Below are 54,150 nucleotides of genomic sequence, written 5' to 3' on the forward strand. Positions count from 1 at the left end.
CGGCCAGGACGCGGTGAACACCGCGGAGGCCTTCCGCGACGGCGTCGGCTTCGACGGCGTGGTGCTCTCCAAGCTCGACGGCGACGCCCGTGGCGGTGCCGCGCTGTCCATCGCGCACGTCACCGGCAAGCAGATCATGTTCGCGTCGAACGGCGAGAAGCTCGACGAGTTCGACGCGTTCCACCCGGACCGGATGGCGTCCCGGATCCTCGGCATGGGCGACATGCTGTCGCTCATCGAGAAGGCCGAGCAGACCTTCAGCCAGGCCGAGGCCGAGAAGATGGCCGCCAAGCTGGCCAAGGGCCCCAAGGAGTTCACCCTCGACGACTTCCTCCAGCAGATGGAGCAGGTCAGGAAGATGGGCTCGATCTCCAAGCTGCTCGGCATGCTCCCGGGCATGGGCCAGATCAAGGACCAGATCAACAACCTCGACGAGCGCGACGTCGACCGCACCGCGGCGATCATCAAGTCGATGACGCCCGCCGAGCGGGCCGACCCGCACATCATCAACGGCTCCCGCCGGGCCCGTATCGCCAAGGGCTCGGGCGTGGAGGTCAGCGCGGTCAAGGGCCTCGTCGAGCGGTTCTTCGACGCCCGCAAGATGATGTCGCGGATGGCCCAGGGCGGCGGCATGCCCGGGATGCCGGGCATCCCCGGCATGGGCGGCGGCCCCGGCCGGCAGAAGAAGCAGCAGAAGCAGGCCAAGGGCAAGCGCCAGTCGGGCAACCCGATGAAGCGCAAGGCGGACGCCGCCGCGGCCGCGGCCCGCCGCGAGCAGGGGCCGGGCGGAGAGAACGGCGACGCGTTCGGCGCAGCCGGCCAGGACTTCGAACTCCCTGACGAGTTCAAGAAGTTCATGGGCTGATGCGGGTCTCGATCCGGCCGCCCCGGCCCGAGGACGCGGCCGCCCACCGCGCCGCGGTCCTGCGCTCCGTCGAGCACCTCAGCCCGTGGAACCCCGTCGACCCCGACGGGTTCCACGAGCTGCTGCGCCGCCAGGGCGCGGACCTGCAGACGTTCCTCATCGTCAACGAGGAGGACGGCGGCATCGTCGGCAAGTGCAACGTGGCCAACATCGTGCGCGCCCGCTTCCGCAACGCGGCGCTGGGCTACGACAGTTACCTGCCGTACAACGGCACCGGCCGGATGAGCGAGGGCATGCGGCTGGTGGTGGACCGCTGCTTCACCAGCTGGCCGGAGGGGCTCGGGCTGCACCGGCTGGAGATCAACGTCCAGCCGGACAACAGCCGTTCCGTGGCGATGGCCAAACGGCTCGGCTTCCGCCACGAGGGCTTCTCGCCGCGGATGCTCTACATCAACGACGCCTGGCGCGACCACGAGCGCTTCGCCCTGACCGCCGAGGAGTGGCGGGGCCTGTAGGCCGCGGCATGGTACGGGAGGACGGCCCCCGCCGGCCGCCCGCCCCGGCCCGCGGGTTCAGCCCGGAAGCCCCGCCAGCAGCGCGCGGAAACCGCCGCCGCGGGCCAGCGCCTCCAGCTCGTCGAGCGCGCCGGACGCCCGCGCGGCGGCCGCCGGGTCCCGCCCGGCCAGGCCGCTGGCCGCGAACTCGTCCTCGTCCAGCCGCCGCACGTCCGTGCCGTCGGCGGAGAGCCACAGGTCCAGGTCCAGGTCCTCGGAGACCAGGGCGCCGTCCCCGGTGACCCGCACCGGCCTGGTGATGTCGCAGTACCAGCCCTTCAGGACGCCGCGGGCGTCCCGCACCTCCTTCACGGCGTACCAGCGGTCGCGCCAGTAGTGCTCGGTGAAGACGTCGCCGGGCTCGAAGCGCACGAACCCGAAGTCCCGGGTGCCGGGCAGCGACCACGGCGCCTCCACCACCACCCGCACCCCGTCGTCGTGGAGCACCTGCGCGTCGTAACGGACCTTCTCGCGGCCCGCCTTGACCAGGCGCACGCACGTCGCGGAACCGGGCGGCAGGGGACCGGGAGAGGGCGCCGGCTGGGGCGCGGGCTCGGACATCGGTACGGGCGCCGGTTCGGGCATGGGCTCGGACATGCGGCCAGCCTCGCGCACCCGGTGGACCGCGGCCACCGGGTTTCCCGCGAACCGGCACACGCAGCGCACGCAAAGTACGCAGCGAAGGCAGCGCACGCTGCGAACGCGACGAACGCAGCGACTCAGACTCTGGCGACGACGTAGCGGAACACGTTCTCCATGCGGACCGAGCCGTCCGCGCGGCGGAAGGGGTGCAGTGCCTCGCTGATCTCCTTGTCGACCTGCTGCTGGTCGGTGGCGTCCACCGCCGCGTCGAACAGCCCCGTGGACAGCAGGCCGCGGACCGCGCTGTCCAGGTCCGGGTAGCCGAACGGGCACGACACCCGTCCCGAGCCGTCCGGCCGCAGTCCCGCGTCACGGGCCAGGTCCACCAGGTCGTCGCGCCCGCTGAGCCGCATCCCGTACCCGAACGAGGCCGGCCCGCGCGGTTCGGCGAGCCGCTCCGCGACCCGCAGCACCCGCGACGCCGAGCAGCGCTCCGGCGGGCCCCAGCCGGCCAGCACCACGGCGGTGCCGCGCGGCGCGCCCACGGCCACCGCGGCCAGCGCGGGCCGCAGCTCCGCGACCGGCTCGCCCGGGTCGAAGGCGGTGACCACGTCGTAGGCGTCGTACTCCGCGACCCCCGGCAGGCCCGGCACCAGGTGCGTCCCGGCGGCCGGCCGGACCCGGCGCCCCCACTGGGGCTGCGGCTGGAACCGGCGGCGGGCCAGTGCCAGCCGCTGCCCGTCCGCCTCGCAGCCCGTGACGGCCGCGCCGCGCGCCGCCGCCAGCAGCAGCGCCAGACCGGAGCCGCAGCCCAGTCCCAGCAGCCGGGTGCCCGTGCCGACCTCGAGGCGGTCGTACACGGTCTCGTAGAGAGGAACGAGCATCCGTTCCTGGATCTCCGCCCAGTCCCGCGCCCTGCCCTCCGCACCGGGCCTGGATCCGCGATAGAGCGTAGGTGCCATGGAAGCCCCAATCAGCTGTGATCGGACGTCACGCCGTGCGCCGTGCGCTTGTGCTCCGTGATCCTCTTCCGGGACGATCCCGGCGAAGTACCGCAGGAGTCCCCGAAAGCCAGACAACTGCTGAATCGCCGCGCCGTCCAGGGTCCGGATGGGGCGTTCTTGTTAACTTCCGGGTACCGGCAGGTACCACCGGCCGATTCACGCTCGGGCCGCGGCGGGCCGTACCATCGCCTCCATGGCTAAGGCTCCCGTTCTCACTCCCCAGGCGGACGACTTCCCGCGCTGGTACCAGGACCTGATCAACAAGGCCGAACTGGCCGACAACGGCCCGGTGCGCGGCACCATGGTCATCCGGCCGTACGGCTACGGGCTGTGGGAGCGGATGCAGTCGGACATGGACGCGCGGATCAAGGCGGTCGGCGTGCAGAACGCCTACTTCCCGCTCTTCATCCCGCAGTCCTACCTGACCCGGGAGGCCGAGCACGTCGAGGGCTTCGCCCCCGAGCTGGCGGTCGTCACGCACGCCGGCGGCAAGGACCTCGAGGAGCCGATCGTCGTCCGGCCGACGTCCGAGACGATCATCAACGAGTACTTCTCCAAGTGGGTGCAGAGCTACCGCGACCTGCCCCTGCTGATCAACCAGTGGGCGAACGTGGTGCGTTGGGAGCTGCGCCCGCGCCTGTTCCTGCGCACCACCGAGTTCCTGTGGCAGGAGGGGCACACCGCCCACGCCACCCAGGCCGACGCGCAGGCCTTCGCCGCCCGTATTCAGCGCGACGTCTACGCCGACTTCATGGAGAACGTCCTGGCGATGGACGTGGTCCTCGGCCGCAAGACGGTCAAGGAGCGCTTCGCCGGCGCCATCAACACCCTCACCCTGGAAGGGATGATGGGCGACGGCAAGGCGCTGCAGCTGGGCACCAGCCACGAGCTGGGCCAGAACTTCGCCAAGGCCTTCCAGACCCAGTACCTGTCGAAGGACGGCGCCCAGGAGTTCGTCTGGCAGACGTCCTGGGGCAGCACCACGCGCATGATCGGCGCCCTGGTGATGATGCACGGCGACGACAACGGGCTGCGGGTCCCGCCGCGGCTGGCCCACGTCCAGGTCGTCGTGCTGGCGATCAAGGACGACGAGGCGGTGGTGGCCAAGGTGCGCGAGATCGGCGAGAAGCTGACCGCGGCCGGGCTGCGGGTCGTCGTCGACGACCGCACCGACACCCCCTTCGGCCGCCGCGCGGTGGACTGGGAGCTCAAGGGCGTGCCGCTGCGCGTCGAGGTCGGCCCGCGCGACCTGGAGAACGGCACCGCGATGCTGGCCCGCCGCATCGCCGGCGGCAAGGAGCCGGTCGCCCTCGAGAGCCTCGAGACGCTGCTGCCCAAGGTGCTGGAGGAGGACCAGGCCCGGCTGCTCCAGGAGTCCCGCGATCGCAGGATCGCCAGGACCGTGGACGTCGCCACCCTGGACGAGGCCGCCGAGGCCGCCGCCACCGGCTGGGCCCGCATCCCGTGGGCCGACCTCGGTCCCGAGGGCGAGGCCAAGCTCGCCGAGCAGGGCGTCTCGGTGCGCTGCCTGGTCGCCGAGGACGGCTCCGTGCCGACCGCCGACGACCAGCCGGGCACCCTGGCGATCGTCGCCCGCGCGTACTGACAGGCCCGATCGCCCGGGCCGCACAGGACGATCTCGCGTCATCCGGCCCGATAGCGGGAAAAAACACCGAACATCCCGCCGGGGGCGGGTGCGGGACGCTTCTCCGGGTCTGGCAGGTCTTCACCGGCTTCGCCAGCTTCTCCGGGTCTCTCCGCACCCGCCCTTCGTCATGCCCATCATCCGGAACTGACCGATCAGTGCAAATTAATTGGACTGGCCCGGAATCGGAACACCAGGGCCGCCCGGCTCGTTGATACGGCGTGAGCACGACACCACCTGTTCTCGCCGCCGAGCTGGCAGTCGCGTGGGCCGACATTCAACGGCACCACCCCGAGCTGCCCGATCTGGCCGCCCCCGAGTCCCTGATCGGAGAGTCCTCGTCCGCCTGCGGCACCGAGCTCTCCTTCGAAAGGCTGCTGCACGAGGCCGTGCACGGCATCGCCGCCTCCCGCGGCATCCGTGACACCTCGCGCGCAGGCCGCTACCACAACCGCAGGTTCCTCGCGATCGCCGACGAGATGGGCCTCGACCACGCCGAGGAGCCGCATCCCAGCAGCGGCTTCTCGCTCGTCGTCATGCGGCCCGACACCCGCAAGCGATATCGCGCGACCATCGACCGGCTGCAGCGGGCCCTCAAGGCCCACACCGTCGCCACCACCGCGGACACCGCCCGCTCCTTCCGGGGCCCGGCCGCCCGCCACGGCTCCTCGGGTGGCGGCGTACGCGTCAAGGCGGTCTGCGACTGCGGGCGCAACGTCCGCGTCGTCCCGTCCGTGCTCGCCCAGGCGCCGATCATGTGCGGCGCGTGCGGGCAGCCGTTCCGCATCCCGGAGGTCGTGGGGGCCGCGTGACGGACCCCGGGACCCGGGGGAGGTCCGTACAGATCCCCGGCCGGCGTGCGTGGGACCCGGCCGGGTATGGCAGAATGTTCAGCTGAGAACTCGACAGCCGTGCAGGAACCCTCTCTCCTTCGGCTGACGCGTCCATCGGGCGCCCGATTCCCACAACCCCACGTGGATTTTCGTCGCGCCCAAACACGTCAACACCAGGAGAACCCACTCCCGTGGCAGTCAAGATCAAGCTGAAGCGTCTGGGCAAGATCCGTTCGCCTCACTACCGCATCGTCGTCGCCGACTCCCGTACCCGCCGTGACGGCCGGGCCATCGAGGAGATCGGCCTGTACCACCCGGTGCAGAACCCGTCGCGCATCGAGGTCGACTCGGAGCGCGCGCAGTACTGGCTCTCCGTCGGCGCGCAGCCGACCGAGCCCGTGCTCGCCATCCTCAAGCTCACCGGTGACTGGCAGAAGTACAAGGGCGAGCCCGCCCCGGCGCCGCTGCTCGTGGCCGAGCCCAAGGCCGACAAGCGCGTCCTGTTCGAGGCCGCCGCCAAGGACACCGCCGACGAGCCCAAGGGCGAGGCGATCACCCCGAAGGCGAAGAAGGCCGACAAGGCCGAGAAGAAGGCCGACGACGCCGAGGCTGCCGCCCCGGCCGAGTCCACCGAGGCCTGAGCATGCTTGAGGAAGCCCTTGAGCACCTTGTGAAGGGCATCGTCGACAACCCCGACGATGTGCAGGTCGGCATGCGCAACCTGCGCCGCGGCAGTGTGCTGGAGGTCCGGGTGCACCCCGACGACCTCGGCAAGGTGATCGGCCGCAACGGCCGGACCGCCCGCGCGCTGCGCACTGTCGTGGGTGCTCTGGGCGGCCGTGGCGTGCGCGTCGACCTCGTCGACGTGGACCAGGTCCGCTGAGGATCCGGGCCGGCGCTCGGCACATCTGAACACCGGCACGGGCCGGGGGTGGCGAAGGCCACTCCCGGCCCGCGCTTTTCACCGGCCTTCACCGGCCTTCACCGGCCTTCACCGGCTTGAGGCAGCAGCCTCCACCAGCTTCCACTAGCGTCAACCCGCCGCTCTCCCGCGGCGTCAATGTGAGCAGGAGTCTCCCGTGCAGCTCGTAGTCGGCCGCATCGGCCGCGCCCACGGCATCAAGGGCGAGGTCAGCGTCGAGGTGCGCACCGACGAGCCGGAGTTGCGGCTCGGCCCCGGCGCGGTGCTCGCCACCGACCCGGCCTCCACCGGCCCGCTGACCATCGCCACCGGGCGGGTCCACAGCGGCCGCCTGATGCTCCGCTTCGAGGGCGTCACCGACCGCACCGGCGCCGAGGCGCTGCGCAACACCCTGCTGATCGCGGAGGTCGACCCGGAGGAGCGGCCGGAGGACCCCGAGGAGTACTACGACCACCAGCTGGTCGACCTGGACGTGGTGACCCGCGACGGCCGCGCCGTCGGGCGGATCCTGGAGATCACGCACCTGCCCTACCAGGACCTGCTGGTCGTGGAGCGGCCCGAGGGCGGCGAGGTGCTCATCCCGTTCGTCAGCGCGATCGTGCCGGAGATCGACCTCGAGGAGCAGCGCGCGGTGATCGACCCGCCCCCCGGGCTGCTCGACGACGCCGAGGCCGAGGTGGCGAGCAGCCGCGGGACGGACGCCGAGGAGGCGGACGCCGCGGAGGACGCGAACGCCGCCGCGGAGACGGACGGCGCCGATCGGACCGGCGGCGCCGGCGACACCGGGTCCAGGGACGCCTGACATGCGGATCGACGTCGTCACCATCTTTCCCGAGTACCTCGAACCGCTGAACGTCTCGCTGGTCGGCAAGGCCCGCGCCGCCGGCCGCCTCGACGTGCGCGTGCACGACCTGCGCGGCTGGGCCCACGACCGGCACAACACCGTCGACGACACCCCGTACGGCGGCGGCCCCGGCATGGTGATGATGACCGGGCCCTGGGGCCTGGCCCTCGACGAGACGCTGGCGGACGGCTACGAGGCCGGCGCGTCCGGACCCGCCCTGGTGGTGCCGACGCCCAGCGGCCGGCCCTTCACCCAGGCGCTGGCCGGCGAGCTGGCCGCCCGGGACTGGCTGATCTTCGCGCCCGCCCGCTACGAGGGCATCGACAGCCGGGTCACCGCCGAGTACGCCACCCGGCTGCCGGTCTACGAGGTCTCCATCGGCGACTACGTGCTGGCCGGCGGCGAGGCCGCCGTCCTGGTCGTCACCGAGGCCGTCGCACGGCTGCTGCCGGGCGTGCTGGGCAACGCCCAGTCGCACGCCGACGACTCGTTCGCCCCGGGCGCCATGGCCGACCTGCTGGAGGGCCCGGTGTACACCAAGCCCCCGCAGTGGCGCGGCCGCGGCATCCCCGACGTGCTGCTCAGCGGCCACCACGGCCGGATCGCGCGCTGGCGCCGCGACGAGGCACTGCGCCGCACCGTCGCCCACCGGCCCGACCTCGTCGAGCGCGCGGACCCCGCCGCGTTCGACAAGAAGGACCGGGAGATGCTCAGCATCCTCGGCTGGCAGCCCGGCCCGGACGGCCGATTTGGGCGGAACCCCGACGCCGTGGAAGAATGAGCGGCTGCTGCCTGTCCGGCGCGCGCCCCTGCCACAGGGGGAACGACGTCCGCCGGGCCCGGCGGCATCACCCCTGACCCATCGTTGAACGACGTTCCGTCGATGACCTGTGGCATCGGCGAGGAAGCAGAACCACCGTGACCAACCTGATCGACGGCCTCAACTCCGCGTCCCTGCGGACCGACATCCCGGCCTTCCGCCCCGGCGACACCGTCAACGTGCACGTGCGCGTCATCGAGGGCAACCGCTCCCGTGTGCAGCAGTTCAAGGGCGTCGTCATCCGCCGCCAGGGCGCGGGCGTCAGCGAGACCTTCTCGGTCCGCAAGGTCAGCTTCTCCGTCGGCGTGGAGCGCACCTTCCCGGTGCACACCCCGATCGTCGAGAAGATCGAGGTCGTGACGCGCGGTGACGTCCGCCGCGCCAAGCTGTACTACCTCCGTGAGCTGCGCGGCAAGGCCGCGAAGATCAAGGAGAAGCGCGACAACTGAGTGCTTGACCTGTCCTTGGCGCGGTGCGGATAAGCTTCCGCCGCGATGGACAGTGAAGCAGTGGCAACGGAACGCGACCCCCTGCCCGCCGACGAGGCGGACCCGCAGGAGCGGTCGCGTTTCGCTGTCCGGTGGCCGCGTGCGGCCGGCTGGTGGGACGAGTGGCGGCGGACCGTCCTCCTCGCCGTCGGCTGCACCGCGGCCCTGCTGCTGGTCAGCAACTTCGTCGTCGAGCCGTTCGAGGTCCCCAGCGGCTCCATGGAGAGCACGCTGCGGGTCGGCGACCGCGTGCTGGTCGACAAGCTCGCCTACCGGTTCGGCGGCACACCCCGCCGCGGGGACGTCATCGTCTTCGACGGCAAGGACTCGTTCTCCACTTCCGGCGGGACGGACTACGTGAAGCGCGTCATCGGCGTCGGCGGCGACCGGGTCACCTGCTGCGACAAGCAGGGACGGCTCATGGTCAACGGTCACCCGATCGACGAGCCCTATGTCCACCCCGGTGACCAGCCCTCCCAGGTACCGTTCGACATCGAGGTACCTCAGGGAAGGCTGTGGGTGATGGGCGACCACCGCGACGACTCCCGCGACTCCCGGGACCACCTGGGTGATCCGGGCGGCGGCACCGTCCCCGTCGGCAAGGTCATCGGCCGCGCCGACTGGATCGCCTGGCCCGTCGGCCACTGGACGCGCCTGCGCCGCCCCGACGACTTCGCCGCGGTGCCCGCGCCGGCCGCCGCGTCCCCCGGCCCCTCCGGGACCGCCGCCGCGTCCGCCTCCCCGTCCCCGGCCGGCCGGCATGGGTAACCGGGGCAAGCCGCGGTACGGCCACCACAAGGCCGTGCCCGCCGGCGCGGACGCGGCCGGTCCGGCCGGCGCCACCGATGCCGCTGATGCCATCGACGCCCCGCAGGCGCCGCCGCTGCGCACTGGCACCTCCCGCGTCGAGCGCCGCAAGCTGGCCCGCAAGGTGCGCCGCAAGCGCCGCCGCTCCCTGGCCAGGGAGGTGCCGCTGCTGGTCCTCGTGGCCCTGGTGATCGCGCTGGTGCTCAAGACGTTCCTGCTCCAGGCGTTCGTCATCCCGTCGGGATCGATGGAGCAGACCATCCAGATCGGCGACCGGGTGCTGGTCGACAAGTTCACGCCCTGGTTCGGCGCGCAGCCGCACCGCGGCGACGTCGTGGTCTTCCAGGACCCCGGCGGCTGGCTCACCGGCGAACCGCAGCCCAAGCCCGACCCGGTGGTCGTCAAGCAGGTGAAGCAGTTCTTCACCTTCATCGGGCTGCTGCCCGCCTCCGGCGAGCAGGACCTCATCAAGCGGGTCATCGGTGTGGGCGGCGACACGGTGGCCTGCTGCGACAAGACCGGCCACCTCACCGTCAACGGCAAGCCGCTGGATGAGCCGTACGTGTACGACGGGAATCCGCCGTCCCTGATGAAGTTCTCCATCATCGTCCCGCCGGGGCGCCTGTGGGTGATGGGCGACCACCGCTCGGACTCGGCCGACTCGCGGTACCACACCGACCAGGCTGGTGGCGGCACGATTCCGGTGAGTCTGGTGGTCGGGCGGGCCTTCGTGATCGCCTGGCCGCTGGGGCACTGGCAGCGGCTGCAGGAGCCGGGCACGTACGCGTCGGTGCCGGGACCGGATTCGGCACCGCGCACGGCCGCGTCGGGCCCCGCCGGCACGCCTGGCACAGGTACGCCCACTAGGGTGGGCTCGGCCAACAATGGTCAAAGGACGAACCAGCTGCCGACTCCTGCGGAACTCCCGATCGTTATGGGGGTGGTGGGCCTGTACCGGAAACGGGGCAGGCGAAGGTCAGGCGTGAGGAGTGGATGTGGGGGACCTGGTGGTCGGCGCGCGGTCTGGATCCGGCGAGCCCGAGAAGGAGGATGCCATGGTGCCCCCGGTCGACAACGCGGACTCCGACGGCATGGTCCCCGGACCCGGCGGGGAGGCCGCGCACGGCGCGGTTCACGGTTACGAGGCCCCGGGCAGCGGCCTGCCGCAGGGCAACGGCCATGCCCCGGGCAACGGCTTCGCGCCGGAGAACGGGCTGACGCAGGAGAAGGGCGTCGCCCAGGCGGGCAACGGCCTGGTGCAGGGCAACGGACTGCCGCACCCCGGTGCCGCGTCCCCTGAGCCGGCCCCCGGGCTGGCGATGGCGGGTGCCCACCGTGCGGGATCCGGCGGCCCCTCGGGCCCGTCGCGCACCGAAGGCGACGACGGGGAGCGCCCCGAGCCGTCCGGGGCGGGCGCCAAGCCGCGGTCGTTCTGGAAGGAGCTTCCGCTGCTCGTCGGCATCGCCCTGGTCCTGGCGCTGCTGATCAAGACGTTCCTGGTGCAGGCGTTCTCGATCCCCTCGGACTCGATGCAGAACACCCTCCAGCGCGGCGACCGCGTGCTGGTCGACAAGCTCACCCCGTGGTTCGGGTCCAGCCCGAGCCGGGGCGAGGTCGTCGTGTTCCACGACCCGGGCGGCTGGCTGCCGGAGAACCCGCCGGCGAGCAACAACCCGGTCGTCCGCGGGCTGCAGAAGGGCCTCAGCTTCATCGGCCTGATGCCGTCGGCCGACGAGAAGGACCTGATCAAGCGCGTGATCGGGGTCGGCGGCGACACCGTCCAGTGCAAGGGCGACGGACCCGTCCTGGTCAACGGCAAGCCGCTGAACGAGCCCTATGTCTTCCCGGGCAACACCGCGTGCACGTCGTCGCTGCCGTTCAAGGTCACGGTGCCCAAGGGCCACATCTGGGTGATGGGCGACCACCGCCAGGACTCGCTGGACTCCCGGTACCACATGAACCAGCCCGGTAACGGCTTCGTGCCGAACAGCGACGTGGTCGGCCGCGCCATCGTGATCGCCTGGCCGATCAACCGCTGGGACTGGCTGTCCATCCCGTCCACCTTCTCCCAGCCGGGGATCAACGCGGCCAACACGGGCGTTCCGGCAGCGATCGGGCTGGCCGGCGCGGCGCCGCTGGTCCTGGTGCGCAGGAGGCGGCTGTTGCGGGGCAACAGTCCAGTCAAGGCTCCGGCCAAGGGCTGACCACGGCGCGTACCGCCCGGTAGGGTTCGGGCCCATGAGCGCCACGACGACCCGCGGCACGGCCGCGATACGCAGGGACCGCGGCGGCCGGTCGGGACACCTGGTGTCCGGACTGGCCGTCGCCCTCGGCTGCGCCCTGTTCCTCGGTGGATTCGGCTGGGCGGCGCTGGTGTACCGCCCCTACACCGTCCCGACGGACTCGATGCGGACGACCGTGAACCCCGGGGACAAGGTGCTGGCCCAGAAGGTCTCGGCCTCGGACGTGCACCGCGGCGACGTGGTCGTCTTCCAGGACAAGCTGTGGGGCACCTCGCCGCTGGTCAAGCGGGTCGTCGCGGTCGGCGGCGACGTGGTCGTCTGCTGCGACAAGCAGGGCCGGATGACGGTCGACGGCAAGCCGGTCGACGAGAGCTACGTGCACGGCGGCACGGCCTCGGTGGAGGCCTTCCACACGACGGTGCCGAAGGGCGAGCTGTTCATGCTCGGCGACAACCGGTCGGTCTCCCAGGACTCGCGGCTGCACCTGGAGGACGCCGAGAGCGGTTCCGTGCCGGTCGGCGACGTCAAGGGCAGGGTGGACGCCCGGGCCTGGCCGCCGAGCAGGATGGGCATGCTTCCCAGGACCTCCGCGTTCGACGCGCTGGCCGGCGGCGGCCGGTCGGCACAGGGCCCGCTGCGCTGGATGGTCGCCATGATCATCGCCGGTGCCGCCCTGATCCTGGGCGGCGCGGCGTACGAGCCGGTGGCGAAGCTGGTGACGCGGCGGCGGTGACCGCGTCGAAGTTCGCCTCCCTCGTGAGACCGTGTGACGCACAATGGGTGCACGTACGGCTGAAGGGGAACATGCCATGAGCGCCGAGGACCTCGAAAAATACGAGACCGAGATGGAGCTGAAGCTCTACCGGGAGTATCGGGACGTCGTCGGCCTGTTCAAGTACGTGATCGAGACCGAACGGCGCTTCTACCTCACCAACGACTACGAGATGCAGGTGCACTCGGTGCAGGGTGAGGTGTTCTTCGAGGTGTCCATGGCCGACGCGTGGGTGTGGGACATGTACCGGCCGGCCCGTTTCGTCAAGCAGGTCCGGGTGCTCACGTTCAAGGACGTGAACATCGAGGAGCTGAACAAGGCGGACCTGGACCTGCCGTCCGACGACTCCGGGTTCAACGGGTAGGGCTGCCCGCGAGGGCCGCGGCCGGGCTGCCGGATCGTCCGTGCCGTCCGGGTTGTCCACAGGGCGGCTTTCAAGATCATCGCGAGGGCGGACCCCTCTGTCACAGTGAGATCACGGTGATTTCACGGAGAGTGACGGAGGTGGTCCGCCATGAACGGACAGGGTGCGCTCGGGCGCTACGGCGAGGACGTCGCGGCCCGGATGCTGCGCGAGGCCGGTCTCGACGTCCTGGCCAGGAACTGGCGGTGCGGCCGGCGCGGCGAGATCGACATCCTTGCTGCCGACGGGGACGCCCTGGTGGTGTGCGAGGTCAAGACCCGGCGCGAGGGCCCCTTCCAGGCGCCCATGGCCGCCCTGACGCCCGCCAAGGTGGCCAGGCTGCGCGTACTGGCCGAACGCTGGACCGCGGAACACGGCGGCGCGCCACCGGGCGGCGTCCGCATCGACGTCGTCGGGGTCACCCTGCCCGCACGCGGCGCCGCGCGCGTCGAGCACGCCCGGGGGGTGGCGTGATGGGCTTCGCCCGCACCTGCTCGGTCGCGCTGGTCGGTGTCGAGGGCGTGGTGGTGGAGGTCCAGGCCGATCTGGAACCGGGGCTGGCCGCCTTCACCCTGGTCGGCCTGCCCGACAAGAGCCTCACCGAGAGCCGGGACCGGGTCCGCGCCGCCATCGTCAACAGCGGCGAGACCTGGCCGCAGAAGAAACTCACCGTCGGGCTCAGCCCGGCCTCCGTCCCCAAGGGCGGCTCCGGATTCGACCTGGCCGTCGCCTGCGCCGTGCTCGCCGCGAACGAACGGATCGCACCGTCCTCCATCGCCGACCTGATGATGATCGGCGAGCTGGGTCTGGACGGCCGGGTGCGGCCGGTGCGCGGGGTGCTGCCCGCGGTCCTGGCCGCCGCCGACGCCGGCTACCGGCACGTGGTGGTGCCCGAGCGCACCACCGCCGAGGCATCGCTGGTCCCCGGCGTGTCCGTGCTCGGCATCCGCTCGCTGCGCCAGCTGGTCGCCGTGCTCAACGACGAGCCCGTCCCCGAGGAGGACGAGGACCGGCTCGAACTGGAGGGCCGGCCCGATCCGATGCTCGCCGGTCTCACCCTGCCCGGCGGCACCGGGGACGGGCTCGCCAGCACCCTGGGCGGGGACTCGGCCGCGGCCGACCGCCGCGACCTGGCCGACGTCGCGGGCCAGCCGGCCGCCCGCCTGGCCCTGGAGGCGGCCGCGGCCGGCGGTCACCACCTGTACCTCAAGGGCCCGCCGGGCGCGGGCAAGACGATGCTCGCCGAGCGTCTGCCGGGCATCCTGCCGCCGCTCACCCGTCAGGAGTCCCTGGAAGTCACCGCGGTCCACTCGGTCGCCGGGATCCTGCCACCCGGCCGCCCACTGGTCGACGCCCCGCCCTACTGTGCGCCGCACCACTCCGCGACCATGCCCTCGCTCGTCGGCGGCGGCAGTGGACTGCCGAGGCCGGGCGCGGTCTCCCTGGCCCACCGGGGGGTGCTCTTCCTGGACGAGGCACCGGAGTTCAGCGTCCGCTCGCTGGACGCGCTGCGGCAGCCTCTGGAGTCCGGGCACGTGGTGGTGGCGCGCACGGGAGGGGTGATGCGGCTGCCCGCGCGCTTCATGCTGGTGATGGCCGCCAACCCCTGCCCCTGCGGCCGCTTCTCGCTCCTGGGCGGCTGCGACTGCTCGCCGATGGCTGTGCGCCGCTACCAGGCGCGGCTGTCGGGCCCGCTGCTCGACCGCGTCGACCTGCGGGTCGAGGTCGACGCGGTCAGCCGCAGCGACCTGATCGGCCACGGCAGGGGCGAGTCGAGCGCGGAGGTCGCCGCTCGCGTCCTGCAGGCGCGGGAGCGGGCCGCCGCCCGCTACCAGGACACGCCCTGGCGGATGAACAGCGAGGTGCCCGGTCACGAGATCCGCACCCGCTGGCAGGTCGCGCCCGGTGCCCTGCACGCCGCCGAACGCGACATGGAACGCGGCCTGCTCACCGCCCGCGGCCTGGACCGCGTGCTGCGGGTCGCCTGGACCCTCGCCGACCTCGCCGGCCACGTCCGGCCGGACCCCGACGACGTCCTGCGCGCCCTCCAGCTCCGCAGCGGGTTCAGCCGCGGCGCGACCCTGGCGGGCACCTCATGAGCCCGCCGGGCCCGGCGGGGGAGGCCGTGGTGGAGGAGTTGCGGCGCTACTACGCCCGCGGCGGAGGCGCGGGCCGGGACGGACTGGAGGCGGCCGCCTGCTGGGAGGAGCGGCTCGCGCGGGTCGCCCTCACGCGGATCGCCGACCCCGGGGACGCGGTGATGGGCCGAGCGGTGCGCGAGACCGGCGCCGAGGAGGCGGTGGCTGCGGCACGGGAGGGCCGGAAACTGGCCGCCGCGAGCCCGCGGCGGACCGAGGGCTACCGGCTGCGCGCCCCGCGCGCCGACCCGGTGGCCGACCTCGCGGCGGCCCTCCGTGACGGCGGCCGGTTCGTCTGCCCGGGCGACGGCGACTGGCCGGCGCAACTGGACGACCTCGGCGACCAGCGCCCGTACGGGCTGTGGGTCCGCGGCGGGCCCTCGTTGCGGATGTGGGCGCTGCGCTCGGTCGCCGTGGTGGGGGCGCGCGCCTGCACGGACTACGGCGCGCACATGGCCGCGCTGCTGGGCTCCGGTCTGGCGGCGGCCGGCTGGGTCGTGGTGTCCGGAGCCGCCTACGGAGTGGACGGCGCCGCGCAGCGCGCCGCGCTCGCGGCCGGCGGCGCGACGGTCGGCGTGGTCGCCGGCGGCGTCGACCGGCCCTATCCGCCCGGCAACGCCACGCTCATCGCGAGCATCGCCGAACACGGCCTGCTGGTCGGCGAGTTGGCGCCCGGGGAGCATCCGACCCGCAGCCGGTTCGTGCTCCGCAACCGTCTCATCGCCGCACTGACCCGCGGCACCGTGGTCGTCGAGGCCCGCCACCGCAGCGGCTCGCTGATCACCGCCCGCAGGGCGGCGGCGCTCGGCCGCGTCACCATGGGCGTTCCCACGCCTATGCCGACGAGGTCCATCCGATTCCGGATGGACCTCGTCGCGTAGTCCCCTGACGCCCCGTCGGACCGGTCGCTACGGTTGAAGCTATCCAGGCTCGCCGTAGCGACCAGCCTGTTTCGGGAGGAGGGGGCGCTCATGGCAGACGAGATTGCCGGGGACGAGGAAGGCCAACTGGAGGACTCTGGTCAGGAGACTATTCGCAGGATTTCCTTCAACAACCGTGGGATCGTGGTCACGGGCGGCGCCAGCGTGAATATCGGGTCGATTGGGAGCGGCCACCAGGCCAGACGCGATCCTCGCGAGGACTTCCTCGCCGCAGTTCGTGCGCTGGCGTTGAGCGAAGCTAAGAGCGTCTCGTTGCTGAGCAGGGTCTGTATGACCGCTGGAGCGGCCATCGTGCTCTGCGGTGGGCTCCTGGCCCTGCTCAACCACGGCGGCGCTGTCGGGCCGTCTACGGCCCTGGGAGGCGTGCTGGTGGGGACCTGTGGGGGTGCGTTCGCCCTCCAGTCGAAACGGTCACACAAGCGCCTGACCGACGAGGCGCTCCGGGTGAGCCAGGAGCTTCAGCTTGACCACAGCCGCGAAGAGACGCTTGCCCTAATTCGCGAGATCGAGAACCCCGCACTTCGTGATCGGCTCCGGTCGATGACTGCCATGCGGGAGCTGGGGTTGGCTCCGGCTCCTGAGGACGCCGCCAACCGTGTGTTCCTCACCCGCGACGACGACCCGCCTCAGATCGAGTCCGGCGACTGAGCCTCGCCCGGGTAGCCACGCTGGGCCTCTATGGACGAGCATGAGGTCACCTGACCGCGTCTCAGAAATCTGGTGCAGAGCGGACTTGGCAAGTAGGACAATCGGTGCGTGACGATCGATGTCGACGCGTTCAACGCCAAGGCCATACCTGGCCTCGAAGCACTGACCAAGCTCATGCTTAGCGGAGCCTCCGACCATGCTCCCGCCCCCGAGGCGCTGCGACCATTCCAGGTCGGCTGGGGCTTCCTCGCGGCACTCCACCGGCAGGCCGCCGCAGTGGTTGTCCTCCACCACAACGGCTTGGCGCACGAGGCCGCGCCGAACCGCCGGCTCATGGTCGAGTACGTGGCCAAGCTCCAGTGGCTCGTGCGCGATGGCGACGCCGCCGTCGAGTCGATGAACAAGGCGCACCAATATGCGCACTCCAAGCTGCGTGAGGCGGCGGACGCCGGGGAGTACCAGTACGACGCTGAGGCCGCCGACGCTGTGCGTGATGCTGTCATCCCTAGCGGCACCACCGACCAGTTCAACAACATGAAGAACCTGTTGGAGCGGCTTGGGGGCGGCCTGTTCCAGTCATGGGTCAGCGAGACCCAGCTCTCCCACGCGACACTCACTGCGGCCGGGTGCTTCTACAAGGACACCCTCGACAAGCTGGAGCTGCTCGCGGAGCCCACCTACGGGATCGAGGGCGACCCCATGGAGATGTCGCCGTACATCGCTTTCTTCTTCATGTACTTCGGCATGGCGGCGTTCAACGAGCTGATGAACGGTTCCCCATGGACCGACGAGCTGGACCGGATCGGCGCAGCGAACGGCCTCGCCTCCAGCGAGTGAAGCCCGCTCTGGTGGTCCTTGAGTTCCCTGACACGCAACGAACCATCCCGATCGGAAGTGCCGTGACCGACCTGTCCGCTCCCCTCAGCCCAGACCAGCAGCGTCTGCTCGAAGTGATGTCCGATGCGTTTCTCAGGGACAACGAGTGGCCGACTTGGGACTTCGTACGGCGAACGCTGCGTCGGGAGAAGATCAACGCAGCCTCGGTCCTCACGTCCCTGCCGAAGCTAGGCGCGCAAGGCAACATCGGGTCGACGTACGGCCTGGTTCAGCATGATCGCGTCTTCCTGCCCGATGAGAGCCGACCCAACCTCACGGTGGCGGCAGGACTGCACCTTCCCCGCTTCTCGGCCTCTGTGAGCAGCCCGTTCCTCTTGGTCCTGGGCGTGATGGTGGAGATGGAGCACAACGCGCCCATCTCGTCGTCCACGGTCACCGAGGTGCGCATTAGCCCTAATGCGGTCAGGCATGCCCTTCCGTCGATCAGCGACACGTTTATGAGCTGGCTCCCGGACCTCCTTGCTCATGAGCCGGCCACCTGGGGCGGAGGGTTTCGGGGAGGCTCTGCGGACGGGGGCTGGTCGCGAGGCATCCGACCTGAGATCGCCGACTATGCGGATGTGAGGGACCTCCAGGCGTACGTCTCGCAGATCGAGGCGTGGTTGGCCGAGGCGCAGCAGGTGTACACCCCAGCCCCCATGTACGGGCAGGTTCCCGCGCAGTCGGTGTGGGCAAGTTCAACGTCCGACCCCGCTCCGGCCCCCGCCCCGCAATACGTGAATGAGTCGCTCATCGACGAGCTGGAGGCCAAGAACGATTCCACCTCCTGGGGCCTGGGCAAGCTGGTCGGCCTGCTGCGCGAACTCAACACCAACTTTGCTGACGAGCATCCGTATGCGTGCCACGCACTGTTGAGGGCGGTGCTCGACCACGTGCCGCCGATCTTCAACACGGAGGGGCTACCGAAGATCACCTTCGAGCAGGTGGCGAGCAACTACGCGTGGAAGCAGACGGACAGGAAGTATGTCCTCAAGCTCAGGGACTTTAAGGCTCAGGGCGACGACGTGATGCACCGCCAGATTCGCAAGAGCCAGGACCTCATCACGATGGAGGACGTCCCGCCTCGCGCGTGGTTGAACGCGTTGCTTCGCGAGGTCATCGACGCCCTGTAACGCGACGAGCGCGCCACGATGGCCCTCCGCTGGCTGCGGACGGTCTCGTAGCCGAGCGTGGGGGTAGCTGGCGCCGGATAGATAGTGCCCAGAGGTCGCGGGAGGGGCCACGGAGGCCCGCTGTGGCTACGCGGTGCGCGGGCGCACCTGGCCGTCGTCCGTGACCTCGTACAGGTCGATCCGCAGGAGGCGCCGGACGCTGGCAGGCACGCGCTCGGCGTGCCAGACCGACGAGGTCGGCACGATCACGGCGTACCTGATAGTCGGCTCGTCGAACGTCATGCGGCGCAGCAGTTGACCATAAGCAATGTCGGCGTCGGTGCCTCTCTCCGAGGTGCGGCCCTTCGCCTCGCCGATCAGTCGCTGATCGATCCGTACGGCTTCGACGTCGGCGTCCTTGTCGGTCTTCTTGACGAGCGTCCAGCCCTCGGCCACGAGCCATCTCTGAAATGCCTCGACCACCCGGACTTCGTCGCTGCCCTCTGTCGCCATGCGGCAGATGGTGCCATCAGGCACTGACAGAGCAGTCCTCCGGCAAACGCCGTGTCGCCGGACGGGTGCCACGGAGGCAATATCAGCCCGGAGATGCTGGACTACACCCATGAGGCTGGAGAAGAGTCGCAAGGCGCTCGCGTTGGCGGAGAAGTACTTGGAGATCCTGGAGGAGCTCACCGACGATCAAGAGGAGTTCCAAGATTCCTTCGTCGGAGCCATCGCCGTGGTTCGCAGAGTCGGTCACACGATTGACTTCGAGTCCAAGAAGTTGGGGCGGACGGAAACATTCGATCAGTGGTGGAAGAAGAGCAGCGCGGACCATCGGTTCAAGTGCGTCAAAGATGCGAGGGATCTGGTCCTCCATGAAGGGGGGGAGGAGGCGCGGGTCAAGCACGAGGTCCTTGTCTCCGATGTGCCGATGGTGAAAGCGTCTGCCTACGATGCGACAGTGATCACAAAGTCACATACTGATTTCGTCGGGGACGAAGAGGGGCCGGAACGATACACCTTCAGCGCCCCGCCACCACCGGCCGACGCCGAAGAGGCTGGTCCGACGTATCGCCGAACCTGGGTTTTCGCGAGCGGAGAATGCGCCGGTGAGGAGCTGATCCCTGCGCTGCGAGGGTTCCTGGACTGGATGAGCGATGACGCCATTCCCAGAGCTGAGGCTGTCGGCTGAAGCCCTGCTTCGGGGCAACAGCGGGCTCAGTCGCAGGCATGCGGCCCGGTGCCCTTAGGGTACGGGGCCACTGCATCGACGCCGGGCTCGGGGCAAACTGGATGGGCCCTTGTGCCCGGGGGCCAGAATCCACGGAGGCTACTCGCAGGGCGGGTGCGCCGGGCCGTCCGGGGGTGTTGGCGGCGTCTCAGCCCTGCGGAATCGGTGCCAAGCGTCGCGTGCCCGACTGGCGGACGCTATGACGTCCGGGACCTGGTCCAGCACGCCCTTGATCGCGAAGAGCAGCACTGAGGCCACGCCAGCGATGGCGAGAATGATGATGATGGCGGTGCCGTCCACCGATTCTGACCTTCCCTGTCATGGGTCAGATCGGGTGCGTAGGCAGCCTCGATCCGAGCCCTTACGGTTCGGACCGAGACACCTACGCGGACGCAACGCGAAGATGTTCTCGGGCGTCAACTGACACAAGCCAGCCGACGTGCAGCTAAAAGTTGCGGTTCAGGAGGGTTGCCCCCCTCGCCTTGACCTGCGTCAACGGGCGCGATCAGCCTCAATTGATCAGCGACCGGTCAGATAGGGGAAGCCCAGTCTCCGGAGCGACTTTTCAGCCTGTCCTCCAGAGGTGTCGACTTTTCAGCCGACGGGCACATCGTAGCGCAGCCTGGGCGTCGTCGAGTCCAGGTGCGACCTAGCAACGACTAGCCGAGTGCGCGAGCAACAGGCCCATTTGCGTGTGGTATTGACGGTGCATCACCTGGTGGGTGAAGGTCGTAGAAGTCTGTAGAAACCAGAGGGAGTAGGGAAGGCCATGACGCTACGGTTCATCGCTAAAGACCCGAACACCAACGGTGACAACTGCCCCACGGTGTGGGTGGACGCCAAGACGAACGACCTCGTCGTCCAGGGCTGGAACGTCGACGAGGAGACGGAGCGCGAGTGTCTGGAGACCGGCGGCATCCCGGACACCGAGTCTGTGGTCCGGCTGCCGGCCCGGATGGTCGCCGCGATCAGGGAGGCATGTGATGTCGCAGACGGTCCCGCCCTTCGCTGACCTGCTCGCCCAGTGCCAGACCTCGGCCGTCCACCTGGAGATGCGTGACGTCTACGGCGTGGCTGACGAGGACGCGGACTTCGCCGCCTGGCGGGCGGGCCATCGGCACAGCCTCGACAATCGCGCGCAGTGGTGGAACGTATTCCACGACAGCGTGGCCAAGGCGGTGGCGCGGGGCGTCGTCGTCCGGCGGGCCCGGGTCGTCTCGGAGCCGGTCACCGAGTACATCCGGTACGAGCACTCGTGCACGTTCCAGAACGTCATGGCGGGGGAGCAGGTGAGGTGGCTGCCGCGCTGCCTGGCCTCGGACCTGTTGCTGCCGGGCAACGACCTATGGCTGTTCGACGACCGGTTGATCCGGTTCGGCCTATTCTCGGGCGACGGCGCGTTCGTCGGCCACACACTGAGCGACGACCTGCAACTCATCAAGGCGGTGTCCGACTCGTTCGAGGCTGTCTGGGACCGGGCTACGCCGCACGACCAGTACACGATCTGATCAACTGAACCACGATGACCGAGTCCCCATCGTCAGCCGTCCAGGCTGCCCGCCGACAGCTCGCCGCCCGCCTGCGTGAGATCCGCACGGACGCCGAGCTGTCGGCGACGCAGCTCGCCAGTCGGCTGGGGTGGTACCCGTCGAAGGTCAGCCGGATCGAGCACGCGACCACCCCGCCATCGTCCTCGGACATCCGGGCCTGGTGCGAGGCATGCGGGGTCCGGCGCGAGGCTGACAACCTCGTCGCATCCGCCCAGGCCGCGGACTCGCTGTACGTCGAGTGGCGGCGCGTCCAGCGAAGCGGACTTCTGCAGCTCCAGCAGAAGCGCGGCGAGCTGTACCAGCGCACGCGCAACTTCCGGGTCTACTGCTCGAACGTGATCCCCGGGCTGCTCCAGACGCCGTCGTACGCCACGGCGCTGCTGCGTCAGATCTCCCGCTTCCACAAGACGCCCGACGATGTGGACGACGCGGTGGCTGCCCGGATGGAACGGTCGCGGGTGCTCTTCGTCGGCAATCACCGGTTCGCGATCCTGGTGGAGGAGTCGGTGCTGCGATACCGCGTTGGTGATGCGGAGGCGATGGCCGGCCAGCTCGGCTACTTGCTCACCCTGATGTCGCTGCCATCGGTCAGCCTGGGCGTGATCCCGTTCGCCGCTGAACGGCAGATCTGGCCGCTAGAGACCTTCAACGTGTTCGACGACGCGAGAGTCCACGTCGAGCTGCTGACCGCCGCGGTCAAGGTGATGGCTCCCACCGAGGTCGAACAGTACGTCACCGCCCACCGGGAGCTGAGCGCTCAAGCCGTCTTCGGCGCCGAGGCGCGAGACCTGATCACGGCTGCGGTTCACTCTCTCGCGTAAGTCGCATAGAAAACTGTAGAAGGGAATTGATGGTGTTTCAGCCCGCTGCCTACCGTCGAATCAGACGGACCAGGCGCGGACGCGAGGGGCACCCATGGCCAACGACGAGACCTTGACGGTCGGGAACACGGCCTACGACGAGCGGATCAGCCGCATGGGCGAGATCATCGACATGCTCGGTGAACTCGTCCAGCTACGGCCCATCGAGACCGGTCGCATCTGGGTCGCGCAACGCTCGGACCTTCGGCCGGCCACTGCGGCGGAGTCGCTCAGCGCTCGGGCGGCGACGGCGAACACCTCGCACCGGATCCGGGAGGCGATGTGAGCCGCACCGTGCTGCGCTATGTGGACTGGCGGATCGTGCCCGACGACGACGAGTCCACTCCGCCGATCACGTTCCAGATGGAGTGTGTTGCCTGCGCCATCCTGTACGGCGCGTACGACGCCAAGGCGCTGTCGCCTGCCTCCGAGGACTTCGCCGACGTGCAGGACTGGGCCCTGCGCCACTCTGGCCGCAACCCGGAGCACACGGCCTTCCGTGAGCAGGTCCACCGCTACTGGAAGACCTACACGGTGGGCGGCTCTTCCTGCTGAGGCGGGAGTTCCGGGGCGACCCGGTTCCACCTGTCATGCATCAGCTTCTCGATGCCCTTGAGTGCCGCAGCCTGCGCGCTCTGCGTCTTGGCCGCCTCCTCGATGGCATCCACCACCTTGCCCAGCCGGGCCTCAACGGATTCGCTGGCGAAGACGCTCTCGGCCAGAACGGCCAGGTCGATCACATACCGGGCCTGCTCGACCGGTCCGAACGGGCCGGTGCAATTGACTGTCGCCGTGTACGCAGTCGGTAGCCCGGCATTGAAGAAGGTATGCGAGACGTCGACCATGTACATCAGGCAGCGCTTCGGAGGCAGCGACGGAATGGTCCGGCCCACGACTCGGGCCAGCGTCTCCTCCCGCTCGGGATTGGTCGAGCGAAGTGGAGGGTCGAACGTGATACCAACATCGCGAGCCACCGTGGGGCCGATGTTCTCGACAGTGAGAACCAGGAGAGGTGACGTGGGGTGCCGCGGCCGGATGTCCACCACGACCTGCGGCTCATTCTGTTCCCGCTGCGCCTTGTCGGCCTGAGCGATGGCGGTGACGGAACTCCGGGCCTGAACGTGCCCGTACACCAGTGCCCACGAAGCGGCTGCTGTGCTTGCCCCCGAGAGACCAAGGGCGATGACCGTTGCGGCGTCCATTCCGTCAGGCTAGGTCGAGGGTCTGACACTGGCCTCGGGTAACCGTGACGTCATGCTCGTCGCATAGGCCGACCGCGTCAGATCGTCCAGCACATGCAGCGGTGACGCGACCGCCTCATCACTCCTCCGCGTCGGCGTCCCCCTCCGTCCAACGCAGCGTGAGAGGCGGCAGATCCAGGGGCTCGGTGAGTCGCGTGATCTGTGCGTATTCACTCCGCCGGAGGAAAGTCAACATCGGGAGCGCGCTGGCCATGAACTCTGAAAGGTGGAAGGTGGCCGTCGTGCGCCCAGATGCGGCCCGCTTGATCAGGTCACACCAAATATGCCGACTGCCGCCGCCTACAGCTATGGCTACCGATTTGACCGAAGATCGTCGCCCGAGTGCGCCTCGCAGGTCGCCCAGGATCTCTTCACGTCCGAGGGACGAGTATTGCGGTGCCGTGTACTCGATCTGACCGCCCGCGGCGGACTCGATGACCAGCTCGCTGATCCTTACCCCGGCGGCATCGGCTCTGTCGAGCAGTTCAGCCAGGTCCACTTCCTCGATCTCTTCGTGCTCCAGGGAGGGCAACGAGGAGATTGGCCCTGTTGAGAAGAACGTTTGGTACCGGTCCGTGGTGAAACCCAACAGCCCAGCCTGTGTGAACCAGCGTGGCTCGGACCCGTACTCATGTGTCAGGGCCGTATCAGACACCAAACAGCTCTTCGCCCTGAACCAGTCGAGGTTCAGGTTCAGGAGTCTCTGCAAGTTCTCCGAGCTGGCGGGGACGTTAAGCTCACACAGCCGGCCAAGCGTGACGCCACGGCCGATGCGGCTCCAGAACTCGTTATCGTCGGTACGGGCAATTTCGAGTAGTAGTTGGAGGCCAGCGGCGTCCAGGTCGGCCCTGACGTCTGTCGCACCGGGGAAGCTTGCTGGGGAAGCGCCCGAGCCCAGCCATACGGCGTGCAACAATCGAGTGAGTTGGTCGGCGTGAGATGGGTCCAGCAGTGACTCCGCTGCCTGCACGGCATCCCGCGTCTTGTCGACCTCCGCACGCTGAGCTCCGGCGAAACCCAGTTCTACGGTGTAACTAGTCGACCGGGCCCGTTCCTGATCCACTACGCCCTTGCCGCCTTGCAGCACGGCACGGGACAACAAGCCCACGACTGGGCGGTCACGTCGATCTGCGGACAGGGTCGTGAGGCTGTCCGGGTCGGCGACAAGTGTCCTCGCGTTCGCTGACTCCCGCTCCAGCTCGAAAGCGTGAGTTCGATCTCGCAGCGGAGCCAGTGGCATCAAGATGGGCTGTCGCTCCGAGATGACCTCAACGTCCTCCCTGAGGTACTGCGGATTCGTGTTGGTTCTAAGGAAGACCTGCCGTTCCTCCTCGCTCCCATCCCATCGGAGCACCAGGTCCGGCGCGTAGGTGTGGTTAAAGTATTCGGTCGACTCGATGCGTACCGCCTCATCGGACGATCGAAAGTTGGCGATCACCGCCCTCTTGATCGACTCCACATTGCGCGCCGGGTTGTCTCCCATGAGATTGGAGATGGCGACAGAGTATTCACTCATCAGAACTCTCCCCTCTCGATCTGGTGCGCAACGATGAGTGCGCGATGCTGCGGCGTGATCACAAGCTTCTCTTGCTTCTTGTCGAGAACGATGAGCCAGAGGCGTTCGGAGACGTCCGTGACAAGCTGCTGGTCGATCAGTTGTTTAGCTTGGTCTTCGTCTTCGGTATCAAAGACCCTTTTCAAGTTGCGAGGATTGAGAAGGCCCTTAGTTACCGCGTCGGACGTGCGAAGCTCTTTCCAAGTGTTTTGACGGAATGGGTGCCAGGTGATCCACATGAAGTGGTCGGCGAGCCGCCCGTGGTCCCGGCGAGTCAGGTAACATTTAGCTACCCAGTCGTCGTAGTGCATCCCCTGGTCGCTCGCCGAGTCATAGTTCTTACACTCGGCCACGAAGAAGTGTCCCTCGAATTCTCCGCCGCTGAGGATCCCGCCGACGTCGAATGAATACGGCTGCTGTTCGCCATGGGGCCAGTTGAACTCCAGGCGCGAGGCCATCACCGAGTCTTCGTTGGTCCAGGAGCTGCGAACCCGAGTGGTAGCGTCAAGCCACTGCTTTGCCCGTCTTGCACCTTCCGCCCCCTTGATGTGCATCGCTTCCCCTGGCATGCCGCGATGGTAACGGCGGAAGCCGACTTTCGTAGCTGGTTAGTTGCCACTGGTTACGAGAAGGCACACGTTGGCCTGAAGTACGCCGTCGCGGTTGACTCGGACGGTCACCTGACACGGGCGTGGACGCACCTATGCCGGGTGTACGTCGGAGCTCCCCCTGGCCGGCTAACGGCGCGCTGTCGTACCCCGCCTCTACGCTCCTCTCAACGACGAGCCGGGGGGGCCATGGCACCGCGAGAGCGCACCTGCGAAGAACCAACTTGCGAGCGCACATACACTGCGACGAACCGCTTCTGCACACGCCACCGGGCGAAGTGGGTGAACTGCTCGGAGGCGGACTGCGGGGCTGAGTTCTGGTCGGCCGGCAGCCGCTTCTGCTCCAAGCACCGGTACCCCGAACGTGAGTGTGCAGCGGATCAATGTCATCACCGCTTCAGGGCGTCCAACCGCTTCTGCTCCAGGTGCAGGGAAACCTGGCGCGAGTGCACCACCGAAGGCTGCGGGAACGTCTACCACGGCAACGCCTTGAACTGTCGCCCGTGCATGTCTGTTGAGCGTGAGTGCGTGGAGCGGGGCTGTACCACGCGCTATCGCGGAACCCAGTCGCGCTGCTGGGACCACCGTGCTGTCGAGAGGCGGTGCCAGCGGAACGGCTGCGAGAGCGTCTACAGAGGTACCACGCTCCTTTGCGTGGCCTGCCGGACGGTCGAAAGGGAATGCGCCGCGAAGGACTGCAGCGCCATCTACTGGGGTGACCGAAGCCTCTGCAACGACTGTCGCAAGTCCGACCGCCAGTGCCCCGACTGTGGAGGTACTTTTTGGGGACGGACGACCAGATGCGGTCCTTGTTGGTGGCGGCAAATTCCAGCCGACGTACGGTCCGCCATCGCCAGAGCCAATGGAAACGCCTACCGGGCTCGCAAACTGGCTGCACAGGTGGCTGGACCGGTCTCGGCTGCAGAGTACGAGAGAATCAGGAGCGAGGGCCCCTGCGTCTACTGCGGCGAGCCAGCCACGGAGGTGGACCACGTCCGCTCACTGGCCAGTCACGGGGGATGGGAGCATCCGTCTAACCTGGTCCCAGCCTGCCGATTCTGCAACGCAAGTAAGAGTGACCGGTTGTTGATCGATTGGGACCAAGCGAGGGTATTTCACGCGGTGCGCAGGTCCGAGAAGGTCGCTGCCGAATATAAGCGACAGCTCTCCGAGCTAGAGAGCTTGAGTGTATAACTCGCGCTCGATTGGCGAGGATCGCAGCGGCCAGGGTCGCCGTCCCGCCGACCTGAGAACGCACCGTCGGACCCGAAGTGCGCGCCGCATCCTCGCTGTGGCTAAGACAGCCCCAAGCTTGCGAGTGCGGTCGTCCAGTCGATTGCGATCGCGGACTGGGCCCGGGCGAGGGTGACGGTGTGCGCGCACACCGCAGTGTGCAGGCGGTTCTCGATCTTGTCCTTGTCGTTGTTCGGCCCCGAGCCGGCCTTGTGTCCAGGTGAGGGAGGTTCCACCCATAGGTTCCGCGGATCGTTCGGGTCGCCACCCAGTTCGAGGCTGATCTGGTGGTCGTACTCGGCGTCGCCCATCCGGCCGGTGTAGCCGTAGGAGGCCGCGTTGGCGGTCTTCTCCTTGCCCGTCACGTAGGACGACGGCCGGATGGTGGCCGTGTATCCGGTCTTGCAGATAGTGGTGGTGATGGACGCTTGTGTCACGGCTGGTGAGATCGCGCCTGGCGTGCACTTGAGGTCAGGCAGCGGCTGTCCGTTCTCGTAGCGGTAGTGACAGGAGCCTGCGGCGGGCTGCGCCTGCACGGTGTAGTGCGCCTGCGGGCCGGGACCCACCTCCAGGTGACCGCCCGCCGTCGAGGTTGTTGCCGGGCTGGTGGTTGCTTCAGCCGGCGCTCCGTGGGCGGTGCCGTCGGGACTCGATGACGTCGTTGTGGCGCGGCATCCAGCCAGCGCGAGGATCGCGGTCAAAGCAACAGCAGCGGTGGCACGTGCGGCCATCGGGTCCCCCCGGCGCGTGAGTTGGGCTGCGCCGAGGCTACCCACTGTCTCCACTCACCACGCCGGACGAGCCTCGGCGTCGTCGGCCGCTGCGGGCGTCCACAAAACCGGTACGCGGAGCGGGACTCCCTGGCACGCTATGCGACGAGATCACCCAGTAGGACGGAGCCGCCTGCCTTGATCATCCTGGACACCAACATCCTGCACAGCTTCGCGCTGGACAGCGTCAGCACCGACCTTCTGCAGACGTTCAGTAGGGCACGAGTGGACACCGTTGCCGTGCCGTGGGTCGTGCTGGAGGAGCTGGTGTCACATCGCGCGGTGCCGTACCGGGAGAAGCATCAGGCGGCCGTGGATGCGCTTGAACGCCTGCGGAGGGCGACACCGGACGGACATACGACACGTATACCCCCGCTCGACATCGAGCCGTTCCTGAGGCACTGGCGACGGAGGTATCAGGAGGTCGTCGACGTGCTGCCGACCAGTGACACGGCCCTGCGTGAAGCGCTGTTCCGAGAGGCCAACCAGCTGCCCCCGTGTAAGGCGGTGACCGTGACGGCAGGCGGCGACGCCGTGAAGACCGGCGGGAGGGACGCGGCGATCTGGCTCACGGCGGTCGAGTATGCGCGAGAGCACCCACGAGAGAAGGTCTACTTCGTAAGTAAGAACTGGAAGGACTTCGGCAGAGGCGACGCCTACCCCTCGCCAATGAGTCAGGACTTGCGCGGCCTTGAAGATAGGTTCGTGCATCTGACGAGCCTGGAAGAGCTTGTCGACCACTTCACCACAAAAGCCGAAGTAGATGAGGACGATGTCCGCACGGTTCTGTCGACCCCCGGGGGCGAACGGGCCGTGTCTCTTCGCGCATGGAAGGTGATGGGTCCCGGCCGAAAGCGCCGACCCGGGTTTAGGTTGCAAGCCCTCACTACCCCGATCGACGAGCTTGACGCTGAACCGGACCCGTCGGTCACGCCGACGGTCGATGAGTCTTGGGGCTGGTTGTTCCAGCCGACCGCGACTCTGGACTCTGTCCGAGAGCAGAAGGCGTATCGCATCGGAGATCATCAGTGGTGCATCGCAACTGTGCGTTGGTTCTTGTCGGGGGTGGCCTTCAATAGGCAAGGACTGCTGCGATGCGGTACTGCTTGGGAGACGCGCATCCTCTTCAGTCCCACACAGCGGGGTGGGTCCCCGACTGTGCTCAGGTACTCACCCCCGCAGGCGCCGACCTTTGCTGAGTGGGCGACTCTGCCGCCCACCTACCTGCCAGAGGACCTCGACTTGCACGTTGCCGAGCGAGCCAGAGAGACGGCAGCGGAGTCGAACCTCCGCAACCACCTACTCCACGCTGTCTGGTCCGAGCGGGCTCGCGAGCGGGAGTGGTCACCTGTGGAGCTCGAATGGCCTTCGCCTCGTAGTCCGGAGGACGAGGCGTAGCTGTTGCCCTCATGCAACGTTCATCAGTCGAGTGGTAGGGGAAGTCCCCTGTCATAGATGGGCGTTACGGTGGGCGGCATGAGTGGTACGCCGTCGCCCGCAGGGTTGGTCCGTGAGTTTCACCATGTTTTCGGGCTCGACGCCCGCAGCACGCCGACGGAGGTGTCGGCCGACGTCGGCGCACACCGCTGGGAGCTGCTCGCCGAGGAGGCTGCGGAGGTCGCCGAGGTCTCGGTGACTGGGCCGCTTGATCAGCTGGCACGCGAGCTGGCCGACGTCGTTTACGTCGCGTACGGCACGGCCCTGGTACACGGCATCGACCTGGACACGGTGATCGCCGAGATCCACCGCTCCAACATGACCAAGGTGGGGCCCGACGGCCAGGTCGCACGCCGCGACGACGGGAAGATCCTCAAAGGCGACCACTTCGAGGCGCCGGACGTTGCGGCGGTGCTCCGGCGCCAGGGCTGGACACCGCCCGACCCGGGCTGACCGCCGGCCAGAACGCTGACGCTCCGTAGGCCCGGCCGCGACCTCTCGCGGCAGGGCCGCGCCTGGGGTGCCCGGGCCGTACAAGAGCTTGCGGGCACCCCCTCCGCGCGTCGCGGCGGGCTGGCGGAGAGCCAGCTCGTGCCCACCTGTGGCCATAGGTCCACTGTGGGTTGAAGGGTCTGTGATGCCGCTCTCGCCCGATACACTCTGATGGGCTATCAGGGAGACGGCAGTGCGGCCGTCGGGGCGTCTGAAGGTAGGCGAGCCATGACAGATGTGCAGTCCGGTCTGACCGGCAAGAAGATCCACCCGGACGCATACGGGGCTCTGGTCGAGGCGCTGACCACGATCAATTGGAACAGGAACGCCTACCAGCAGGACATCCGTCGTCGCCTACGTGACCACCCCGAGCTGTTCGCTCGGCTCGACTTCTCCAACGGCGTCACGAAGCGCGAGACCTCGAACCAGCTGGTCAGCCTGCTGATGGCCGAGGAGAAGCGGTACCGTGAGCTGACGGTCGAGATGATGACCGACATCTCGAAGCTCGACACGTTTCCGAACCTCACCAAGCAGGTGGACGCCGAGGACCTGTTGACCCAGGCGCGTGACGCCGTGGCCAACCTGCAGAAGTGGGCAGGGCGTCACGCCGAGATCGCGGAGGAGCGGGAGAAGTTCTCCGCCGAGCTGGCCGCCCACCGCGACCAGGTGGCGAAGACCCGCGGCTTCAGCGAGGTGCTCGACGAGCTGCGGCAGGAGTTCCTGAGTCTCCACGGCATGACCGATCGGCAGCGAGCGGGGATCGAGTTCGAGGGCTTCCTGCACCGGCTCTTCACCCTTTTTGACCTTCAGCCGACGCTGGCGTACAGCCTCAGCGGGGAGCAGATCGACGGCTCGATCTACCACGACACTAACCACTACATCGTTGAAGCGAAGTGGCTGGCCGGCACGGTCGAGGCCAAGCACCTCCGCGACTTCGACGGAAAGGTCCGGTTCAAGGGCAAGAACGCCTTGGGCCTGTTCGTCAGCGTCAACGGGTTCTCCGAGGGCGGCAAGGACTTGTTCCGCCAGGCCACATCCTTCGTCACGATGGACGGTGGCGACCTGTTCTGCGTGCTGGATGGACGCATCCGCATGGACGAGCTGCTCGCTCGGAAGTCGGAGCACGCCAACCGCACGGGGGACTGCTACTTCCCGGCGACGCAGATGCACCTCTAGCACCACGCTCAGCGTTCAAAGAATGGGGGGACTGTGTCTGGTCGTGCTGGACGTTGGATCGAGGGCGTGGGGATCGGGCTGGCCGTCAATCTCCTCACAGCGATTCCCCTAAAGGTTGTCTGGCACCTTCAGTGGCAACGCATCATCAACGACTCCATGGTCACTTTCTCAATCTTGGTCTGTGTGGCCTTCCTCTACTGGGTCATCTCTGACTATCTGGCGGAACGGGCCGATGAAGCTGTACGCCGCCGCTTGGAACGTGCGGGTCGGTCTCGCGATGAGATCAGGCAAGAGATGCGCCGTCGTGAGCGCGCCAGGTGGTGGATTATCTGATTGACCGCGGGGGTGGTCCGAGCGTCGGACCACCCCCGCGCGGTGTCACCGGTCGCGGACGGCGTATCCCACCGCCACGAGGGCGACCAGGGTGTAGCCGAGAGTGCGGACCCCCGAGGGGGACCAGTTGTTGCCGATGGCGGACAGCAGCACGACGAGGGCGACGTAGGGCCAGGTCGTCGGGGCGCTGCGCGGGGGCTGGGCGTTCATCGGTGTTCTCGGGACCTTCCTGTTCAACGCCCAGGCCACTCCGGGGCGTTGACTCCAGAGAAGCTGTCCGGGCGCCGAATGGCGAGGATCATGGACGGACCCGGGGAAAGCCGGACGTTTGTCCGTGGCGACGCCTACCCTGATGGGCACGGCCGGACAGTTCTGGACGGCCCCGGACAGTCCCGGACGCCCGCGGACCCTGCCCAGCCTGCGAAGGAGGCTTGTTGTCTGCGGAAGACCTGACCGAGCACCTGCGCCGGCTGCGCGTCCGGGCTGGTAACCCCTCGGTCCGCGAGCTGGAGCGCCTTACCGAGCAGCAAGGCCCCCGCCGTCGCCTCAGCAGCTCGACGATCCACGACAAGCTGAACGGCAAGAGCCCGCTGAAGCTGCCCCAGCTCCTGGCGCTCGTCCAGGCGTGCGCTGACTACGCCCGTGCCCATGGCATCAGCCTGTCCAGCGAAGACCTCGACCAGGCTCTGTGGCGTGGACGCCTTGAGCCCACGCAGGCGCCTGCGACGGTCGAGGTGGCGACTCCCGCGCCGCCCTTTATCCCAGTTCCTTCCTTCCTAGTGGAAAAGCCGGACCTCAGCCCGCCCGAGTGGCTGTGGAATCTGCCGCCAGAGATCATAGAGCCACTCCGCAACGCCGGAATGGACGACGTAGTAGAGCTCATCGAAGGCCGTTCTGGAAAGCCTTTGACGGAGTGGCTGCCTCAGGTGTTCAGTGCTCTTTCCACGGCGGGCATGGCATACACGCCCTTCGTGCAATGGGCATCCGAGAAGCCGGTCCGTGAGCTTGTTCCCTTGATTGAAGCCGTCGGAGACAACAAGGATGACCCCGTCTTGACGAGCCTCCTTTATTGGGTTTCGAAAAACCAAAGTGCCGAGAAGCTTCCTTCTTTGGTTGTGGCGCTGCGAAGGGCGGCGGAAGAGTATTTTGATGGCCACGACCTAGCCCAGCGTCTGATCTCGTTCATTTCCGGCAAGGATGTCGGTGTGTATATAAGGGGATTGCGCAAGGACTGTGTTCCGGTTGTCAACGCATTTCGAAGCGCTACTTTGCTGAACGACTCCAATCGAATCGTTCGTGAGATTGGCCGGTACCGAACTGCTGTAGTTATACGCCTTGTTGGCGAATTCGGCGGGCCGGGAACGCCCGACGGTGACGCCGTGCTCGCGGCTGTGGGTAAGGGTAGTGACTATCACATCGCAGAGGTACTGCGAGAATTGCGCACCTCGCGGTTCTCTAGTGAGGTTAAGCGCCATCACCTCGTGCGCATCGTTTTTGGCGTGGCTCCCGAAAGGCGCCTGCTGACTGCCGACGAGCTGGGCCGTCGGGGACTGCAAGAGGAATCGCAGGTCTTTCGTGATATGAAGGATGTTCCGCCCTTCTAGTCCAACAGTCAGGATGCCTCAGGCCCGTCGTGCTAACAGCCCAACGGCAGAACGGCCCAACGGGGTAAGACTTGTGGCACCCCCGGGCAGCATAGTTTCATGGGGTGGTACGGCAGCAGGGTGCAGCCACCCGCCTCGCCCCATGGGCGGGTATTGGGCAGCGGAATCCGAGGCCGGTGACGGTAACACTCACCGGAGGATCACCACAATGCCCACTCTGCAATTCAGCCGCGCGGCCATGAAGCAGGCCCAGGTGAGTCGAGGGGTCAGCCGTAAGGAGCTGGCCGCGCGACTCGGGCGGTCTGTCAGCCTCGTGAATCACTGGCTCTATGGCGTTAAGTCGCCAGACCTCATCAGCATCGGTCGCCTGGCAGATGCCCTCGGCGTTGAGTACACCGAGCTTATCGAGCGTGTCGAGGTGACCAAGTGATGGTTCTCAACGACGCGCGCCCGATGACGCCCGCCGAGTACAGGCGGCTGCTCCGACTCCTGTTCGGCCCTCGCAAAGGCCAGGCCCAATAACGCCGACATGACGAAGCCCCCCGTCGCGGCCAGGCGAACCGAGGGCTTGTCTCAAGGAATTTGGCGTCGGCTACCACCCCGACGCCGGAACACTGGAAAGGAGACCTGCACAACCGAAGAAACCGCGAGAGCAACCCACCGCAAGCAAAGGAACAAACGAAAGGCTCTCTATGATCCTCCACCAGGAAACCACAGCGGTGATCCCCGGACAATCCAGGGCTCAATGCGACCGCCCGGGGTGCGCAATGGCACCGAGCAAGGGTCCGTTCGCCCAGTCATTCGCCCAGTATCGAGACGCCGGGTGGCTCGGAACGCTGCGGCTGCCCAAGCACGCCAAGATCCCAGTCCCCACCGGGTTCACAGGCGAAAAACACTCCGGAGTCTGGCCCGAGGACAGCCGCCTTCATGGTTGGAGCCATGAGAGTTCCACCAACATCGGGCTCCGGCTGCCTGAGAACGTCATCGCCATCGACATTGATCACTACGGTGACAAGAAGGGCGCCGATGAGGTTGCGAAGGCTGAGGCCGAATGGGGGCCGCTTCCGGCGACCTGGCGAGGGACCAAGCGGGGCGCTGACAACCCGTCGGGAAAGCTGCTGTTTCAGGTGCCGCCTGGACTGCGCTGGCCCTCTCACCTGAACGGTGATGGATCACACGTCGACATCATTCACCACGAGTACCGCTTCATCGTGGCGTGGCCGTCCGTGGTGTCAGTCGACGACGCCTCGAAGGCCACTATGACCGAGAAGTGGTACACGCCGTCGGGTGTAGAGGCGGACAGGGTGCCGCGAGTCGATGAGTTCCCAGAACTGCCTCAGCCGTGGATTGACGGCCTCCAGCAGCGCGCCAAGGATCAGCCCAAGACGAAGAACCTTCCGGACGTTCCCTCGATCCCTCACGACGTGGACCCCGAAAAGCCCTGGTACATCAACGCCCTCGTCAAGCCCTCAGCGACCGGTCGCGGTAACGGCAACAGCCTGTCGGTCGCGGGCGGCGCGGCCGAGATGTTCGTCAGGTCCGGCGTGCCATTCGAGGTTGCTATGGCTCTCGTCCTGAACTACGAGCGGGCTTCTGACAACCCGCAGCCCGATCAGGTCGTCGCCGATCAACTCCAGCGAATGTGGGCGAAGGAGTCCGAGAAGCAGGAATCCGGGATGACCGAGCGGACCGGGTACCTGCAGCCCCGACGTGGTCACTTCGGGTACGAGACCCGCCGGGACTACATGGGCAAGAGGGGACCGGAGTCGGAGATCGTCCCATTCTCCGACTTCCAGGTCCAGGCCACCAGCGTTAGCTCTGCCGACGGCAGGACCGTCTGGACCGTCGACCTGATCCGGGACGACGGCAAGACCTTCCGCGACGTCGAGTTGCCGGCCGAGGTCCTTAACAGCACGGCCACCTTGAGCGGGTGGGCTATGGGTTATCAGTGCTCTCTCATCTTCAGCGATGACCGGGCCCAGCGCGGGAAGCCGGGCGTGCGGCTGATGAAGCTGCTGCGATCCCAGAACCCGGTCGAGTGCCGGGTGATCAGTCACCTCGGCTGGGACGACACCGCGAAGGCGTTCATCACGTACGAGGGCGCCATCACCAGGAACGGGGTCAACCGGAAGGCCGGTGTCCGGCCCGCCAAGCACCTGGCCGTCAGCAAACTGGTCGATCACTTCTACGGGTTCGACAAGACCGAGGAGGAGACGAGGGAGGTCCTGCGGGAAGTGCTGACCTTCCACGACGAGGAGTTCACGTCGGTGTTCACCTCGTGGCTCGCCGCGGGCGTGGTCAAGGGCCAGCTCATGCAGCGGACCTCGATGTTCCCGATCTTCCTGGTTCAGGCAGCCAGCGAGTCCGGCAAGACCACGGGCTTCGCGCAGCTGATTAAGCAGCTGTTCGGCAACCGCGCGAAGGAAGGGAGCATCGGGACCCGCGCATCGATTCGGGACTCCCTGACCGCCCATCGAGGTGCCCCGGTGCACGTGGACGACGCCGACGACATCGAGCACGTCAAGGAGGTCCTGAGGCAGGCCACTGCTGAGGGGGCGGTGGACAAGAAGGGCGAGGACCGGACGTCGACCGTGCGGTCGAAGCTGCTCGCCCCGGTCTGGATCTCGATGGAGGGGTCCAGCCTCCTCGACGACAAGGCCATGAACGACCGGATCGTGTCAGCCTCGCTCCCCAACCCTAAGGGCCGGATGAGCCTGCACGACCCGACCAAGCCCCAATGGGACGACATCGTGGACCTGAGGAACCGGTACTCCGGGGAGCACGGTCTGACGATCTACGCCGGGACCCTTGTGCAGATGATCCTCAAGGCGGCCGAGGAGCGGCTGTCGGAGTTCACCAAGCTACGCAAGAGCAGCGGTCGGCACCACGACAAGATGGCCATCCTCCGTGTGGGGGCGCGCATCCTGTCCGACGTCACCGACGACCCGAGCCACGTCGAGCGTGTAGACGCGTGGGTCTCCAGCCAGGTGGACACCGGCAACGAGAACGCCCTCACTATGAAGCTGATCCCGGCCGCCCTCATGGCCCTTGGCGCTCCTGCCCTGCCGATCCGAATCAACCAGACCCCGCACTACGGGGTGGTCTCCCCGGTACTGGTGGCCCCGGCTCCCAGCGAAGGTGTTGACGCTCCCAGCCGGGTGTGGGTGAACGTCGGCAACCTCGCGGCCTGGTGGGAGAGATATGCGGGCAACAAGCTCGACCCGAGGACCGAGACCAAGTCGGCTCTTGCAGAGCAGGCAAAGCGTCTCCCTGAAATGAAGGGCGAAAGCTCCGGAGATCGAAACGTCGACTGGATCCAGGCGTACGTGACCAGCACGGTCGCTGAGAACGGTAAGTCCCGGCCTCGCCCGCGTTACCAGCGGCTGCCGGATGCCATTTCCGCCCGCCTGCTTGACGAGCTGGGGATCGGCGAGGGCACCGACGAGAAGGTCAGCGGCGGCAACAAGCTGAACCCCGCGCAGAGCACGGCAGTGGAACGGGCCTGACGTGGCGCCCGTTCCGGCGGCCGTTCTGGGCCCGTTCTGCGCCCGTTCCATCCACCAGAAACAAAGCCAACTCACAACCGGAAAAATACCCGAACAAGCCAGCCCCAAAAATTCCCCCAAACACCCCCCAGGAACGGGCGGAACGGGCCACGGAACGGGCATAGAACGGGGGTGCCCGTTCTATCAGCCTGGCCGGTCAGAGCATATGAAGACCCCCATGGAACGGGGGAACGGGCCAGAAGAAAGATCTCTTTTTGTAGGGGGGAGGGGGGATCCCCCCTACCCCCCCCGGGGGCCGGAGGGGGCGCGTCTCTCCGCCGGAGCCCGTTCCCCGTTCCATCACCAGTACAACACCCCGGAGAACAGACCAATAACTGATCAAGGCGGGCATGGAATGGAGCAGTTCAGCCCCGTGATAGCGGCGGGCGTGGCGTGGGCCATCCGAGCGGCCATACCGCCGCCACGAGAACCCCGGAAGGGCAAGAAGAGCCCCGCATCTCGCAGAACCAATCAGCCCGGCGAAGAGACACCCGGCGTGACGCCCGAACCGATCAGCGACGAGCGTCTGGCCGCGATCAGGGGTCTGGGCACGACGAACACCGAACGATCTACACGCTCGACCAGGCCGTGGACGACCTGCTGGCCGAGGTCGACCGGCTCCGCGCCGCACAAACCGCCAACCGCTGAGGAGACCAAGGCCATGAACGACGACGAGATCGACGAGGCTTGCGACGCCATCGAGCGAGAGCTGGAGGGGCTGGGTGAGTTCCCGCCGGGCGAGTGGGTGACGGTGAACGGCCAACCCGTGTACCGCGAGAGCACCGCGTTCACCGCGCTGATCACCGACGAGAACGGCGAGTACAAGTTCACGACGCCCCTGGGCGCGGCCCTGGAGATCAGCCGCCGGGCGGCGAACGCCCCGCGGCCCCCGCTCAACGTGTCGCCGGCACCCGACGGACCGCCCGCGATGGATGCACCGTGGTGGCCGCGCGAGTGGCTCCCGCCCGGCGCCACCAGCTAGCCGCCGCGGTGGCCCTACGGCGACGCGGGACGGGGTCTCCCGCGACACGAGACCCCGTCCGGGGCGCCGAGTACCGGCCGCCCTCTCCCAGGTCCAGGAAGACCCCGCCGGAGCCCTCGGCCCGGCTGACGATCAACCAAGGAGTGTATGAACCCAGAGGAGACATCGTGATCACCAGCACTCCCACCGTTGCGGTACTCATGCTGGTGCTCGACCAGTTGGGCGGTCAGCGGTCTCCCCGCGAGGTCTGGTCGTACCTGGTGAAGGAGCTCGGGTACGCGGGCACCGTGACCGACGTGAACCAGGCCCTCCGCTCGATGGCCGATCGATGGCCGACCGTGGCCAGGCGAACGCTGGTCGGTGGCCGGGCCCTCTACTCGCTGACCGACGACTGACTACCGCGGGCTGGGCGCCCACCAGTCCAACACCCAAGGAGGTCTATGAATGACTTCACGTTCGTCCGCGCCGACCGCGCAGCTCTGATGGTCGGGCTGTTCGTCGACGACCACGCGGTGACTGTCTCGGCGATGCCGCTGCTCGGCTACCGCCACCGCCTCGATGGCCACGCGGTGCCGGTCTTCGACGACGCGGGACGGCCCACCACTCAGGCTGAGGTCGAGGCCAACCTCTGCGGAGGCCACTTGCAAGGCGGCGGGTGCCGGAAGCTCGTGGCCCTCTACGACGCGACCGACCCCGACCAGGCGGACGCGGCATGGCGAGTAGCCGGCCAGACCCTTGACGCCATGATCAGCTGAAACCCCCGGTCAGGCGGGTGGCTGGGGTGCCATACTGCGCGGATGGCGTTGAGGCACCTGGCCGAACTTCGGCTGTTGGCAGATGAGTTCACTGAGGCGGGCGGCTGGCCAGACGTGCCGTGTCCGGCGTGTGCCTCGGGAACACTTGCCCCCAAGGACAAGGAATCCGTTGCTGCCGAAGAATCGCGGTTGAGTCATGAGCGTTACAGCGAATGCGACGACGCCGAACCTGACTGGATCAGCGGGTACTTCCACGGATCCCTTCGGTGCACTCTTCCTTCGTGTGCGGAGAACGTCGCCGTGACGGGTGAGTTCCGAATCAGGGAAGGGGCCGGGTACAACGAGTACAACGGCATCTTGTATGGCTTCTCCTATCAAGCAAAGTGCTTCGTTCCGGCACTGCCGCTGATCCGTGAGGGGGACTCGTTTCCCCAAACGGTGAAGGACTTGCTTGTTGCCGCATCGGCGATCCTCTACCTGGACCCAAGCTCAGCGGCGAACCGCGTTCGCGCTGCCATCGAGGAACTTCTCGATCTGCACCGTGTTCCTAGGACCTTCATATCTAAGAAGCACAAGCGCGTCCGATACACCGCGCACAAGCGCATCGAGCTGTTCAAGGAGCGGAAGCCGAAGTTCGCTGACGCCGCGGACCTGCTGATGGCCGTCAAGTGGATCGGTAACGACGGCAGCCACGGGAACGAGCTGGGCGTGGGCGATGTCCTGGACGGCGTTGAGCTGCTCAACCACGCCCTGGAGTTGACGTACGACACCAGTGCCGCTGACCTCAGGAAGAGGGCTGCGGCGATCAACAAGCATGGGGGCATCCCGCGGAAGCGTGCTGCGACCAAGGCGGGCAGGCCGTAGGAGTGCCTTAGGCACAGCAAGGCCACGGTGGCTGGGTGCCGACCGTGGCCTTCTGTGTGTGTGCTGTTGTGCGTTACTTCTGTGCCGGTTCCTGAACGACGATGGAAATCGTAGTTGGCTTCTCAATGGTGCCTCCAGGCGTGCTGGCTACGTGACCACTAAACGCGGTGATTGCAGCGACTACTAAGCCCAACAGGGGAGGCGTGATGCGGTCAATGGTGTTCCACCTTGCCTTCTCGGCATCGTACTTTGCTTGCTCGGCTAGATAACGAGCATCCTTCTTCGACATTCTTCTCTCCTTGTGTGATTGACAAAACTGACCTCCTTCTTGGGCAATGCAAAGTCGACGCATCAGGCGTGATGCGTCGACCATTTCCCGTGTCTGAGTAAAATAGCGTGCGCGAGCCAGATTGTCAATGGAGGGTGGCCCGTCGGGCGCGTTATAGGAAGAGCTTATGCGTGGACCGGCTGGCCGTCAAGGAACGTCGTGAATCGGTCGTTGTGAGGGTCTCTATCTGGGAATGGAGCGCTCGATAGGCATTCCGTGTCTGTCGCGCGGGCTCTTCCGGTAAGACCGGCCGGGCCTTGTCGCCAGAAAGATCACCAGCAGTATGAGCGCGAGGAGTATTCCCGCAAGTGGCCACGGCACGACGAACGCTACAAGAAGGGCGGTGGTGTACAGCGAGGCAACGCCCGTTGCCCAAGTCGACCAGTGGTAGGCAGGGAGCCAGCGTGTACCGCCGTAGAGGACCTTGCCCGTCCCGAGACGCACGCCGAAGTGGCTTCTGAGGAACTTCGCCGTGTCCGCCTTGTCCAGCTCTCTCCAGGCTTCGTGTCCAAGCAGCGCTCCGTACCTGCTCGTCAAACCGGGGAGCCCCGCCTGGCTGTCCTTCTTGTCGCTCAGAACCCACTTCACGCTGCTATTGCCTGGAAGTGTGTAGGGAAACCCTGGGTTGCTCGCAGCCCCGTCACGGGTTTGCACCCGCAAGGTGAGCCTCCGGCTGCCGGAATACCGCGGCTCTTCCACAACGTCTGCCACGATCTCTTCGAGACTTACGGGCGAGGTGCTCTTGTTTCGTACGGTCACGCTCAGCCCGTAAGGGATGGACATTTTTACTTCGACGGACAGGTTGATGCCTGTCCTGACGAGCCCTCGGTACGTGATGACCAAGCCTGCTGAGGCTATGAGGGCGCCGTAGACGGCCAAGACCAGGTTGATCGCCGATGACGACATGCATCGATCCCCGTTTGATGATTGATGCGGAGCCAGGGAAGTTGGGTCCAGAGTGTCCCACATGGCAACGGGTGTACGAGGGGGAATCGGCTGCTCTGATTAGCCTGGCAACTGCGCAACCATTGGGGCGTTTGTGGCTGGGCGACACTCGTGGGGACACGGGGGAGTCACAGCAGGACCGTGGCGGACGCCAGCAGGGTGGTGGGGTCGTAGAGCACCTGCTGAACACTTGCGATCTGAGGTGCTTCCGCCGGGTACACCAGCATGGCAACGTTCGAGAGGTAGGTGGTGTTGGCGGAGGTGGGCGTGCCCACGTGAGTGGGGACGATGGCCGCGAACGCTGCCCCGGCCGGCGACGTGAAGACGTTACTTACGAACGTCCAGGTTGCCGCCGGGACGGAGACGCTATGAGACGACGTTGAAATGTAAGCCGAGCTGGCGTCGTACCAGTTGGCACTCATCGAGAACGTGGCGCCGTTGCTGGAGTACGCCCACCCGGCTACGAGGTAGTACGCGGCGGGCGTTACGGAGAACATCTCAGATTCCACAAACGGGTTGGCGGTCGTGCCGTTGGGGGTGAGCAGGCCCGAGAACGGAAGCCCTCCGTGAGTCTGAGCGTTGGACTGGGTGATCGTGGCGCCGTTGTGACCGGTCCACGGACTGACCCCAGTGGTGAAGGTGGGGTTGACGTTGAGCGCTGCGTTGAGAACAGCGACCGAGGCGCAGTGGCCGATGATGACGCTTGGGTCACCTTGGTAGCCGGTCACCCAAGTTTGCGTTGCGGGGGAAGGAAAGTCCGGGTAGTCGCTGCTCGGTATCGCCTCCCAGGTGTGCAGAACGATGGGCGACGCGGACGTCGAGGCGTCGAACACGGACATCGGAACGGACATCCCCGCCCCAACGGAGGCCCAGGAGCCCGTGGTGTACCGGGCGTGCGTCCTGGCGGCCAGCGGTAGCGGAGTTCCGTTCAGAAGTCCGAACGCCACCGATCCCGAGTTGCTCGACCGCGACTGCCGTATCACCACGTGGTAGGTGGTACCCGAGGTCAGGCCGCTGACGGGCAGGGGGACCGACAGGTACGGAACCGGCACCAGTTCGCTCGTGGTGTAGTACGCGATTCCGCCGGGGTTCGGGTTGATGTCCAGAACGGAGAACGTCCCGTCCTCTATGTCGAACGGCGCGACCACGTTGTTCTCTCCGCCGGTCGGGATGTGGGACAGCGTCCACTTGTCCGCCGGTCCGTCAGCGTCGACGGTGAGAACCTGCACGGCATCAGAGAAGAACATCGGGTTGGACTGGCCGCCCCAGGTGACCAGGGCGTTCGGAGTGGAGAACGTCTGACCGTTGTTGAAGGACGCGAACGGCAACGGCATGTCCGGCGCCTGCTTCCAGGGTCCCAGCGAGCCGTCCGAGTTGATCCCGGCGTAATAGACTTCGGTGCGCACAGTGCCGCTCTGGTCCGACCCGCCCGCAACGACCATCCAGTTGCCGATAACGGCCATCGCCGGACTGATCACGGCAATCGGCAGGTTACCCTGTGCCACCCAGCTGCCTACCTGGCCGTTACTTATGCTGGCCTTCCAGACTTTCTTCTGGACGTTGACGCTTATGTCCTCGCCGCCAGCGATGTACACGAAGCTGTCGTTGTAGGTGACGCTGGCGTGCAGCGCGATGGCTGCCGGGATGGGCGTTTGAGAACTCCACGCCCCGATGACTCCGGTGTTGGGGTCCCAACTCGCCGTCCAGGTGTTGGTGAGCCCCCCGGTAGATCCGACAGTCGGGGTGTAGTTGCCGCCGGTAAAGATGACCGTGTCCGACGTTACGGCCAAAGCTCCGTCCTGGGCTGGCTGGGGCAGCGACGGCTGGGCCACCGGGGGCGAGACCGTCGAGCTGTCGATCGCCGCCGTTACGACGACCCCGGTCGAGGGGTGGCTGGTAACTGTCGCGTCGTACCCGCCGACGAAGATCACGTTGTTGCCAGCCACGCAGGTTTGCGGGTGGGTGGACGTGCCGTTCGAACCACCGGCCTGTACCGCCCACGGCTGCTGCGCGCTGATGCCGGTAGCGGCGTACATGACGTTGTTCGACGGTTTGGCCAGCGGCCCGGCGTCGGCCAGACCGAACGGCGCAGACAAGGCGTTGATCTGCTGCGCGGGTATCAGCGTCGACGCCAAGGCTCCGGCTGCCAAGTTGGGGGACCCTCCGCTATCGGTGTACAGGCTCACGTGAACGTCGGCTGCGTCCCCCGACGGCAGCATCGGCAGGACCACCCGGCCGATGGCCGTGCTGCCCGCAGGCATGACAAACGGTTGGTCCAGGTCGTTGTTATCGCCGTAGTTCGTCCAGGTGAAGGACAAGCCCCCTCCGGGCGTGACGATCGCGTTGCCCTGGTACAGGACGTTGAACTTGTGGGTCCCGAGTTCCTGGCCGACCTGCGCGGCTGTCATAGTCGCGTTGAGGTCGCCGGCCAGGCCGTTCTGGGCGGCTGACGAAGGCGGCGGGGTTGGCATTGGTGAACCTCCATCGGTAGTCAAGGAGGCGGCCCCCACCGGAAGGAGTCGGTGGGGGCCGCATAAACCCGCGCCCGTGGCTGCGACGGCCGGGCGCGGGGGCTTACCGGCCGCTGAGTGGCGGCTGGACGGGCATGAAGATCTGGCCCGCGTCGGCGGGGCGCAGGGAGTGACCCGGCTTGGGCAGGAGGCGTTCCTTCCGGGCGTCGAGGATCTCGGTCTGGAGCTTCTCGCGACCCTGCCGGACGTACTTGCGGTCCAGTCCGAGCGTTCTGGCGAACCCATCCACGGCGCCTTCGACCGCAGCGAGCCTGTCGTCCGTCAGAGGCGCCGCGCCCGACGTGTGGTTAGAGAGCCTCCTGGCCCAGTCGATAAGGATCGTGGCATCAGACACGGTCACCGTGGCGTCGGCGTTGCTCAGCGCGTCCTGCGCCGCCTTGGCGTCACTCCTGGTCGACTTCACCGCCTCATGCGCCAAGGCGAGGACCGTCTGGGCGTTCTGCCGGACACCCCGCGCATTCTCGACGACGGCTCGGCGACGGGCGGTCACCTCGCGGGCCGCATTGAGCCGGATGATGGTGTCGGTCTGGACGGCGGGGTCGGCGTCCTCCAGACGGGCGACCTCCTCGGCCTCCGCAGCCTGGCGCTCGTGCTCGACTGCCTCGGCCAGCCGGTCCTCCGCCGCCCGCTCGTCGACGAGGGCAGTCTTCACGGCGTCCGACGCCGGGTCTACGGCAGTCATGGCGGCGGCCAGCCGCTCGTGTGCCTCCTCCACGGCGCCCCTGAGGCTGGCCTCGTGATCCAGGAGGTCGGCCTGGTCCAAGAGGTCGCTGGCCTCCTTCTGTTTCACCACAGCCGCCGCTCTCAGCAACGTGGCCTTCGTATCGTCGGGCTCGTTGGCGACCGCAGCCATGAAGGCGGTGAGCGCCTGGTTCGGCTCGACGGGGGTGGGCTCGGTCATGTCAGGCTCCCGAGATCGGTGCGGTGTGGAAAGGCGGCTGAGCGGGGACGGGGACGGCCGTCGGGACGACCCCTGTAGACGTTCGGTAGTCGAGGTGCTGGACCTGTGCGGTCCCACCGTTGTTGCTGATCGATGACGCCGACGCCTGGCCGGTCGTGGTGGTGGTGAGGGACGCCTGCGGCTGCGGGTTCGGCGCGGTGGCCTGTGCCGGGTAGACCTGGGTACGGCGTACGCCGTGAGTCGCGATCGCCTCGGTGATGGGCCCGTACCCGACCCGGGCGCCGACGTGAGGCATTGCGCCCTGCCGGGGCACCGCGTCGTTCTGCACGGCGTCGGAGGCGTGGCCGGCGATGTTGCCCAGGGACTCGCGTTGCGGTCCGAACGCCTTCTCGGCCTGCTCTCGGATCGCTCGCTGGGTGACGAGACCGAACATGGTCACCGGCCCTTCGTGACGGTCGGGCCGAGGGCGGCCTTGTAGATCAGGTCCTGAGCCAGCTCCCGCTCTGCGGGGTCGCTGCTGTACGGGTCCAGCACCGGGCCGACCACGGTCGGTGTGTCCGGCACGTGGGCCTTGATGACGGTTCCCGGCAGGGCCGCGCCGCACGAGGTGCAGAACGCTGCGCCAGCCTTCTTCGACTTTCCGCATCCGTGAATGCACTTGATGCCGCTCATACGCTCCTCTATTTGCCGTGTTCGATCTCGTACAGAATGTTCTTCAGTGAACGGCCCATCAGTAGCTGCTCTGTCCTGATGTTCTTCACGGCGGCCCGGGTGAGGAACAACAGACGTCCACTCGGAAATTCTGTTTGACCGCTCTCCCATCTCGACACTGTCGACGGTGGGCAACCGATCCGCTTGGCTAGCTCCCTCTGGGAGATTCCGAGTTGCAGCCTGGTCGAGCGAATACTTGATCCGAATGTTTCGGCCATCTGTCCTCCCGATAGCCCCAGAAAAGCACGGGGTGTTGCGCCAGCGCAACATTTGCGTTTTGCGCAAGTAGAGCGGTACGACCCCCAGGGAAGCGTCTAACTTCCTGGCGGGGGATGCGCGCTGCTGTAATTGGTATAGCAAGCAGCGGCGGTTCGTTCTGCTGCCATCGGTTACAGGAGTTCGTTTGTGACACTCAAATTCTCACCCGAGGAACTGCGCCGAATTCGGGAGTCCAAGGGGATGACACAGCAGGCCCTGGGCGACGCCTACGGCCGACCGGCGTCGATCAACGCCTACGAACGGGGCAGGAACACCCCCGGCCTCGCCAGCATCGGACGGCTGGCCAAGGTCCTTGGCGTTCCGTACACCGCCCTCATCGTCGACACCGACCAGGTTTAGGGAGTCTGTGGCCGAGATCGAAGGCGAGGAATGGCGCCCGATACCGGGCTACGACGGGCTGTACGACGTGAGCAACCTGGGGCGGATCAGATCGTGGAGCAGGGCTAAAGATGGGGACTTGCTCAAATTCATCATTGGCCACCGCGGGTATCCGCAAGTGAACTTGTACTGCGACGGTCGCGTAAAAACGCGTAGGGTGCCGCAATTGGTGCTGGAGGCGTTCGTAGGACCTCGGCCCGCCGGGACTGTGGCCTGCTATGGCGACGGCATCAAGGGGAATGTTGCTCTGAGCAACTTGAGGTGGGACACAGCCAAGGCCAATGGATTGGAGATATCTCGCCAGGGCCGACACCCGGAATCCAAGCGGACTCACTGCGATAAGGGTCACGAGTACAGCGAGGCCAACACGAAGTGGATAGCCACGGCGCGATCTGGGGCTCGCAGGCCTAGGTGTCTCATCTGTAAGCCGCTGCCCAAGGACTGAGAAACGGATCAGCCGCCCCGGCCCATCACTCACGAGAAACCGGGACGGCCTCACACAGAAAGCAAAACAGGTGAGTAGTGCAGCTGTAAATAGCGAGACCCGCGCCGCAGCCGAGCTGGTGGCCGCAGGGGGAGAGCGAGCAATGCGGTTCATGAGCGGGCGCAACCTCAGCCGCAGCAACCGCCCCGGCTGGCGGCACGCCGACGCCATGAACGCCGTGGCCGGCCAGATCGACGTAACCGCCGTGGTGCAGATGCGCCGCCGCACCTACTGAGCAGCGGAGGAAGTGAACCCATGAAGCACAAGACGCGCACCGAGCACTACGAAGAGTCGTTCACCGTGGACGGCAAGACGCACACGATTCCGAAGACGCGCGAGGTGAAGGTGCCCGCCGTCCCGCGTGACTTCGACGCCACGGTCCTCAGCACGGTCACGAGGGTCACCTGCCTGGTGGTCGTCGCCGCCATGGTGTGGTCGACCGTGAGCATCGGTTCGATGCTGAGCCAAGTGGCGCCCACCTGGACCGCCTACATGATCGCGGGGGTCTTCGACCTGGCCTGGATCTCGGCCCTGGCGGTGGAGTGGCTCAGCCGGTACCAGCCCAACAAGGCCAAGTTCCCGAAGGCGGTGGGCTGGGCCGCCCTCGCGGTGTCCATCGCGGCGATCTTCGCCCACGGCCTGCTGGCCCACCAGCCGGTCGCCGGGGCTGTCGGTGCGGTGATCTCGGCCCTCGCCAAGGTGATGTGGATGCTGGTGATGCGCCACACCGCCAAGGCCCTGACGCCCGACCAACAGGCGTGGGTGGACGCCGAGATGTCCGAGGCGAACGCGCTGCTCGCGGTGACCGTCGCTCGCCGCCAGGTGGCCAGGGTCCGGGCTCGTGCGGCTGATGAGCTGGCCGCTCTGGAGTTCGGCCGGGCTGACTACCAGGTGAGCCAGGCGCCGCCCACCCCGGCCGAGTCTGCTGAAGCTGCCGACGAGACGGAACGTGAGCAGAACCCGGTTCCGGTGCTCCGTTCCGTGGGGGAGAACTCGGTTCCGGAACCGAGTTCCGCCGAAGTTCCGGTGGCGGAACCTGGGGCGGCTCCGGTGCCGGTCGTGGCGGTTCCGTCCGGCCGGAACTTCGGTTCCGACATCGGTTCTCGCACGGAACTCCTGAACAACCTGATCAACGGCGGAGTAACCGACCTGGCGGAACTGCGGAACCAGGTGCGGGATGCCGGGTTCACCGCCCCCTCGGACAGCTACATCCGCCGACTGGTGCGCGGGGTGGCCAAGTGAGCGCCGACAAGATCGCAAGCGAGCTGATGACGAACGACGAGGTATCCGAGCGGCTGCAGAAGCTTGAGGAGCGGCTGGACCAGGCGAACATACGGGCTGCCTGGAACCGGTACCTGAGGGCGCTCGCCGCGATGGTGTTGGCCGCGTCAGGCACGGCTGGGGACCTGGCGGCATGTCGGAGCACAGCGGGCGACGCTCCGCACGATGGTCCGCCTCCTTCGTCCCCGCCCCTGGCAGCGCCCACCGGTCCCTAGCCCCGGGAGCACCCCGTCCTCAAATGGGACGGGGTGCTCCTCAAATGCCCAGTACGGCCCCGGGCACCGTGCCCGCCCCCCGTCCGCCAGGCGCTCCGGAGTACCGCCGGAGCCCATGGCCTGCCCAACAGGAGACCCAGTGGCAGCGCACGACTGGTCGGCCCAGCACCGGACCGACCTGATAACGACCCTCGTCCCCTCAACTGCGGTGACCGGCCTCGCCCTTGCTACCAACATGCAATACGGAGACACCGCGGCTGCTCTCGAACTCGTCGCGGCCGTCGCGTCCGGCTCGGTCTGCCTCGCCAGCTTCTCCAAGAGCTGGTCCGACGCGCTGTCGTGGGGCGCCGCAGCGGCCACGCTGGCGCTCGGGCAGGCCACCGCCACCACGTTTGCCGGGGCGGCCTGGCCCACTGCGTACGCGTGGGTGGCGGCCTCGGCGGCTGCCCTCGGCGCCCGGCTGGTCTACCGGCACCGGACCCGGCACGACGACCACGCCCGGGAGCTGGCCAAGCTGACCCTGTCCGCGAAGCACACCGCCCTGGAGACCGCCAGGCTCCGCCAGCAGATGGCGCTGCACCAGCTCATCAACGCCACCGGGAACGCCGAGCCGGCCATCAACCTCAAGGGCCTTACTCCGGAAGAGACGGCGATCCGGGAGGTCGTGCACGAGCTGTACAAGCGCGAGTTGCCGGGCGCGGCGGTGGAGCGCTCGGCCACCGGCTGGACCGCCGTACTGGACCTGCCCACCGGCCTGGACCCGGACAAGGTCATCCGGGAGTGGCCCCGCGTAGCGGCGGGCCTGGCGCTGCCCGGGGAGTTCGACCTGGCCAAGGGTGCTCTGTCGAGCCAGGTAGTCGCGCGATACCTGGACGGAGACCCGCTGGCGGCCCTCGTGGAGTACACAGCCACGGGTGCGGAGGCGTTCACGGACCCGGTGGTCCTGGGCGTGGACAAGTTCGGGGCCACGGCCGACGTCGAGCTGGCCTACAACCACACCCTCATTGCCGGGAGCAGCAAGTTCGGGAAGTCGAACATCACGAAGCTCATCGCCCTCCGGCTCGCGGCCCTGCCGGACACCGTCCTGTACGGCGTCGACATGAAGCCCGGCGCACCGGAGTTGTCGCTCCTGCGGCCGATCCTGCACGACCTGGCCACCAACCCCGAGCAGGCTCACGCCATGTTCGGCTGGCTCACCGAGGAGATGGAGGAGCGCGGCGCCATCCTGAAGGAGGCCGGTGACACCCGGTGGGACCCCCGAAGCCACGGACGTCCCGCCGTGTTCGTCATCGTGGACGAGCTGGCCGAGCTGGTGCGCCAGGGCGACAACGTGGCCAAGGGCGAGACGAAGATCAGCACGCGGGTCGAGTCGCTGCTGGCGCTGGCGCGGGCCTACGGGATCCACCTGATCCTGGCTACACAGCAGCCGTCCAACAGGGTGTTCGGGAAGACCACCGACCCTCGCGGCAACCTCACGGTTCGGATCTCGGTTCGGATGAACGACCGGGGCCACGGTCAGTTCGTGTTTTCCAGCTCGAAGTGGGTGCCGGGCGACCTGGACGCCCCAGGCAAGTTCCTCATGCAGTCGCCGGACCACAACCGCCCGGCGCAGTACAAGGCGCAGTTCGTCAGCGATGAGGTGGCGGCCAGCGAGGTGGCCAGGCTCGGGCGAGAGCTGGTCCCGGCGCCCACCGGCAAGCGCCTGATCCTGCCCGCGCAGGACGGGCTCAACAACCAGGAAAGCGTGCGAGACCGCCTCAAGCACTACGGCCTGATGACCCGCCGCGAGTTGGAGGCCGGAACCGGCTTGACCGATAAGCAAGTCCTGAGGGCGTGCCAAGAAATGGCGGACGTGGAGCGGGACGAAGAGACCAACACGTGGCGCCTGGCGGTACTCCCGGGGGCTCCGTGGGGAGTCCGCGCGGTGGCAGCCACGGAGTAGCTCCCTGGCCGGTGGGAGGGGGTGCGAGACCCGCTCGCACCCCCTCTCGGCATTTCGGGGCAGGAGCTGAATTACGAGAGGGCTGGTCATTCCCGGCGAGAGTGGGTGCGAGACCCGTTTCGCATAAACGAAATAATTGTGCCAATAATTCCCAGAATGTTTTAATTGGAATTACCGGGAAAACGGGACTAGAAGGGGATTAGAAATGGCCGTCGAGAACTCCACGCAGACCGAGTCCAACCGCTGCGCGTGCAGTCGTTACAGCGTCCTTGTCAACGTCCGCGAGGACGATCGTGGCGACCTGGTCTGGGACGACGAGCTGACCACCGGCTGCACCGCCACCGCCCGCAAGACGTTCGCCCAGGGCCACGACGCAAAGCTCAAGAGCCACCTGATCAAGTGGGGTGCTGCGGGCTACGAGGTCCGCGTGGAGGACGGGGCCATGATGACCACCGCCGACGCCGTCACCATGGCTCGCGACTACGGATTCGGTGACAAGGTCGCCGCCGGTATCGCTCGCGCCACCGCCAAGATCCAGGCCAAGGCAGACCGAGCAGCCAAGAAGGCTGCCCCGGCGCCCGGCGACGACCCCCAGGACGCCACCGCTGAGCCCCAGACCGTCACCGCCAAGGTCGGCCGGTGGGAGCGGGAGGGGGTCGTGGACGGCGACACCTTCACCTACACCGACAGCAAGGGCGAGACCCAGACCACGACGACGTTCACCCTCGTCTGACCCGACCGCGCCGCGCCCCCGCCATCGTGGCGGGGGCGCTTCTGACTGAACAGGAATCTCAATGACGAAGCGCGTGGCAGTCCTCGAACGGGTGTCGACTGAGGAGCAGGTGAACGGCTACGGCCTGGAAGTCCAGGACACGGCATGCATGGCATACGTCAAGCAGAAGGGCTGGACGCTCCACGACGTCTACAAGGACGAGGGCGTGTCCGGGTCGCGAACCAGCCGGCCAGGGTTCGACCGCCTGATGGAGGATGCAAAGGCAGGCAAGATCGATGTTGTCGTGGTCCACAAGTTCGACCGCGTAGGCCGCACGGGGCGGGCCTTCTGGCGCTGGATCTGGCAGCTCGAAGACCTCGAAATCGCGATCGTGTCCGTCACGCAAGAGATCGACACCACGACCACGCACGGCAAGCTCATGCTCCAGCAGTACGCGGCGTTCGCCGAGCTTGAGTACAACCTGATCCGCGAGCGGACCCAGGCCGGGTTGCAGGCGAAGGCCAACGCGGGCGGGTGGCTCGGCGGCCAGCCCCCGTACGGCTACCGCATTGAGGGGAAGGGCAAGCGCGGGTCGGTGCTGATCATCGACGAGCACGAGGCGAGGGTCCTCAGGCTCATGTGGTCGATGGCTGTAGGTGAGGCGCTGAACACCCGCGAGATGGCATCCCGGCTCAATGCGCAGGAGTTGTACACCCGGTCGGGTGTGCCGTGGTCGCACACCAACCTTCGCGCCAAGCTCCTCGCCGACTCCACCACAAAGGCGATCGTGACCTTCAGGAACCCGAACCGCTCGAAGGCCGGGCATGGCGCCAAGCTCAACAAGGACGGCCTCCCGAAGCACGGCGAGTCGGTGGTCATCCCTTTGGCGCCGATCTTCACGCCTGAGGAGGTGGCCGACCTCGTGCGGGCCATGGGGCGCCTCGCCAACGGTGCCCCGAAGTCGAAGCCCTACGGGTACCCGCTCTCGAAGCGCCTCTTCAACGCGTGCGGCGGTCACTACGTCGGCATGAAGCGGACCGGCCGGCCAGGGCGCTGGTATCGCTGCTCGGGCAAGGCGCCTCGCTGGCCGGGCGGCCCCCAGTGCGACTGCGACGCGGTCGACGCCGACGCGATCGAGGTCGCCGTCTGGTGCGAGGTGGTGAAGCTGCTCGGAGATCCTGACCGGCTCCAGGCGATGGCCGCCGAATGGATCGGCATGACAGCAGGCGATCAAACCAGCCACGCCGACCGCATTGGTGACCTTGATCGTCAGATCGTGGACCGTCAGAAGGCGCTGGCCACGATGGTCGTCGACTACGCCAAGGCTGGTCTTCCGGCGGTGACCGTCCAGGCCGCGACCCGCGCCCTCACGGAGGAACTCGATCAGCTTCGGGCGATGCGGGCCGAGGCCGCTTCGTGGCTGGCGGAGACTGAGGCGGCGGACCAGCGCGCTAAGGACCTCCAGGCGCTGGCCCTGGTCGCGCGGGAACGACTGCACGACATGACCCCAGACGAGCAGGGCGAGATCCTGGCCCTGCTCGACGTCAAGGTGACGATCACCGGCCCGGTGCCGAGGCCACGACTCGGCGCAGCCTGCTCCCTGACTCAGTCGTTCCGCGACGCCGGGCGGCTGGTGCCCGACGAGCTGACCGACAACGAGTGGGCAGCTGTCGAGCCGATGGTCAAGGCGTGGGAACCCGCCGCGCACCGCTTGCTGCCGGGCCGGGACGTGGTGAACGCACTCCTATACAAGGCGCGCACCGGGATTCGGTGGCGGGACATGCCCGAACGGTTCGGGAACGGCAGCTCGATCCACAGCCGGTACAAGCGGTGGGCTGACGACGGCACCTGGTCCTGCATCCTCGACGCGCTACCCCGGGAGGGTGTCCCGGCCCACGTCCCGAACCTGGTTCCACCCCTTCGTGTAGAGGGGAGAGTCGATCCGCGAATGGTGGCCGGGACCCAGGCGGACACCCGCGGAATGGGCGTTCCCGGTCCCTGCACCAGCGGTCTGTCGGCGGGGGTGCACGAACTCCTGCGCGGGGAGGCGGTGGTGGTCACCGACGCCGCGGAGGTCGTCGAAATGGTCGGCGAGATCGGCGCCGACCTGGCACCGGTCCGACGCGGGCACGCCCTGCCGCGCGACGGTCTGGCCCCCGCCGCGGCCCGCGTGCTGGAGGCCCTGCCGGGACGCGGGGAGGCGACCGTCGAGGCACTGTCGGCGGCCGCCGGAGCCGCCGTCCCCGACACGCTCGGAAGGCTCCACGAATTGCGCGCCCTGGGGTTCGTCGAGCACACCGAGACCGGCTGGGCGTTGGTCCGTACCGCTGACGGAGGGGGGACGGGGCGGGTCTGTTGACGCTATGGACACACCATCAGGTGACAGGAAAACGCCGTGACCAGGGGGGATTCCGGAAGCTGCCGGAACGGCCGCGTGAGACCCGGATGATGGCCCACACGACCGCAACCCTGCACCCGTCCGGAAACCCTCCCCGGACCCGCTCGACCCTCGTACGCAGAGGAACGTATCTGCGCATGTCCCAGACCGATGACGTAGCAGCCAGCGACGCCACGGTCACGCTACGCTCGCGGAGGCTCGACTCCACGGCCGCACCCACCCGTACGCGATCGGCCCGCCCCCGATCGGCCACGACACCCCAGAACGGCTCTCCACGACGCATGCCCCAGTACACCCCCGGGACCGGAAGGACGACGGCAGCGACCGCCGCCCGCGCCACCGCTCGGCCCGCCGCCCCCACGTCCCTGGACGCGCTGTGGCGGAGCTACAAGGCCACGGGGGACAAGCGGCTGCGCGAGCAGCTGATCCTGCACTACTCGCCTCTCGTGAAGTACGTGGCGGGACGGGTGAGCGTGGGCCTGCCGGCCAACGTGGAACAGGCCGATTTCGTCTCCTCCGGCGTCTTCGGGCTCATCGACGCCATCGAGAAGTTCGACCCCGACCGCGCGATCAAGTTCGAGACGTACGCGATCACCCGGATCCGCGGCGCGATGATCGACGAACTGCGCGCCCTGGACTGGATCCCGCGGTCGGTGCGGCAGAAGGCGCGCGCGGTGGAGCGCGCCTACGCCACTCTCGAGGCGACGCTGCGCCGCACCCCCACCGAGCCCGAGGTCGCCGCCGAGATGGGCGTGCCGCTGGAGGAGCTGCACGGGGTGTTCAGCGCGCTGTCCCTGGCGAACGTGGTCGCCCTGGAGGAACTGCTGCACGTCGGGGTCGAGGGCGACCGGCTCAGCCTGGTCGACACCCTGGAGGACACCGGCGCCGACAACCCCGTCGAGGTCGCCGAGGACCGCGAGCTGCGCCGTCTGCTGGCGCGGGCCGTCAACACGCTGCCCGAGCGGGAGAAGACCGTGGTGACCCTCTACTACTACGAGGGCCTGACGCTCGCCGAGATCGGGCAGGTCCTCGGCGTCACCGAGAGCCGGGTCAGCCAGATCCACACCAAGTCCGTCCTCCAACTCCGGGCAAAGCTGGCGGACGTGGGCCGCTGAGCCGCCCGCGGCACCTTCTACAGTGGGGGGATGCCCAGGATTCGAGCGGCCTCGGTGGCCGAGCACCGGTCCATGCAGCGGCGAGCCCTGCTCGACGCCGCCCGCTCCCTGCTGTCCGAGGGCGGCACCGAGGCCCTCACCTTCCCGGCGCTGGCCGAGCGCACCGGCCTGGCCCGCTCGTCGGTGTACGAGTACTTCCGCTCACGCGCGGCCGTCGTCGAAGAGCTGTGCGCGGTCGACTTCCCGGTCTGGGCCGCCGAGGTCGAGGCCGCGATGGAGGCCGCCGGGACGCCCGCGGACAAGATCGAGGCGTACGTCCGCAGCCAGCTCACCCTGGTCGGCGACCGCAGGCACCGGGCCGTGGTGGCCATCTCCGCGGGCGAGCTGGAGGCTGGCGCCCGCGAGCGGATCCGCGCCGCGCACGGCGGCCTCGTCGCCATGGTGGTCGCCGCGCTGTCCGCCCTCGGGCACCCCGAGCCGAGGCTCACGGCCATGTTGCTGCAGGGCGTCGTCGACGCCGCCGTGCGGCGGATCGAACTGGGCGCCGCCGAGGTCCCCGAGGCGATCGTGGAGGCGGCCGTCGGCATGGCGCTGTACGGCGTCACCCGGCAGGGCGGTCGCGCGCCGCGGGAATGACGGCCGGCCCGCCGGGCAGCGGACCCGACAGCGGCAGCAGTCGCGAGGGCCCGGACCTGCGCAGCCCCGGCGGCAGCAGCGACAGCGGGTCGAGATAGACGTCGCCGCGCAGCAGCCCCCAGTGCAGGCACGACTCGGCGCAGTGCGGCAGCCGCACCCCGCCCAGTGCCCCGACCCGCCGGCCCGCCGCCACCGGCGTCCCCACCGGCAGCTCCGCGCGCACCGGCTCGTAGGTGGTGCGCAGCCCGCCCGGCAGCGCGATCACCACCACCGGCACTCCGGCGACCGCCCCCGTGAAGGCCACCTCGCCGGGCGCCGCCGCCCGCACTGCCGCACCGGGGCCCGCCCTCAGATCCACCCCGCGATGCCCGGCCGCCCACGGTGAGGCCGGCGGGTCGAACGCCCGCAGCACCACCGGCCGCCCCCGCGGCCCCGCCCCCGTCACCGGCCAGCATCGTGCGCCCGGGCCCGCCACCCCCGCGCACCCCGGAGCCGCGCCGCGGCTGCCGGCGCTGCCGGCGCTGCCGAGGGCGCTCGCCCGGCTGACGCTGCTCGCGC

The 54,150-nt window shown here is 67.8% G+C and carries 62 protein-coding genes and 3 pseudogenes (2 of these 65 cut by a window edge); 48 read left to right on the forward strand and 17 right to left on the reverse strand.

The features are described from left to right. Together ffh and BMW99_RS16455 are read left to right on the forward strand one after the other, a co-directional pair. Positions 1-865 carry the 3' portion of a signal recognition particle protein gene (gene ffh / locus BMW99_RS16450; RefSeq protein ID WP_069466367.1) on the forward strand. It extends 680 nt beyond the left edge of the window, so only the last 865 of its 1,545 coding nucleotides appear in the window; its start codon lies beyond the left edge, outside the window; it ends in the stop codon at positions 863-865. Further along, complete coding sequence (locus tag BMW99_RS16455) at positions 865-1,380, forward strand: GNAT family N-acetyltransferase (RefSeq protein WP_069466368.1); 516 nt, start codon at positions 865-867, stop codon at positions 1,378-1,380. The genes ffh and BMW99_RS16455 overlap by 1 nt, the downstream gene beginning before the upstream one ends. 57 nt (positions 1,381-1,437) lie before the next feature. Here BMW99_RS16455 and BMW99_RS16460 read toward each other — a convergent pair whose 3' ends face one another. Continuing rightward, positions 1,438-1,980 carry a DUF402 domain-containing protein gene (locus BMW99_RS16460; protein WP_069466378.1) on the reverse strand — a complete coding sequence of 181 codons (543 nt, stop codon included), beginning with the start codon at positions 1,978-1,980 and terminating at the stop codon, positions 1,438-1,440. Between the two features lie 158 nt (positions 1,981-2,138). Continuing rightward, the gene (locus BMW99_RS16465; RefSeq protein ID WP_075017037.1) at positions 2,139-2,963 is read right to left on the reverse strand and encodes a methyltransferase domain-containing protein; all 825 of its coding nucleotides are present in this window, start codon (positions 2,961-2,963) and stop codon (positions 2,139-2,141) included. Between the two features lie 235 nt (positions 2,964-3,198). Between BMW99_RS16465 and proS the strand changes: the two genes are divergently transcribed. The 18 genes and pseudogenes from proS to BMW99_RS16555 all read left to right on the forward strand — a co-directional run bounded on the left by proS (position 3,199) and on the right by BMW99_RS16555 (position 18,518). After that, entirely contained in the window at positions 3,199-4,611 is a 1,413-nt protein-coding gene (gene proS / locus BMW99_RS16470; RefSeq protein ID WP_069466370.1) for a proline--tRNA ligase, read from the forward strand. A gap of 260 nt (positions 4,612-4,871) precedes the next feature. Then, a complete protein-coding gene (locus BMW99_RS16475; protein WP_069466371.1) occupies positions 4,872-5,462 on the forward strand; it encodes a hypothetical protein in 591 nt (196 codons plus the stop codon). 212 nt (positions 5,463-5,674) lie between these two features. Further along, entirely contained in the window at positions 5,675-6,124 is a 450-nt protein-coding gene (rpsP, locus tag BMW99_RS16480; protein WP_069466372.1) for a 30S ribosomal protein S16, read from the forward strand. Positions 6,125-6,126: 2 nt separating this feature from the next. Then, positions 6,127-6,366, forward strand: coding sequence for an RNA-binding protein (locus BMW99_RS16485; RefSeq protein ID WP_069466373.1), 240 nt, complete (start codon positions 6,127-6,129; stop codon positions 6,364-6,366). Between the two features lie 196 nt (positions 6,367-6,562). Next, positions 6,563-7,207: a ribosome maturation factor RimM gene (rimM, locus tag BMW99_RS16490; RefSeq protein WP_069466374.1), complete on the forward strand. Its 645-nt coding sequence runs from the start codon at positions 6,563-6,565 to the stop codon at positions 7,205-7,207. A gap of 1 nt (position 7,208) precedes the next feature. Then, a complete protein-coding gene (gene trmD / locus BMW99_RS16495; RefSeq protein ID WP_069466375.1) occupies positions 7,209-8,030 on the forward strand; it encodes a tRNA (guanosine(37)-N1)-methyltransferase TrmD in 822 nt (273 codons plus the stop codon). Between the two features lie 137 nt (positions 8,031-8,167). After that, complete coding sequence (rplS, locus tag BMW99_RS16500) at positions 8,168-8,518, forward strand: 50S ribosomal protein L19 (protein ID WP_069466376.1); 351 nt, start codon at positions 8,168-8,170, stop codon at positions 8,516-8,518. A gap of 45 nt (positions 8,519-8,563) precedes the next feature. Next, positions 8,564-9,325 carry a signal peptidase I gene (gene lepB, locus BMW99_RS16505; RefSeq protein WP_079176076.1) on the forward strand — a complete coding sequence of 254 codons (762 nt, stop codon included), beginning with the start codon at positions 8,564-8,566 and terminating at the stop codon, positions 9,323-9,325. Beyond that, entirely contained in the window at positions 9,318-10,664 is a 1,347-nt protein-coding gene (gene lepB / locus BMW99_RS16510) for a signal peptidase I (RefSeq protein ID WP_245791494.1), read from the forward strand. Before lepB (BMW99_RS16505) ends, lepB (BMW99_RS16510) begins: the two co-directional genes overlap by 8 nt. A gap of 19 nt (positions 10,665-10,683) precedes the next feature. Continuing rightward, positions 10,684-11,568 carry a signal peptidase I gene (gene lepB / locus BMW99_RS16515; RefSeq protein WP_245791498.1) on the forward strand — a complete coding sequence of 295 codons (885 nt, stop codon included), beginning with the start codon at positions 10,684-10,686 and terminating at the stop codon, positions 11,566-11,568. A 34-nt stretch (positions 11,569-11,602) separates the two neighbouring features. Continuing rightward, positions 11,603-12,340, forward strand: a complete 738-nt coding sequence (gene lepB / locus BMW99_RS16520; protein ID WP_069463793.1) for a signal peptidase I — start codon at positions 11,603-11,605, stop codon at positions 12,338-12,340. A 76-nt stretch (positions 12,341-12,416) separates the two neighbouring features. After that, positions 12,417-12,743 (forward strand): DUF2469 domain-containing protein, encoded by a 327-nt coding sequence (locus BMW99_RS16525; protein WP_018562949.1) that lies wholly within the window; start codon positions 12,417-12,419, stop codon positions 12,741-12,743. Between the two features lie 150 nt (positions 12,744-12,893). Beyond that, entirely contained in the window at positions 12,894-13,256 is a 363-nt protein-coding gene (locus BMW99_RS16530; RefSeq protein WP_069463794.1) for a YraN family protein, read from the forward strand. Then, a complete protein-coding gene (locus tag BMW99_RS16535) occupies positions 13,256-14,881 on the forward strand; it encodes a YifB family Mg chelatase-like AAA ATPase (RefSeq protein ID WP_069463795.1) in 1,626 nt (541 codons plus the stop codon). Before BMW99_RS16530 ends, BMW99_RS16535 begins: the two co-directional genes overlap by 1 nt. Further along, positions 14,878-15,756 (forward strand): annotated as a pseudogene (locus tag BMW99_RS16540) (DNA-processing protein DprA); the annotation flags it as partial. The gene BMW99_RS16535 and the pseudogene BMW99_RS16540, both read left to right, overlap by 4 nt. A gap of 135 nt (positions 15,757-15,891) precedes the next feature. Beyond that, positions 15,892-16,509, forward strand: a complete 618-nt coding sequence (locus BMW99_RS16545; protein WP_069463797.1) for a TRADD-N-associated membrane domain-containing protein — start codon at positions 15,892-15,894, stop codon at positions 16,507-16,509. Between the two features lie 108 nt (positions 16,510-16,617). Further along, positions 16,618-17,346 carry a hypothetical protein gene (locus BMW99_RS16550; RefSeq protein WP_069463798.1) on the forward strand — a complete coding sequence of 243 codons (729 nt, stop codon included), beginning with the start codon at positions 16,618-16,620 and terminating at the stop codon, positions 17,344-17,346. 62 nt (positions 17,347-17,408) lie between these two features. After that, positions 17,409-18,518: a hypothetical protein gene (locus BMW99_RS16555; RefSeq protein WP_141726151.1), complete on the forward strand. Its 1,110-nt coding sequence runs from the start codon at positions 17,409-17,411 to the stop codon at positions 18,516-18,518. Between the two features lie 126 nt (positions 18,519-18,644). On the opposite strand, the gene BMW99_RS16560 is transcribed toward BMW99_RS16555, so the two are convergent. Continuing rightward, on the reverse strand, positions 18,645-19,010 hold the full coding sequence (locus BMW99_RS16560) for a hypothetical protein (RefSeq protein WP_176735494.1): 366 nt from the start codon (positions 19,008-19,010) through the stop codon (positions 18,645-18,647). A gap of 109 nt (positions 19,011-19,119) precedes the next feature. On the opposite strand from BMW99_RS16560, the gene BMW99_RS16565 reads away from it, so the two are divergent. From BMW99_RS16565 to BMW99_RS16595, 6 genes are all read left to right on the forward strand, one after another. Further along, positions 19,120-19,692: a hypothetical protein gene (locus BMW99_RS16565; protein WP_069463801.1), complete on the forward strand. Its 573-nt coding sequence runs from the start codon at positions 19,120-19,122 to the stop codon at positions 19,690-19,692. Between the two features lie 808 nt (positions 19,693-20,500). Continuing rightward, the gene (locus BMW99_RS16575; protein ID WP_069463803.1) at positions 20,501-20,743 is read left to right on the forward strand and encodes a hypothetical protein; all 243 of its coding nucleotides are present in this window, start codon (positions 20,501-20,503) and stop codon (positions 20,741-20,743) included. Continuing rightward, on the forward strand, positions 20,715-21,239 hold the full coding sequence (locus BMW99_RS16580) for a DUF6879 family protein (RefSeq protein WP_069463804.1): 525 nt from the start codon (positions 20,715-20,717) through the stop codon (positions 21,237-21,239). Before BMW99_RS16575 ends, BMW99_RS16580 begins: the two co-directional genes overlap by 29 nt. Before the next feature lie 14 nt (positions 21,240-21,253). Beyond that, on the forward strand, positions 21,254-22,102 hold the full coding sequence (locus BMW99_RS16585) for a helix-turn-helix domain-containing protein (RefSeq protein ID WP_069463805.1): 849 nt from the start codon (positions 21,254-21,256) through the stop codon (positions 22,100-22,102). Positions 22,103-22,196: 94 nt separating this feature from the next. Continuing rightward, positions 22,197-22,427 carry a hypothetical protein gene (locus BMW99_RS16590; RefSeq protein WP_069463806.1) on the forward strand — a complete coding sequence of 77 codons (231 nt, stop codon included), beginning with the start codon at positions 22,197-22,199 and terminating at the stop codon, positions 22,425-22,427. Then, entirely contained in the window at positions 22,424-22,696 is a 273-nt protein-coding gene (locus tag BMW99_RS16595; protein ID WP_069463807.1) for a DUF7848 domain-containing protein, read from the forward strand. Before BMW99_RS16590 ends, BMW99_RS16595 begins: the two co-directional genes overlap by 4 nt. On the opposite strand, the gene BMW99_RS16600 is transcribed toward BMW99_RS16595, so the two are convergent. The 3 genes from BMW99_RS16600 to BMW99_RS16610 all read right to left on the reverse strand — a co-directional run bounded on the left by BMW99_RS16600 (position 22,669) and on the right by BMW99_RS16610 (position 25,506). Further along, positions 22,669-23,343 (reverse strand): hypothetical protein, encoded by a 675-nt coding sequence (locus BMW99_RS16600; RefSeq protein WP_069463808.1) that lies wholly within the window; start codon positions 23,341-23,343, stop codon positions 22,669-22,671. The two genes, BMW99_RS16595 and BMW99_RS16600, sit on opposite strands and share 28 nt — an antisense overlap. A 118-nt stretch (positions 23,344-23,461) precedes the next feature. Further along, the gene (locus BMW99_RS16605; protein ID WP_069463809.1) at positions 23,462-24,898 is read right to left on the reverse strand and encodes a hypothetical protein; all 1,437 of its coding nucleotides are present in this window, start codon (positions 24,896-24,898) and stop codon (positions 23,462-23,464) included. Further along, positions 24,898-25,506 carry a hypothetical protein gene (locus BMW99_RS16610; RefSeq protein WP_176735495.1) on the reverse strand — a complete coding sequence of 203 codons (609 nt, stop codon included), beginning with the start codon at positions 25,504-25,506 and terminating at the stop codon, positions 24,898-24,900. Before BMW99_RS16610 ends, BMW99_RS16605 begins: the two co-directional genes overlap by 1 nt. 546 nt (positions 25,507-26,052) lie before the next feature. On the opposite strand from BMW99_RS16610, the gene BMW99_RS43080 reads away from it, so the two are divergent. Beyond that, positions 26,053-26,739 (forward strand): HNH endonuclease, encoded by a 687-nt coding sequence (locus BMW99_RS43080; protein ID WP_407640299.1) that lies wholly within the window; start codon positions 26,053-26,055, stop codon positions 26,737-26,739. 101 nt (positions 26,740-26,840) lie between these two features. Here BMW99_RS43080 and BMW99_RS16620 read toward each other — a convergent pair whose 3' ends face one another. After that, the gene (locus tag BMW99_RS16620) at positions 26,841-27,509 is read right to left on the reverse strand and encodes a hypothetical protein (protein ID WP_069463811.1); all 669 of its coding nucleotides are present in this window, start codon (positions 27,507-27,509) and stop codon (positions 26,841-26,843) included. 177 nt (positions 27,510-27,686) lie between these two features. Here BMW99_RS16620 and BMW99_RS16625 point away from each other — a divergent pair, with 177 nt between their 5' ends. The 4 genes from BMW99_RS16625 to BMW99_RS16640 all read left to right on the forward strand — a co-directional run bounded on the left by BMW99_RS16625 (position 27,687) and on the right by BMW99_RS16640 (position 30,986). Then, positions 27,687-28,946: a PIN domain-containing protein gene (locus BMW99_RS16625; RefSeq protein WP_069463812.1), complete on the forward strand. Its 1,260-nt coding sequence runs from the start codon at positions 27,687-27,689 to the stop codon at positions 28,944-28,946. Positions 28,947-29,024: 78 nt separating this feature from the next. Continuing rightward, entirely contained in the window at positions 29,025-29,438 is a 414-nt protein-coding gene (locus BMW99_RS16630; RefSeq protein WP_069463816.1) for a pyrophosphohydrolase domain-containing protein, read from the forward strand. A 267-nt stretch (positions 29,439-29,705) separates the two neighbouring features. After that, positions 29,706-30,653, forward strand: coding sequence for a restriction endonuclease (locus BMW99_RS16635; RefSeq protein WP_069463813.1), 948 nt, complete (start codon positions 29,706-29,708; stop codon positions 30,651-30,653). A gap of 66 nt (positions 30,654-30,719) precedes the next feature. After that, positions 30,720-30,986: a hypothetical protein gene (locus tag BMW99_RS16640; RefSeq protein ID WP_069463814.1), complete on the forward strand. Its 267-nt coding sequence runs from the start codon at positions 30,720-30,722 to the stop codon at positions 30,984-30,986. Positions 30,987-31,031: 45 nt separating this feature from the next. On the opposite strand, the gene BMW99_RS41335 is transcribed toward BMW99_RS16640, so the two are convergent. Beyond that, positions 31,032-31,196 carry a hypothetical protein gene (locus BMW99_RS41335; RefSeq protein WP_176735497.1) on the reverse strand — a complete coding sequence of 55 codons (165 nt, stop codon included), beginning with the start codon at positions 31,194-31,196 and terminating at the stop codon, positions 31,032-31,034. Between the two features lie 221 nt (positions 31,197-31,417). Between BMW99_RS41335 and BMW99_RS16645 the strand changes: the two genes are divergently transcribed. The 3 genes from BMW99_RS16645 (at position 31,418) to BMW99_RS16655 (ending at position 36,096) form a co-directional block, all read left to right on the forward strand. Further along, positions 31,418-32,590 carry a hypothetical protein gene (locus BMW99_RS16645; protein ID WP_069463815.1) on the forward strand — a complete coding sequence of 391 codons (1,173 nt, stop codon included), beginning with the start codon at positions 31,418-31,420 and terminating at the stop codon, positions 32,588-32,590. Between the two features lie 208 nt (positions 32,591-32,798). Next, positions 32,799-33,020: a helix-turn-helix domain-containing protein gene (locus tag BMW99_RS41340; protein ID WP_075017040.1), complete on the forward strand. Its 222-nt coding sequence runs from the start codon at positions 32,799-32,801 to the stop codon at positions 33,018-33,020. A gap of 337 nt (positions 33,021-33,357) precedes the next feature. Continuing rightward, a complete protein-coding gene (locus tag BMW99_RS16655; protein WP_176735498.1) occupies positions 33,358-36,096 on the forward strand; it encodes a bifunctional DNA primase/polymerase in 2,739 nt (912 codons plus the stop codon). Positions 36,097-36,606: 510 nt separating this feature from the next. On the opposite strand, the gene BMW99_RS40745 is transcribed toward BMW99_RS16655, so the two are convergent. After that, a complete protein-coding gene (locus BMW99_RS40745; RefSeq protein WP_143080540.1) occupies positions 36,607-36,798 on the reverse strand; it encodes a hypothetical protein in 192 nt (63 codons plus the stop codon). Here BMW99_RS40745 and BMW99_RS16660 point away from each other — a divergent pair. From BMW99_RS16660 to BMW99_RS16675, 4 genes are all read left to right on the forward strand, one after another. Next, complete coding sequence (locus tag BMW99_RS16660) at positions 36,797-37,117, forward strand: hypothetical protein (protein ID WP_069462509.1); 321 nt, start codon at positions 36,797-36,799, stop codon at positions 37,115-37,117. The genes BMW99_RS40745 and BMW99_RS16660 overlap by 2 nt on opposite strands. Positions 37,118-37,284: 167 nt before the next feature. Further along, complete coding sequence (locus BMW99_RS16665; RefSeq protein WP_069462510.1) at positions 37,285-37,512, forward strand: hypothetical protein; 228 nt, start codon at positions 37,285-37,287, stop codon at positions 37,510-37,512. 45 nt (positions 37,513-37,557) lie between these two features. Further along, positions 37,558-37,872, forward strand: coding sequence for a hypothetical protein (locus tag BMW99_RS16670; RefSeq protein ID WP_069462511.1), 315 nt, complete (start codon positions 37,558-37,560; stop codon positions 37,870-37,872). A gap of 42 nt (positions 37,873-37,914) precedes the next feature. Beyond that, a complete protein-coding gene (locus tag BMW99_RS16675; protein WP_079138249.1) occupies positions 37,915-38,736 on the forward strand; it encodes a DUF4145 domain-containing protein in 822 nt (273 codons plus the stop codon). A gap of 73 nt (positions 38,737-38,809) precedes the next feature. Here BMW99_RS16675 and BMW99_RS40750 read toward each other — a convergent pair whose 3' ends face one another. The 7 genes from BMW99_RS40750 to BMW99_RS43085 all read right to left on the reverse strand — a co-directional run bounded on the left by BMW99_RS40750 (position 38,810) and on the right by BMW99_RS43085 (position 44,370). Next, complete coding sequence (locus tag BMW99_RS40750; RefSeq protein ID WP_141726033.1) at positions 38,810-39,025, reverse strand: hypothetical protein; 216 nt, start codon at positions 39,023-39,025, stop codon at positions 38,810-38,812. Positions 39,026-39,247: 222 nt separating this feature from the next. Continuing rightward, positions 39,248-39,970: a hypothetical protein gene (locus tag BMW99_RS16680; RefSeq protein WP_069462513.1), complete on the reverse strand. Its 723-nt coding sequence runs from the start codon at positions 39,968-39,970 to the stop codon at positions 39,248-39,250. A gap of 167 nt (positions 39,971-40,137) precedes the next feature. Then, positions 40,138-42,480: a Kelch repeat-containing protein gene (locus BMW99_RS16685; protein ID WP_069462514.1), complete on the reverse strand. Its 2,343-nt coding sequence runs from the start codon at positions 42,478-42,480 to the stop codon at positions 40,138-40,140. Between the two features lie 103 nt (positions 42,481-42,583). Next, a complete protein-coding gene (locus BMW99_RS16690) occupies positions 42,584-43,441 on the reverse strand; it encodes a prolipoprotein diacylglyceryl transferase (RefSeq protein WP_069462515.1) in 858 nt (285 codons plus the stop codon). Position 43,442: 1 nt separating this feature from the next. After that, complete coding sequence (locus BMW99_RS16695) at positions 43,443-43,880, reverse strand: hypothetical protein (RefSeq protein WP_069462516.1); 438 nt, start codon at positions 43,878-43,880, stop codon at positions 43,443-43,445. After that, positions 43,877-44,113: a hypothetical protein gene (locus BMW99_RS16700; RefSeq protein ID WP_069462517.1), complete on the reverse strand. Its 237-nt coding sequence runs from the start codon at positions 44,111-44,113 to the stop codon at positions 43,877-43,879. Before BMW99_RS16700 ends, BMW99_RS16695 begins: the two co-directional genes overlap by 4 nt. Before the next feature lie 8 nt (positions 44,114-44,121). Next, on the reverse strand, positions 44,122-44,370 hold the full coding sequence (locus BMW99_RS43085; protein ID WP_075017041.1) for a helix-turn-helix transcriptional regulator: 249 nt from the start codon (positions 44,368-44,370) through the stop codon (positions 44,122-44,124). A gap of 187 nt (positions 44,371-44,557) precedes the next feature. Here BMW99_RS43085 and BMW99_RS16710 point away from each other — a divergent pair, with 187 nt between their 5' ends. From BMW99_RS16710 to BMW99_RS16750, 10 genes and pseudogenes are all read left to right on the forward strand, one after another. Continuing rightward, a complete protein-coding gene (locus tag BMW99_RS16710; protein WP_075017042.1) occupies positions 44,558-44,770 on the forward strand; it encodes a helix-turn-helix domain-containing protein in 213 nt (70 codons plus the stop codon). A gap of 7 nt (positions 44,771-44,777) precedes the next feature. Beyond that, positions 44,778-45,254 (forward strand): NUMOD4 domain-containing protein, encoded by a 477-nt coding sequence (locus BMW99_RS43090; protein WP_075017043.1) that lies wholly within the window; start codon positions 44,778-44,780, stop codon positions 45,252-45,254. A gap of 151 nt (positions 45,255-45,405) precedes the next feature. Further along, a complete protein-coding gene (locus tag BMW99_RS42660) occupies positions 45,406-45,528 on the forward strand; it encodes a hypothetical protein (protein ID WP_256090228.1) in 123 nt (40 codons plus the stop codon). Positions 45,529-45,548: 20 nt separating this feature from the next. Beyond that, positions 45,549-46,535 (forward strand): hypothetical protein, encoded by a 987-nt coding sequence (locus BMW99_RS16720; RefSeq protein WP_069462518.1) that lies wholly within the window; start codon positions 45,549-45,551, stop codon positions 46,533-46,535. Positions 46,536-46,928: 393 nt separating this feature from the next. After that, complete coding sequence (locus tag BMW99_RS16730; RefSeq protein WP_176735420.1) at positions 46,929-48,731, forward strand: FtsK/SpoIIIE domain-containing protein; 1,803 nt, start codon at positions 46,929-46,931, stop codon at positions 48,729-48,731. A gap of 205 nt (positions 48,732-48,936) precedes the next feature. Beyond that, on the forward strand, positions 48,937-49,464 hold the full coding sequence (locus BMW99_RS16735) for a hypothetical protein (protein WP_069462521.1): 528 nt from the start codon (positions 48,937-48,939) through the stop codon (positions 49,462-49,464). 61 nt (positions 49,465-49,525) lie between these two features. Then, a pseudogene (locus BMW99_RS16740) lies at positions 49,526-51,292 on the forward strand (recombinase family protein); the annotation flags it as partial. Positions 51,293-51,424: 132 nt separating this feature from the next. Next, a pseudogene (locus tag BMW99_RS42080) lies at positions 51,425-51,802 on the forward strand (DNA-processing protein DprA); the annotation flags it as partial. Between the two features lie 320 nt (positions 51,803-52,122). After that, complete coding sequence (gene whiG / locus BMW99_RS16745; RefSeq protein WP_069462523.1) at positions 52,123-52,956, forward strand: RNA polymerase sigma factor WhiG; 834 nt, start codon at positions 52,123-52,125, stop codon at positions 52,954-52,956. Between the two features lie 54 nt (positions 52,957-53,010). After that, on the forward strand, positions 53,011-53,592 hold the full coding sequence (locus BMW99_RS16750; RefSeq protein ID WP_075017045.1) for a TetR/AcrR family transcriptional regulator: 582 nt from the start codon (positions 53,011-53,013) through the stop codon (positions 53,590-53,592). On the opposite strand, the gene BMW99_RS16755 is transcribed toward BMW99_RS16750, so the two are convergent. Further along, on the reverse strand, positions 53,558-54,150 hold the 3' portion of the coding sequence (locus BMW99_RS16755; protein ID WP_079176080.1) for a peptidoglycan DD-metalloendopeptidase family protein. Its footprint extends 124 nt past the window's final position; only the last 593 of its 717 coding nucleotides appear in the window; its start codon lies off the right edge, out of view — the gene reads right to left on this strand; its stop codon occupies positions 53,558-53,560. The two genes, BMW99_RS16750 and BMW99_RS16755, sit on opposite strands and share 35 nt — an antisense overlap.

Source organism: Actinacidiphila rubida (assembly GCF_900110255.1).
In the GTDB taxonomy this organism is placed as follows: Bacteria; Actinomycetota; Actinomycetes; order Streptomycetales; family Streptomycetaceae; genus Actinacidiphila; species Actinacidiphila rubida.

What these genes read in the sequence shown, in the direction of transcription:
- BMW99_RS16620 (WP_069463811.1), bottom strand. Translation starts at nt 27,509, where the DNA reads ATGGCCGCACGTGCCACCGCTGCTGTTGCTTTGACCGCGATCCTCGCG.
- BMW99_RS43085 (WP_075017041.1), bottom strand. Translation starts at nt 44,370, where the DNA reads ATGGCCGAAACATTCGGATCAAGTATTCGCTCGACCAGGCTGCAACTC.
- whiG (WP_069462523.1), top strand. Translation starts at nt 52,123, where the DNA reads ATGCCCCAGTACACCCCCGGGACCGGAAGGACGACGGCAGCGACCGCC.
- BMW99_RS16685 (WP_069462514.1), bottom strand. Translation starts at nt 42,480, where the DNA reads ATGCCAACCCCGCCGCCTTCGTCAGCCGCCCAGAACGGCCTGGCCGGC.
- BMW99_RS42660 (WP_256090228.1), top strand. Translation starts at nt 45,406, where the DNA reads ATGAGCGGGCGCAACCTCAGCCGCAGCAACCGCCCCGGCTGGCGGCAC.
- lepB (WP_079176076.1), top strand. Translation starts at nt 8,564, where the DNA reads ATGGACAGTGAAGCAGTGGCAACGGAACGCGACCCCCTGCCCGCCGAC.
- BMW99_RS16590 (WP_069463806.1), top strand. Translation starts at nt 22,197, where the DNA reads ATGGCCAACGACGAGACCTTGACGGTCGGGAACACGGCCTACGACGAG.
- BMW99_RS16460 (WP_069466378.1), bottom strand. Translation starts at nt 1,980, where the DNA reads ATGTCCGAGCCCGCGCCCCAGCCGGCGCCCTCTCCCGGTCCCCTGCCG.
- BMW99_RS16735 (WP_069462521.1), top strand. Translation starts at nt 48,937, where the DNA reads ATGGCCGTCGAGAACTCCACGCAGACCGAGTCCAACCGCTGCGCGTGC.
- BMW99_RS16670 (WP_069462511.1), top strand. Translation starts at nt 37,558, where the DNA reads ATGAATGACTTCACGTTCGTCCGCGCCGACCGCGCAGCTCTGATGGTC.
- BMW99_RS16465 (WP_075017037.1), bottom strand. Translation starts at nt 2,963, where the DNA reads ATGGCACCTACGCTCTATCGCGGATCCAGGCCCGGTGCGGAGGGCAGG.
- lepB (WP_245791498.1), top strand. Translation starts at nt 10,684, where the DNA reads ATGGCGGGTGCCCACCGTGCGGGATCCGGCGGCCCCTCGGGCCCGTCG.
- BMW99_RS41335 (WP_176735497.1), bottom strand. Translation starts at nt 31,196, where the DNA reads ATGAACGCCCAGCCCCCGCGCAGCGCCCCGACGACCTGGCCCTACGTC.
- BMW99_RS16580 (WP_069463804.1), top strand. Translation starts at nt 20,715, where the DNA reads ATGTCGCAGACGGTCCCGCCCTTCGCTGACCTGCTCGCCCAGTGCCAG.
- BMW99_RS16525 (WP_018562949.1), top strand. Translation starts at nt 12,417, where the DNA reads ATGAGCGCCGAGGACCTCGAAAAATACGAGACCGAGATGGAGCTGAAG.
- BMW99_RS16575 (WP_069463803.1), top strand. Translation starts at nt 20,501, where the DNA reads ATGACGCTACGGTTCATCGCTAAAGACCCGAACACCAACGGTGACAAC.
- BMW99_RS16675 (WP_079138249.1), top strand. Translation starts at nt 37,915, where the DNA reads ATGGCGTTGAGGCACCTGGCCGAACTTCGGCTGTTGGCAGATGAGTTC.
- BMW99_RS16545 (WP_069463797.1), top strand. Translation starts at nt 15,892, where the DNA reads ATGGCAGACGAGATTGCCGGGGACGAGGAAGGCCAACTGGAGGACTCT.
- BMW99_RS40750 (WP_141726033.1), bottom strand. Translation starts at nt 39,025, where the DNA reads ATGTCGAAGAAGGATGCTCGTTATCTAGCCGAGCAAGCAAAGTACGAT.
- BMW99_RS16560 (WP_176735494.1), bottom strand. Translation starts at nt 19,010, where the DNA reads ATGGCGACAGAGGGCAGCGACGAAGTCCGGGTGGTCGAGGCATTTCAG.
- BMW99_RS16600 (WP_069463808.1), bottom strand. Translation starts at nt 23,343, where the DNA reads ATGGACGCCGCAACGGTCATCGCCCTTGGTCTCTCGGGGGCAAGCACA.
- trmD (WP_069466375.1), top strand. Translation starts at nt 7,209, where the DNA reads ATGCGGATCGACGTCGTCACCATCTTTCCCGAGTACCTCGAACCGCTG.
- BMW99_RS16565 (WP_069463801.1), top strand. Translation starts at nt 19,120, where the DNA reads ATGAGGCTGGAGAAGAGTCGCAAGGCGCTCGCGTTGGCGGAGAAGTAC.
- BMW99_RS16680 (WP_069462513.1), bottom strand. Translation starts at nt 39,970, where the DNA reads ATGTCGTCATCGGCGATCAACCTGGTCTTGGCCGTCTACGGCGCCCTC.
- BMW99_RS16690 (WP_069462515.1), bottom strand. Translation starts at nt 43,441, where the DNA reads ATGACCGAGCCCACCCCCGTCGAGCCGAACCAGGCGCTCACCGCCTTC.
- lepB (WP_069463793.1), top strand. Translation starts at nt 11,603, where the DNA reads ATGAGCGCCACGACGACCCGCGGCACGGCCGCGATACGCAGGGACCGC.
- BMW99_RS16700 (WP_069462517.1), bottom strand. Translation starts at nt 44,113, where the DNA reads ATGAGCGGCATCAAGTGCATTCACGGATGCGGAAAGTCGAAGAAGGCT.
- BMW99_RS16585 (WP_069463805.1), top strand. Translation starts at nt 21,254, where the DNA reads ATGACCGAGTCCCCATCGTCAGCCGTCCAGGCTGCCCGCCGACAGCTC.
- BMW99_RS16660 (WP_069462509.1), top strand. Translation starts at nt 36,797, where the DNA reads ATGAACGACGACGAGATCGACGAGGCTTGCGACGCCATCGAGCGAGAG.
- BMW99_RS41340 (WP_075017040.1), top strand. Translation starts at nt 32,799, where the DNA reads ATGCCCACTCTGCAATTCAGCCGCGCGGCCATGAAGCAGGCCCAGGTG.
- BMW99_RS16610 (WP_176735495.1), bottom strand. Translation starts at nt 25,506, where the DNA reads ATGCCAGGGGAAGCGATGCACATCAAGGGGGCGGAAGGTGCAAGACGG.
- BMW99_RS40745 (WP_143080540.1), bottom strand. Translation starts at nt 36,798, where the DNA reads ATGGCCTTGGTCTCCTCAGCGGTTGGCGGTTTGTGCGGCGCGGAGCCG.
- proS (WP_069466370.1), top strand. Translation starts at nt 3,199, where the DNA reads ATGGCTAAGGCTCCCGTTCTCACTCCCCAGGCGGACGACTTCCCGCGC.
- BMW99_RS16655 (WP_176735498.1), top strand. Translation starts at nt 33,358, where the DNA reads ATGGCACCGAGCAAGGGTCCGTTCGCCCAGTCATTCGCCCAGTATCGA.
- BMW99_RS16530 (WP_069463794.1), top strand. Translation starts at nt 12,894, where the DNA reads ATGAACGGACAGGGTGCGCTCGGGCGCTACGGCGAGGACGTCGCGGCC.
- BMW99_RS43080 (WP_407640299.1), top strand. Translation starts at nt 26,053, where the DNA reads ATGTCTGTTGAGCGTGAGTGCGTGGAGCGGGGCTGTACCACGCGCTAT.
- BMW99_RS16485 (WP_069466373.1), top strand. Translation starts at nt 6,127, where the DNA reads ATGCTTGAGGAAGCCCTTGAGCACCTTGTGAAGGGCATCGTCGACAAC.
- BMW99_RS16720 (WP_069462518.1), top strand. Translation starts at nt 45,549, where the DNA reads ATGAAGCACAAGACGCGCACCGAGCACTACGAAGAGTCGTTCACCGTG.
- BMW99_RS16605 (WP_069463809.1), bottom strand. Translation starts at nt 24,898, where the DNA reads ATGAGTGAATACTCTGTCGCCATCTCCAATCTCATGGGAGACAACCCG.
- lepB (WP_245791494.1), top strand. Translation starts at nt 9,318, where the DNA reads ATGGGTAACCGGGGCAAGCCGCGGTACGGCCACCACAAGGCCGTGCCC.
- BMW99_RS16630 (WP_069463816.1), top strand. Translation starts at nt 29,025, where the DNA reads ATGAGTGGTACGCCGTCGCCCGCAGGGTTGGTCCGTGAGTTTCACCAT.
- BMW99_RS16635 (WP_069463813.1), top strand. Translation starts at nt 29,706, where the DNA reads ATGACAGATGTGCAGTCCGGTCTGACCGGCAAGAAGATCCACCCGGAC.
- BMW99_RS16455 (WP_069466368.1), top strand. Translation starts at nt 865, where the DNA reads ATGCGGGTCTCGATCCGGCCGCCCCGGCCCGAGGACGCGGCCGCCCAC.
- BMW99_RS16535 (WP_069463795.1), top strand. Translation starts at nt 13,256, where the DNA reads ATGGGCTTCGCCCGCACCTGCTCGGTCGCGCTGGTCGGTGTCGAGGGC.